The 49,362-nt window shown below is 67.9% G+C and carries 45 protein-coding genes, 1 tRNA gene and 1 pseudogene (1 of these 47 cut by a window edge); 18 read left to right on the top strand and 29 right to left on the bottom strand.

The genetic code is table 11. The annotated features are described in order from the left end of the window. Positions 1–73: 73 nt before the first annotated feature. The 4 genes from ACOQFL_RS05160 to ACOQFL_RS05145 form a co-directional block, all read right to left on the bottom strand. A complete protein-coding gene (locus ACOQFL_RS05160; RefSeq protein WP_435542909.1) occupies positions 74–835 on the bottom strand; it encodes a DUF3558 domain-containing protein in 762 nt (253 codons plus the stop codon). Positions 836–1,254: 419 nt separating this feature from the next. After that, entirely contained in the window at positions 1,255–2,298 is a 1,044-nt protein-coding gene (locus tag ACOQFL_RS05155; protein WP_435542908.1) for a glucose 1-dehydrogenase, read from the bottom strand. Beyond that, positions 2,295–4,172 carry a glycoside hydrolase family 15 protein gene (locus tag ACOQFL_RS05150; RefSeq protein WP_435542907.1) on the bottom strand — a complete coding sequence of 626 codons (1,878 nt, stop codon included), beginning with the start codon at positions 4,170–4,172 and terminating at the stop codon, positions 2,295–2,297. The genes ACOQFL_RS05155 and ACOQFL_RS05150 overlap by 4 nt, the downstream gene beginning before the upstream one ends. 201 nt (positions 4,173–4,373) lie before the next feature. Then, on the bottom strand, positions 4,374–4,949 hold the full coding sequence (locus ACOQFL_RS05145; protein WP_435542906.1) for a type VII secretion system-associated protein: 576 nt from the start codon (positions 4,947–4,949) through the stop codon (positions 4,374–4,376). Positions 4,950–5,199: 250 nt separating this feature from the next. On the opposite strand from ACOQFL_RS05145, the gene ACOQFL_RS05140 reads away from it, so the two are divergent. The 6 genes from ACOQFL_RS05140 (at position 5,200) to ACOQFL_RS05115 (ending at position 10,970) form a co-directional block, all read left to right on the top strand. Further along, positions 5,200–5,640 carry a PRC-barrel domain-containing protein gene (locus ACOQFL_RS05140; RefSeq protein WP_435542905.1) on the top strand — a complete coding sequence of 147 codons (441 nt, stop codon included), beginning with the start codon at positions 5,200–5,202 and terminating at the stop codon, positions 5,638–5,640. Positions 5,641–6,169: 529 nt separating this feature from the next. Then, a complete protein-coding gene (locus tag ACOQFL_RS05135; RefSeq protein WP_435542904.1) occupies positions 6,170–6,898 on the top strand; it encodes a DNA-binding response regulator in 729 nt (242 codons plus the stop codon). Positions 6,899–6,987: 89 nt separating this feature from the next. Further along, complete coding sequence (locus tag ACOQFL_RS05130; protein ID WP_435542903.1) at positions 6,988–7,398, top strand: sterol carrier family protein; 411 nt, start codon at positions 6,988–6,990, stop codon at positions 7,396–7,398. Between the two features lie 90 nt (positions 7,399–7,488). Continuing rightward, the gene (purF, locus tag ACOQFL_RS05125; protein WP_435542902.1) at positions 7,489–9,060 is read left to right on the top strand and encodes an amidophosphoribosyltransferase; all 1,572 of its coding nucleotides are present in this window, start codon (positions 7,489–7,491) and stop codon (positions 9,058–9,060) included. Positions 9,061–9,256: 196 nt separating this feature from the next. Further along, the gene (purM, locus tag ACOQFL_RS05120; protein ID WP_435542901.1) at positions 9,257–10,381 is read left to right on the top strand and encodes a phosphoribosylformylglycinamidine cyclo-ligase; all 1,125 of its coding nucleotides are present in this window, start codon (positions 9,257–9,259) and stop codon (positions 10,379–10,381) included. A gap of 136 nt (positions 10,382–10,517) precedes the next feature. After that, on the top strand, positions 10,518–10,970 hold the full coding sequence (locus tag ACOQFL_RS05115; RefSeq protein ID WP_435542900.1) for a DUF4396 domain-containing protein: 453 nt from the start codon (positions 10,518–10,520) through the stop codon (positions 10,968–10,970). Between the two features lie 288 nt (positions 10,971–11,258). On the opposite strand, the gene ACOQFL_RS05110 is transcribed toward ACOQFL_RS05115, so the two are convergent. Next, positions 11,259–11,435, bottom strand: coding sequence for a DUF3073 domain-containing protein (locus ACOQFL_RS05110; RefSeq protein WP_092977090.1), 177 nt, complete (start codon positions 11,433–11,435; stop codon positions 11,259–11,261). A gap of 233 nt (positions 11,436–11,668) precedes the next feature. Here ACOQFL_RS05110 and ACOQFL_RS05105 point away from each other — a divergent pair, with 233 nt between their 5' ends. Further along, positions 11,669–12,553: a DUF8083 family protein gene (locus ACOQFL_RS05105; RefSeq protein ID WP_435542899.1), complete on the top strand. Its 885-nt coding sequence runs from the start codon at positions 11,669–11,671 to the stop codon at positions 12,551–12,553. Positions 12,554–12,780: 227 nt separating this feature from the next. Here the strand turns inward: ACOQFL_RS05105 and ACOQFL_RS05100 are convergent, their stop codons facing one another. From ACOQFL_RS05100 to ACOQFL_RS05080, 5 genes are all read right to left on the bottom strand, one after another. Further along, positions 12,781–13,749 carry an asparaginase gene (locus tag ACOQFL_RS05100; RefSeq protein WP_435542898.1) on the bottom strand — a complete coding sequence of 323 codons (969 nt, stop codon included), beginning with the start codon at positions 13,747–13,749 and terminating at the stop codon, positions 12,781–12,783. Next, positions 13,746–14,306, bottom strand: coding sequence for an RsiG family protein (locus tag ACOQFL_RS05095; protein ID WP_435542897.1), 561 nt, complete (start codon positions 14,304–14,306; stop codon positions 13,746–13,748). The genes ACOQFL_RS05100 and ACOQFL_RS05095 overlap by 4 nt, the downstream gene beginning before the upstream one ends. 123 nt (positions 14,307–14,429) lie before the next feature. After that, entirely contained in the window at positions 14,430–15,215 is a 786-nt protein-coding gene (locus ACOQFL_RS05090) for a 3-keto-5-aminohexanoate cleavage protein (protein WP_435542896.1), read from the bottom strand. Positions 15,216–15,457: 242 nt separating this feature from the next. Next, entirely contained in the window at positions 15,458–16,603 is a 1,146-nt protein-coding gene (gene ygfZ, locus ACOQFL_RS05085; protein WP_435542895.1) for a CAF17-like 4Fe-4S cluster assembly/insertion protein YgfZ, read from the bottom strand. Positions 16,604–16,695: 92 nt separating this feature from the next. Further along, positions 16,696–17,145, bottom strand: a complete 450-nt coding sequence (locus ACOQFL_RS05080) for a Fur family transcriptional regulator (RefSeq protein WP_435542935.1) — start codon at positions 17,143–17,145, stop codon at positions 16,696–16,698. A gap of 236 nt (positions 17,146–17,381) precedes the next feature. Between ACOQFL_RS05080 and ACOQFL_RS05075 the strand changes: the two genes are divergently transcribed. After that, positions 17,382–18,230 carry an aminodeoxychorismate lyase gene (locus tag ACOQFL_RS05075; RefSeq protein WP_435542894.1) on the top strand — a complete coding sequence of 283 codons (849 nt, stop codon included), beginning with the start codon at positions 17,382–17,384 and terminating at the stop codon, positions 18,228–18,230. 212 nt (positions 18,231–18,442) lie between these two features. Here ACOQFL_RS05075 and ACOQFL_RS05070 read toward each other — a convergent pair whose 3' ends face one another. Continuing rightward, positions 18,443–19,117: a heme-binding beta-barrel domain-containing protein gene (locus tag ACOQFL_RS05070; RefSeq protein WP_176797802.1), complete on the bottom strand. Its 675-nt coding sequence runs from the start codon at positions 19,115–19,117 to the stop codon at positions 18,443–18,445. Positions 19,118–19,427: 310 nt separating this feature from the next. Between ACOQFL_RS05070 and ACOQFL_RS05065 the strand changes: the two genes are divergently transcribed. Beyond that, positions 19,428–20,198 (top strand): methyltransferase domain-containing protein, encoded by a 771-nt coding sequence (locus ACOQFL_RS05065; protein ID WP_435542893.1) that lies wholly within the window; start codon positions 19,428–19,430, stop codon positions 20,196–20,198. Between the two features lie 54 nt (positions 20,199–20,252). Here ACOQFL_RS05065 and ACOQFL_RS05060 read toward each other — a convergent pair whose 3' ends face one another. From ACOQFL_RS05060 to ACOQFL_RS05035, 6 genes are all read right to left on the bottom strand, one after another. After that, positions 20,253–20,558 (bottom strand): DUF1416 domain-containing protein, encoded by a 306-nt coding sequence (locus ACOQFL_RS05060; protein ID WP_092928713.1) that lies wholly within the window; start codon positions 20,556–20,558, stop codon positions 20,253–20,255. Next, positions 20,555–21,400 (bottom strand): sulfurtransferase, encoded by an 846-nt coding sequence (locus ACOQFL_RS05055; protein WP_435542892.1) that lies wholly within the window; start codon positions 21,398–21,400, stop codon positions 20,555–20,557. Before ACOQFL_RS05055 ends, ACOQFL_RS05060 begins: the two co-directional genes overlap by 4 nt. A gap of 37 nt (positions 21,401–21,437) precedes the next feature. Then, the gene (locus ACOQFL_RS05050) at positions 21,438–21,887 is read right to left on the bottom strand and encodes a DUF4395 domain-containing protein (RefSeq protein ID WP_435542891.1); all 450 of its coding nucleotides are present in this window, start codon (positions 21,885–21,887) and stop codon (positions 21,438–21,440) included. Positions 21,888–21,990: 103 nt separating this feature from the next. Beyond that, positions 21,991–22,062 carry a putative leader peptide gene (locus ACOQFL_RS05045; RefSeq protein WP_435542934.1) on the bottom strand — a complete coding sequence of 24 codons (72 nt, stop codon included), beginning with the start codon at positions 22,060–22,062 and terminating at the stop codon, positions 21,991–21,993. Between the two features lie 205 nt (positions 22,063–22,267). Beyond that, positions 22,268–22,795, bottom strand: a complete 528-nt coding sequence (locus tag ACOQFL_RS05040) for a TlpA family protein disulfide reductase (protein WP_435542890.1) — start codon at positions 22,793–22,795, stop codon at positions 22,268–22,270. Continuing rightward, positions 22,795–23,586 carry an LmeA family phospholipid-binding protein gene (locus tag ACOQFL_RS05035; protein WP_435542889.1) on the bottom strand — a complete coding sequence of 264 codons (792 nt, stop codon included), beginning with the start codon at positions 23,584–23,586 and terminating at the stop codon, positions 22,795–22,797. Before ACOQFL_RS05035 ends, ACOQFL_RS05040 begins: the two co-directional genes overlap by 1 nt. A 389-nt stretch (positions 23,587–23,975) precedes the next feature. Here ACOQFL_RS05035 and ACOQFL_RS05030 point away from each other — a divergent pair, with 389 nt between their 5' ends. Then, a complete protein-coding gene (locus ACOQFL_RS05030) occupies positions 23,976–24,809 on the top strand; it encodes a winged helix-turn-helix transcriptional regulator (RefSeq protein ID WP_435542888.1) in 834 nt (277 codons plus the stop codon). Here the strand turns inward: ACOQFL_RS05030 and ACOQFL_RS05025 are convergent. Beyond that, positions 24,699–25,949, bottom strand: a pseudogene (locus ACOQFL_RS05025) (APC family permease); the annotation flags it as partial. The gene ACOQFL_RS05030 and the pseudogene ACOQFL_RS05025 sit on opposite strands and share 111 nt — an antisense overlap. 378 nt (positions 25,950–26,327) lie before the next feature. Between ACOQFL_RS05025 and mshD the strand changes: the two are divergent. The 5 genes from mshD (at position 26,328) to pstB (ending at position 31,528) form a co-directional block, all read left to right on the top strand. Then, positions 26,328–27,293, top strand: coding sequence for a mycothiol synthase (mshD, locus tag ACOQFL_RS05020; protein WP_435542887.1), 966 nt, complete (start codon positions 26,328–26,330; stop codon positions 27,291–27,293). Positions 27,294–27,499: 206 nt separating this feature from the next. Continuing rightward, a complete protein-coding gene (gene pstS, locus ACOQFL_RS05015) occupies positions 27,500–28,612 on the top strand; it encodes a phosphate ABC transporter substrate-binding protein PstS (RefSeq protein WP_435542886.1) in 1,113 nt (370 codons plus the stop codon). A 130-nt stretch (positions 28,613–28,742) separates the two neighbouring features. Then, positions 28,743–29,825: a phosphate ABC transporter permease subunit PstC gene (pstC, locus tag ACOQFL_RS05010; RefSeq protein WP_435542885.1), complete on the top strand. Its 1,083-nt coding sequence runs from the start codon at positions 28,743–28,745 to the stop codon at positions 29,823–29,825. Next, positions 29,822–30,736, top strand: coding sequence for a phosphate ABC transporter permease PstA (pstA, locus tag ACOQFL_RS05005; RefSeq protein WP_435542884.1), 915 nt, complete (start codon positions 29,822–29,824; stop codon positions 30,734–30,736). The genes pstC and pstA overlap by 4 nt, the downstream gene beginning before the upstream one ends. Positions 30,737–30,751: 15 nt before the next feature. Next, positions 30,752–31,528 (top strand): phosphate ABC transporter ATP-binding protein PstB, encoded by a 777-nt coding sequence (pstB, locus tag ACOQFL_RS05000; RefSeq protein ID WP_435542883.1) that lies wholly within the window; start codon positions 30,752–30,754, stop codon positions 31,526–31,528. A gap of 546 nt (positions 31,529–32,074) precedes the next feature. Here pstB and ACOQFL_RS04995 read toward each other — a convergent pair. From ACOQFL_RS04995 to ACOQFL_RS04965, 7 genes are all read right to left on the bottom strand, one after another. Continuing rightward, positions 32,075–32,932 carry a helix-turn-helix domain-containing protein gene (locus ACOQFL_RS04995; protein WP_435542882.1) on the bottom strand — a complete coding sequence of 286 codons (858 nt, stop codon included), beginning with the start codon at positions 32,930–32,932 and terminating at the stop codon, positions 32,075–32,077. Between the two features lie 170 nt (positions 32,933–33,102). Beyond that, complete coding sequence (phoU, locus tag ACOQFL_RS04990) at positions 33,103–33,759, bottom strand: phosphate signaling complex protein PhoU (RefSeq protein WP_435542881.1); 657 nt, start codon at positions 33,757–33,759, stop codon at positions 33,103–33,105. A gap of 308 nt (positions 33,760–34,067) precedes the next feature. Beyond that, positions 34,068–37,043 (bottom strand): LCP family protein, encoded by a 2,976-nt coding sequence (locus ACOQFL_RS04985; RefSeq protein WP_435542880.1) that lies wholly within the window; start codon positions 37,041–37,043, stop codon positions 34,068–34,070. 248 nt (positions 37,044–37,291) lie between these two features. Then, a complete protein-coding gene (locus ACOQFL_RS04980) occupies positions 37,292–38,167 on the bottom strand; it encodes a GGDEF domain-containing protein (RefSeq protein WP_435542879.1) in 876 nt (291 codons plus the stop codon). Between the two features lie 419 nt (positions 38,168–38,586). Next, positions 38,587–39,045 carry a hypothetical protein gene (locus ACOQFL_RS04975; protein ID WP_435542878.1) on the bottom strand — a complete coding sequence of 153 codons (459 nt, stop codon included), beginning with the start codon at positions 39,043–39,045 and terminating at the stop codon, positions 38,587–38,589. Beyond that, positions 39,042–40,187, bottom strand: a complete 1,146-nt coding sequence (gene dusB, locus ACOQFL_RS04970) for a tRNA dihydrouridine synthase DusB (protein ID WP_435542877.1) — start codon at positions 40,185–40,187, stop codon at positions 39,042–39,044. Before dusB ends, ACOQFL_RS04975 begins: the two co-directional genes overlap by 4 nt. 55 nt (positions 40,188–40,242) lie before the next feature. Beyond that, entirely contained in the window at positions 40,243–40,818 is a 576-nt protein-coding gene (locus ACOQFL_RS04965; RefSeq protein WP_435542876.1) for a superoxide dismutase family protein, read from the bottom strand. Between the two features lie 144 nt (positions 40,819–40,962). Between ACOQFL_RS04965 and ACOQFL_RS04960 the strand changes: the two genes are divergently transcribed. From ACOQFL_RS04960 to putP, 3 genes are all read left to right on the top strand, one after another. Beyond that, positions 40,963–41,919: a DMT family transporter gene (locus ACOQFL_RS04960; protein ID WP_435542875.1), complete on the top strand. Its 957-nt coding sequence runs from the start codon at positions 40,963–40,965 to the stop codon at positions 41,917–41,919. A 75-nt stretch (positions 41,920–41,994) separates the two neighbouring features. After that, positions 41,995–42,067: transfer RNA gene (locus ACOQFL_RS04955), tRNA-Lys, on the top strand. 908 nt (positions 42,068–42,975) lie between these two features. Then, positions 42,976–44,493: a sodium/proline symporter PutP gene (gene putP, locus ACOQFL_RS04950; RefSeq protein ID WP_435542874.1), complete on the top strand. Its 1,518-nt coding sequence runs from the start codon at positions 42,976–42,978 to the stop codon at positions 44,491–44,493. Between the two features lie 105 nt (positions 44,494–44,598). Here putP and ACOQFL_RS04945 read toward each other — a convergent pair whose 3' ends face one another. The 4 genes from ACOQFL_RS04945 to ACOQFL_RS04930 form a co-directional block, all read right to left on the bottom strand. Beyond that, on the bottom strand, positions 44,599–45,846 hold the full coding sequence (locus ACOQFL_RS04945) for a Cmx/CmrA family chloramphenicol efflux MFS transporter (protein WP_435542873.1): 1,248 nt from the start codon (positions 45,844–45,846) through the stop codon (positions 44,599–44,601). Positions 45,847–46,207: 361 nt separating this feature from the next. Beyond that, complete coding sequence (locus ACOQFL_RS04940) at positions 46,208–46,726, bottom strand: MarR family winged helix-turn-helix transcriptional regulator (protein WP_435542872.1); 519 nt, start codon at positions 46,724–46,726, stop codon at positions 46,208–46,210. An 898-nt stretch (positions 46,727–47,624) separates the two neighbouring features. Next, positions 47,625–48,176, bottom strand: coding sequence for a GNAT family N-acetyltransferase (locus tag ACOQFL_RS04935; RefSeq protein ID WP_435542871.1), 552 nt, complete (start codon positions 48,174–48,176; stop codon positions 47,625–47,627). 112 nt (positions 48,177–48,288) lie between these two features. Next, positions 48,289–49,362, bottom strand: the 3' portion of a protein-coding gene (locus ACOQFL_RS04930) for a dipeptidase (RefSeq protein ID WP_435542870.1). The gene runs 141 nt beyond the window's last position; 1,074 of the gene's 1,215 nt are visible here — the last part of the coding sequence; the start codon falls outside the window, past its right edge — the gene reads right to left on this strand; it ends in the stop codon at positions 48,289–48,291.

Here is a 49,362-nt window from a genome sequence, read left to right as displayed (position 1 = left end):
AAATCGCCGCGCAGCGGGGCGGTGCGGCCGTTCCGGTGCGGTGATTTCGCGCGAAATCGACGCGGGGTCCGGCTCAGGAACTACCCAGATTCCCGATGATCATCTTCGCGATTCGGTTGCCGAGCTTCTTCGTCGCGGCGTCGTCACCGAGCACCGTGGACTGCACGTCCACGCGCGACGTCTCGGTGACCGCTATGCCGATCAGACAGTTGCCGTACTCGCACTGAATCTTCGCTTCGTGTCCGGTGATGGTGGTTTTCTCGGCCTCGCCGGTCATCCCGCTGAACTCGTTCAGCCCCTGCTCCTCGTGGATCGCGAGCAGCGCACTCGTGCCCGGCCCGTTGCCCTGCGGGGGGTTGAACTCGCAACTGCGGGTCTCGCCGTCCTTCTTGTTGGCGGTGGTGCGTGGCAGCCCCAGTTCGTCGCGTTGTGCCGTGGTCAACAACTCACACGGGTCGGTGCCCGCCAACGTCGGTGCGGGTGGTTTCGCGCCGCCGCCCGAACCGCCGCGGCCCGACGAGCCGGAAGTGTCGCCATCGCCCGCCTCGCCGGAATCAGCGTTGTCACCGGAGCCGTTGCCACCGTCCCCGGATGCGTCGCCGGACGAGGCCGCTTCTGACTCGCCGCCGTCGGATTCGCCCGGTGCGGTGGACTCGTCCCCACTGGGATCCGAGCTAGGGGAGTGCGAAGCTGTGGCCGAAGGCGCAACGGAACCAGCGGTCGAATCGTTCGCGTTTCCAGCGCCACCGCAACCGGCCGCGGTCAGCAGTGCGAGTGCCGCCAGCGGTGCGATAATCGTTCTGAGGGCAGGTGTCGTCGAGCTGTGCTGCGTCATGATCCCGTGAGCTTATAATTCCGCCGTCCACTCCGGAACCGTCCACTGTCCCCAACGGGGCGGGCGTGCGGCCAGCGGTCACGGCAGCCGGGCACACCGGTTTTGTTGTCGAATCGACCGTTCTTGCCACCGAGGTATTCGGCTATTTCGTCGGCGTCCTCGTAGTACCTCCCGCCCACCCGGTCCTCCGGACAGACCACTCCCGGATCGCCGGGGATCGCGAAGTCCAGCAGGGTGAAGGGGCCGTGCGGGGCCGGATGATCGTCGACGACGCTCCGGGGAGGCGAGTGGTGCGGCTGCCGCCCCGTCCGGCGCGAGTCCCCGGCACGTCGGCTACCCGATGTCGGGCCGCCCGGCGCGAGGGCGGGCGGGAGGTTCCGCCCAGCGAGTAGCACGACAACACGACAGGAAAGCATCAGTCACTCCGCCAACCGCACCGTGACCTTCACGTCGTCCTCTTCCGCGCGTAGTGCTCGTTGCCACTCCGCCAGCGGCACCCTGCGCGAGATCAGCCCGTTCAGCCACCCCCGGTCCGCCGCGTCCAGTGCGTGCACCGCGCCGCGATAGTGCCGCAGGTTCGCGCTCACGGTACCCAGCACCGTGTCGTTGTCCAGCACGAGTTCGTCGTTGATCGCTCCGGCCGGGATCCGCATCGTGTGAGCACCGCCCGACAGACCCAACAGTACGGTGATCGCGTTCCGGGCGGTTCTGCGCAGTACGTCGAACACCACGTTCCCCGAACCGGTGGCCTCGAACACCAGCTCGGGTTCGAAGTCCAGCTCGTCCAGCGAATTGTGGTACCCGGCACCCAGTTCACGCACCAGATCCGGTTTCGCTCCCCGCTCGACCCGATCCATCACGTGTACGTCCAGTTCACGCTGCTTGCCCAGCAGCGCTGCCAACAGCCCCACCGGTCCGGCACCCGTGACCAGCACCCGGCGCGGGGCGAAGTAGGAGCGTCTGGCGACGAACTCGGCCTGCTCCCACGCCTTCTCCACGATCGAGGTCGGTTCGGTCAGCACCCCCAGCTCGCCCAACCGGTGAGGCACCGGCACGGCGAACCTGGGCTCGACGGTCCAGCGTTGCGAACCGAACCCGTCGAGTCCCCTGATCCCGCACTCGGTGTACTCGTTGTTGCGGCAGAAGTCCCACTGCCCGGCGGCGCACGCCGGGCACGGTTGGGGATCGGGCCTGCGGACCACCCCCACGACGTGATCGCCCTCCTGGAAGCCGCTGATGGCGGGGGCGTAACTCACCCTGCCCAGCGACTCGTGGAACAGCACCATTCGCTCCCTGCCCGCGGGAGCCGTGCCGTGCTCGGACTCCACGACCTCCTCGTCGGTGGAACACACTCCCGCCAGCAGGCCCTCGACCAGCAGCTCCCCCGGTTCCGGTGAAGGATCGGGCAGCTCGTCGACGGCCGAGGAGCCCGGTTTTCCCGGAATCACGGTCGCCGCCTTCAACACCGGCTCCCTCCGTCGCGTCGACTGGACTCCTCGCGAGTGTGCCCGCCGTAGAGCCTCGCCGCCGAGTTGACCAGGGCGAGGTGGCTGAACGCCTGCGGGAAGTTGCCGGTGAACCGCTCAGCGTGGGGGTCGTACTCCTCGGCGAACAGGCCCACGTCGTTGCGCAGCTCCAGCAGCTCCCCGAACATCCGCTCGGCCTCCTCGCGCCTGTCGCACAGTGCGAGCGCGTCGACCAGCCAGAACGAGCAGGCCAGAAACGAGCCCTCCCGGCCCGTCAGGCCGTCGACGGAGTTCGTGCCCGACGCGGTGCTGTAACGGTCCACCAGCACGCCGTGTCGCAGTTCCCGCTCCACCGCGCGCACGGTGCCGCGGACCCGCTCGTCGTCGCCCGGCAGGAAACCCAGGGCGGGGATGAGCAGCGTCGCGGCGTCCAGCGTGGTGCCGCCGTAGTACTGGGTGAACGCGCCGAGCTCGGTGTTGAACCCTTCGCGCAGCACTTCCTCGCGCACCGAGTCCCGGATCTCGCGCCAGCGGTCCACCGGTCCGGGGAGGTCGTCCTCCTCCACCGCCCGGACCGCGCGGTCGAACGCCACCCACACCATCACCCTGGAGTGGGTGAAGTGCCGGTCCGGCCCGCGCACCTCCCAGAGCCCCTTGTCCGGCCGCTGCCAGATGGTCTCCAGGTGTTTGAGCATCCCACGCTGCAGTGCCCACGAGTCCGGGGTCTCCGTCACACCCCGCTCGCGAGCGAGGTGCAGCGCGTCCATCACCTCGCCGAACACGTCCAGCTGCAACTGGTCGTAGGCCGCGTTGCCGATCCGCACCGGTGAGATGTCCTGATAGCCGGGCAGCCACTCCGGCTCCCACTCCAGCAGGTGTCGCTCACCACCGACGCCGTACATGATCTGCAGATCCGCCGGATCCCCGGCGACGGCCCGTAACAGCCACCGTCGCCACGATGCCGCCTCTGCCGAGCACCCGAAGTTGTCCAGCGCCAGCAGCACCAGCGTGGCGTCCCGTAACCAGCAGTAGCGGTAGTCCCAATTGCGGTCCCCGTCCAGCGCCTCCGGGAGCGAGGTCGTCGGAGCCGCGATGATGCCGCCGGTCGGGGCGTAGGTCAGCGCCTTCAGGGTGGCCAGGGAACGGTACACCGGTTCGCGGTGCGGCCCGGTGTAGTTGATCCGGCGTGACCAGTCCCGCCAGAAGTCCTCGTTGTCCCGCACCTCCTGCACGGGATCCATCGGGGCGGGAAGATCGTCCGGGTCCGAGGACCACTGCAGCACCCAGGAGTAGCGTTGTCCACCGCCCACGGTGGTCGTGATCTCGTGTGCGCGCTCGTCCTCCTTGCGGGCGGGGAGCACGTCGCCGCGCAGCACCACGGTGTGCGGCCCGGCGAGCGCGAGCAGATACTCATCCGGTATCGGTTCCCGCTCGCGGATGGTGCGGACCCACGGCACCGAGTGGCCGTAGGCGAACCGCACCACCCAGCGAATCCCGATCTCCACCTCGCCGGAGATCCCCTCGACGGTTCGCACCAGGCACGGCTCGTCGTCGTGGTTCTTCTCGTGCGGGGGCATGCTGTCGATCAGCCGCACCACACCGGTGTCGGTGTGGAAGTCCGTTTCCAACACCAGCGAGTTGTCCCGGTAGCGCCGTTCGACCCGCCGCACGGGGCCGGTCGGTGCGATCCGCCAGTGACCGTGGTGGTCGTCGCCCAGCAGGCGAGTGAAGCAGGACGGGGAGTCGAACCTGGGCAGGCAGAGCCAGTCGACGGAGCCGTCCCTGCCCACCAGGGCGGCGGTACGCAGATCGGACAGCAGCGCGTAGTGCTCGATCGGTCCGGGACCGCCGTTTCGTTGATCCTCACTCACGGCTTCGAGGCTAACCGCGTCAACCGCGTTCCCACTCGTGGCGCCGGACACGCGTCCGAGGTGACGGCGTGTCGCGCCCGATCGCACCGGGCTTTTCCCGCTGGACTTCTCGGGGCGGCCGCGCCGGGGGAAACCGACGCGGCCCACCCACGCCCGAGTGGGCACGGCACTATCCGACGGCGCACTCCCGGGCGGGTGGGTTCACTCCGAGGCGGGCGACTGGGCCAGCATGTCGTAGGGGATCACCGCACGCACCGGGTCGTCCAGGTTCAGCCCCAGGTCCAGGCCGTCGAGCAGCTCGGGCAGCCGCGCGCCCGCCACGGTGCGGTAGCTCGGCCAGTCCTCCGGTACCCGGTTCACGGAGGTGCAGGCGGGTACGAGCCTGCTCCCGTCGTCCAGCTCCGCCTCGTAGAGCGCGTCCTCGCCGTCCTCCTCGGCGTAGAGCAGCAGTTCACCCGCCAGCACGGCGGCCGGTAACTCGGACTCCGAGGCGTGGCCGGTGGCGATCAGCTGCAGTACCCGTTCCAACTCGTTGCTGGGTTCGAACGTGCCGGTACCCGGTTCGTACTCGTCGTTGGGGTGGAACCGCTCGTCGATCTCGCCGGACTCGTCGATCCGGAACGCGCCGACCACACCCTCGGGCGGGACGTTCTCACCGGAGGCCTCGTAGGTCGGGTCCACGATGTAGAGCCAGCTGTTGGGGGTCTGTTTCGCCTGTTCCCGCATCTCCTCGGTGATCTGTGGCGCGTAGGGGGGGAGCGATTCGTCGGCTGCCATTTCGGTTCACGGCCCTTTCGGATGCGGTGGTCGGTTCGTACGGATCCCGCCCGTTCGAACGGATCCGGCACGGCAGTATGCGCCTCGGTCGTCGGACCCGAGGGTCTCGGTCCGGTCCCACGCGCGGTTTCGATACCACAACGGCTCTGTGCCGCACGGGTGATCGGGATGCTTCGTGCGGGGGCAGGCATGCAGACTAAACAGTCGATGCTCGTGTCGGGGCGAGCAGGTGGGTGGGAGGTGGTTGCTCTTGATCGGACAACGAGAGGCGTTGCGGTTGACCGGCTGTGAGACGTTCGATCCGCGCGGAAGCCGGATCGGTGTCGTCGGCCGGGTGCTCGTGGATGATGACACCGAACAGCCGGCCTGGATAACGGTGCAGACCGGGCTGTTCGGCACCAACGAGAGTTTCGTCCCGCTGGCCGGTGCCGCGTTCGACGGTGACACGCTCACCGTGGCCGTCGATCGGGAAACGGTTCGGCGTGCGCCGCGCGTCGCACTCGAGGACGGCGACCTGGAAGCGGAGCAGGAAACGAAGTTGTACGCGCACTACGGGATGCGCTACGGAGTGAACACTCCGGAATCGGTGTTGCCCTTCGAGGAGACGCCACGGCACTCCGCCGTGACGGAGGGCGGCCAGGTGCGGGCGATCCGCACCCGGCTGCGGCGTTGGGCGGCGGCCCCCCAGTAGGGAGCCGCCGGTAGGAGTTCGCCCCTACGTCACGCGGGTGGTGTTGTAGCGGAATCTTCCGCAGGCTCTCGCTTCGGGCGGCCCGACACGAGTGGCGAGTGACGCCGTGTCATGGGCCCCGGCGAGAGCGCGCGGAAGACCCGCCGCGTCCGACCGAGAGATTCGATTTCCCCGCGAGTGTCGGAGAATCGCGTTAAGATGTTTTTCGGTCCGGTTACGGAGCGTCCGGGCGCGGGCGGGGGCTGTTTCCCTTCGGTGCCCGAAAAGTCGCCTCCACCCGATTCCTCCTTGTTTCTTTGATCTTCGTATTCGCACCTCGGGATGCTTGAGTCCCTCATTCGTTCTAAGCCCTACGGCTGGTTGGGCTCCCCCTAAAGTGGGTTCCGCGTCATGTTCGGCTCGGATACTTTGCCGCCCAGGAGAGGACGAGGGTCCGATCCTGGCCGGGCACCCACTGAGAGGGGTAATCGTGCCGAGTATCCATGCCGGAATGCCGCGACCCGCGGATCCGACACCCCGGAACCCGACCGTGAACAGCACCGCGGCCGGACACGACGCGCACACCAGAGCGCGGAAAGCCGTGGAAGCCGTTACCCGCTCGACCGCGGGACCGGACGGCGTACTACGGGTCGTACACGGTGCCGAGCGGATCGGCAGCACCGCACACCGGCTGCAGCGCGGTGCGAGCAGCCTCGTGCGTGGTGTGGTCAAACCCCCCTACGCCGCGACCGATCCGCTGGACATCCTGGAGCGCCACAAACTGGCCGAGGGCGTCGAGTACCGAGTGCTCTACGACCGTGCCGCGTTGGCCCGTCCACCGCAGCTGGAGACGGCCACACGCATGATGCACCGGGGCGAACAGGCCCGGGTGGTGCAATTCGCCCCCACGAAACTGCTGATCGTCGACGACGAGTTCGGGTTGCTACCACTGACCGGTGGACCCGAGGAGCTGGAGAGCGCGGTGTTGCTGCGTGACTCGGCGATGCTCACAGCCCTGATCCGCGTCTTCGACGACCTGTGGCGACCGGCGGCCCCGCTGCGGGAGTCCGCCGCGTTCGTCGAATCGGATGCCCCCACCGACGAGGAACGCTGGATCCTGTCGCTGTTGGCCTCGGGAGCGACCGACGACACCATCGGAAGGCTGATGGGGTTCAGTTCCCGCACGGCCCATCGCAGGGTGCGCGAGCTCGTCACCAAGCTGGGCGTGGAAACCCGGTTCCAGGCCGGAGTGCGGGCGGTGAAGCTGGGCTGGCTCTGAGCCGGGCCTTTCAGCGGCCGAGGTGTCGAGGGGCGCTCGGTCTGCGGGCGGTGGTGTGCGCCGCCCGGCGGGCTCGTAGGCTGCCGGGCATGCCGGCCCGACGAGATGTCGATCCCGCTGAGCTGCGTACCGCCGTGGCCGCCACGCTGCCGTGGCTGGACGACCGAGCGCCGCGCCCCGGGCGAAGCGAACTGGCCCGAGCGGTGCGGCTGAGCCTGCGCACCCTCGAACAGGTGGCCCCGGGGCACACGGTGGAGGTTCGGGTTCCTCCCTTCTCGGCAGTGCAGTGTGTTTCCGGTCCGCGGCACACCAGGGGGACACCGCCCAATGTCGTCGAGACCGATCCACACACCTGGCTGTCCCTCGCCACGGGGAGGATCGGCTGGGACCGAGCGATCAGTCAGGAGCTGGTCGCCGCCTCCGGATCCCGAGCCGATCTCTCGTGGTGGCTCCCGCTGCTGCGCATCGGCGATCCGGATGGGCAGGCCCCGGAGAAGTGACCGGCCCCACCCTCGGGAGGTGGATACGGCCGGATGACACACGGTTTATACTGAGGTGTAACTCCGACTCCGTCCTTCAGGGAGTTTTCGGTGGTCACCGACCTGCCATATCCGGGCAGTGCAGAGGCGGTCGAGCAGGACACCCCGCGTGAGGAATGTGGTGTCTTCGGCGTTTGGGCGCCCGGCGAGGAAGTCGCCAAGCTCGCCTTCTACGGGCTGTTCGCACTACAGCACCGGGGCCAGGAGGCCGCGGGCATATCCGTCGGCGACGGATCGCAGATGCTCGTTTACAAGGATCTGGGGCTGGTCAGCCAGGTCTTCGACGAGCAGGTTCTGGCCTCGCTGCGAGGACATGTGGCCGTGGGGCACACCAGGTACTCCACCACCGGTGGCAGCACCTGGGAGAACGCCCAGCCCACCTTCCGGACCACGGTCACCGGCCGCGGCCTCGCGCTGGGGCACAACGGCAACCTCGTCAACACCGCGGAGCTGTTCGAGCGCGCCGTGGAGCAGGGCGCCGACACAGCCGCGGGCAACGCCTCGTCCGCCTCCGGCGCGTGCCAGCGAGCCACCTCCGACTCCGACCTGGTGTGCGGACTGCTGGCGGTCAACGCCGCGGACAAGGGCGTGGAGCAGGCGGCCATGGAACTGCTGCCGACGGTTCGCGGCGCGTTCAGCATGGTCTTCTCCGACGAGTCGACGCTTTACGCCGCCAGGGACGCGCACGGCGTCCGCCCCCTGGTGCTCGGCCGTCTGGAGCGCGGTTGGGTGGTGGCCAGCGAGACGGCCGCACTGGACATCATCGGCGCTTCCTTCGTGCGCGAGGTCGAGCCGGGCGAACTGCTGGCCATCGACTCCGAGGGGTTGCGTTCCCAGCGGTTCGCCAATCCCGAGCCCAAGGGGTGCGTGTTCGAGTACGTCTACCTGGCGCGGCCCGACACCACGATCTCGGGACGCTCGGTGCACAGCACCAGGGTGGAGATCGGGCGTAGGTTGGCTCGGGAGCATTCCGTCGAGGCCGACCTGGTGATGCCGGTACCGGAGTCCGGAACCCCGGCGGCCATCGGGTACGCCCAGGAAGCCGACATCTCCTACGGCAATGGTCTGGTCAAGAACGCCTACGTGGGCCGCACGTTCATCGAACCGTCCCAGACCATCCGCCAGCTCGGCATCCGGCTCAAGCTCAACCCGCTGCGAGAGGTGATCCGGGGCAAGCGGCTGGTGGTGGTCGACGATTCCATCGTGCGTGGCAACACCCAGCGCGCCCTGGTGAAGATGTTGCGCGAGGCCGGAGCGCTCGAGGTCCACGTCAGGATCGCCTCTCCGCCCGTGCGCTGGCCCTGTTTCTACGGGATCGACTTCGCCTCGCGGGCCGAGCTCGTCGCCAACGGGCTCGATCTCGACGGCGTCCGGCAGTCGATCGCTGCCGACTCGCTGGGCTACGTCTCGCTGGACGGGCTGGTGGCCGCTTCCGAGCAGCCCCGCAACCGGTTGTGCGCGGCCTGTTTCGACGGGAACTACCCGATCCCGATCCCCGAGGAGGATCGGCTCGGCAAACACCTGCTGGAAAATCCCGAGCCCAACAGCGGGGAGACCGCTGGCTCGTCCGACCCGGTGTTACCGAGCGGATACGGAGCCGAGGACGCCGTGAGCAGGCCGTGAGGCCGCTGCCTCGGGAGAGGGGGCCTCGGGAGAGGCGAAGGCGCGTCGTCGTGGCCTCCCCGGCTTCGAAACGTCTTCGCAACTTTGGCGGCGCCGTGCTCGTTACCCCGGTCGCCCATGTTCACCCGTAGCGTGGGCGTGCCGCGCGCGGCTACGCACACCCCATCCGAAACGCGCACCAGATCTGGAGCAAGACGTGTCCGAAGACCTGCTGACAGGGTCGAATTCCGGTGCCTCCGAGCCGGAGGGGCCCGCAGCCACCTATGCCGATGCCGGGGTCAGTATCGAAGCGGGCGACGAGGCCGTCGAGCGGATGCGCCCGCTGGCGGCTCGTGCCACGCGTCCCGAGGTGCTCGGTTCGATCGGTGGCTTCGCGGGCTTGTTCCAGCTCAAACTGGACCGCTGGACCGAACCGGTGCTCGCCTCCTCCACTGACGGGGTGGGGACGAAGCTCGCGATCGCGCAGGCCATGGACATCCACGACACCGTCGGTATCGACCTGGTGGCGATGGTGGTCGACGATCTGGTGGTCTGCGGCGCCGAGCCCATGTTCCTGCAGGACTACATCGCCACCGAGTCGGTCGACCCGGACCGGATAAGCAGCCTGGTCAAAGGGGTCTCCGAGGGCTGCGTCCAGGCGGGATGCGCGCTGCTCGGCGGGGAGACCGCAGAGCACCCCGGCATGATGGCCTCCGGTGAGTACGACATCTCGGCCACCGGCGTCGGCGTGGTCGAGGCCGACGACATGCTGGGGCCGGACCGGGTTCGCCCGGGGGACGTGCTGATCGGGATGCGTTCGTCCGGGCTGCACTCCAACGGGTTCTCCCTGGTCCGTCGCGTGCTGCTCGAACAGGCCAGGATGCCGCTCAACGGGCACGTCGAGGAGTTCGGTCGCACGCTCGGCGAGGAGCTGCTGGAACCGACGCGCATCTACGCCAAGGAGTGCCTCTCGCTGGCGGCCGAGGCCGAGGTGCGGGCCTTCGCCCACATCACCGGTGGCGGGCTCGCCGCCAATCTCGAACGCGTGTTGCCCAGCGGGCTCAGCGCCGTGATCGACCGGGGGAGTTGGACGCCGGATCCGGTTTTCGGGTTGATCGGGCAGCGCGGCAGGTTGAACAACGCCGAGATGGAGCGCACCTTCAACATGGGTGTGGGCATGGTGGCCGTGGTGGCCGCCGAGGACGTGGACCGCGCGCTGGCCGTCTCCACCGCCAGGCATCTGCCCGCCTGGGTGCTGGGCGAGGTGGTCAAGGACTCCACGAACTCCGAGGCCGGGGCCGCGGAGCGGGTCGTGCTGCGGGGGAACCACCCCAGATTCTGATCGCCGGGGCCGCGCCCGCCGGAGACCGGACCTCGCAGGGCGGGAACCGGCGGGGTCGGTGGCTACTCCGCGGGTGTGGAATATACCCCTCCCGGGTACTCGTTGGGTGAAACGAGTCGCGATCACGGAGGAGTCGATGTCGACACACGCCGCTTCCTGGAGCATGGCCGCTTCGGCGACGCTGCACTGCCTGACCGGCTGCGCCATCGGCGAGGTCCTGGGGATGGTCATCGGAACCGCCCTGGGACTGCACAACGCCGCGACCGTCGTACTCGCCGTCGTGCTGGCGTTCGTGTTCGGCTACAGCCTCACCATGCGCGGTGTGCTGCGTGCCGGGGTGGGTTTCAAGCGCGCGTTGCGACTGGCCCTCGCCGCCGACACCCTCTCGATCGCCGTGATGGAGCTGGTGGACAACCTGGTGATGGTGGGCATTCCCGGGGCGATGCACGCCGGGCTGGCCAACTGGTTCTTCTGGGCCGCGCTGACATTCGCGTTGGCGATGGCGTTCCTGCTGGCGTGGCCGGTGAACAAGTGGATGATCGGCCGTGGCCAGGGACACGCCGTTGTGCACGGTGCGCACGCGCACTGAGTTGCCCGGAATCAAGCGTCACCTGAGTCGGGGCGGGACTCGTACGACCGCACTCCGGTGATGCCCGAGTCCGCCTGGCCTCCTCGGACAATTTCCTCGGACAATACGGAACCCACCGAGCCGCCTCACCGAAAACGGTGACACAACTCGGTGGGCTCTCCGAACAATCGGTCGCGTAACCGGCGCATCATTCCCGGTCGGTCGTGATGCCGGCCGTTGACTCGCCCGCCGACAGGAACCCGAAACCCGGTCGACGAATGAACCCGTCACTCGTCGACGTGGCCGCGTTCAGCTTCGGTGGTCGTCGTCCCTGTCGTCGTCGTAGTAATCTTCCTCTTCGTACCACTCAGGGGTGTAGTCAGAGGAAAGCTCACGCTCCAACGCCCCGAGGTCAACACTGGGGGAATTGTACTTCAGCTCGCGGGCCACTTTCGTCTGCTTGGCCTTGGCACGGCCGCGCCCCATGGCTCGACCCCCTCGCGCAGGGTTTGCGGGGCGGCCAGGGGAACGGCGGCCCCGCATGAATCTCGACAACCTTTTCCTGTAACTACCGTACCGTGCCGATGCGGTTCTTCGCGACGTGGTAGGCCAACCCGCTCCACCTGGGGCTGGTGACGTGGACCGCAGCGGTACCCGGCGGTTGTCACACGGGACGGGCACTGCCGATCCCGTTCCACCGACATGGCAACATACACGCTGTGCCGGAGCCGTTCGTCGCCTACATGAGGGTGTACGAGCCCCTGTCGTCATTCGAGTCGCCCCGACGTGAACAGCTCTCCGAAGCGCTGGATCAGGGTGCTGTGGATCCGGTCGGAGTGGGATCTCGGGAACAGAACAGGTGGTTGCGTACCCAACTGTCCATCCGTCCGCGCCTGCTTCCCGGTGAAGCGGTCGACGGTACCGCCCAGGGGCCGGACGAGGTGCTGGCCCTCGACGCCGAGGAGGTTCCCACGGGGGACTCCGCCGCGGTGGGGCCGGGGCCGCTCGTCTGTCCGCTGGACCTGCGCGGGCGCGCCGCCGCCGCGTTGGTCGGTTTCATCGGCGCGGCGGACCCCCCGCTGCGAACAGCCGCCCTCAACGTGTCCGAGGACACCGCCAAGTCCAAGGCCTCCGCGGTGGTGCAGGAGCTTTCCGACAGCGCTGTCCACGTGATCTCCTCGACCTGGACCATCCCGCTGCCGTGGTTCGCCGTGGTGGATCCGGAGCAGCGCACCGTGCTGCACGACGAGTACGGGCGGATCAGGCGGCTCTACTGGCTGACCTCGATGGCCGATGCCCGCAGGCGGGTCTCCCGGGCGCACACCGTCACGAGGAACACCCTCGGCGACGAAGGGCCACCGAAGATCCTGCGGGAGACCGGGCGCTGGCTGGAACGGTTCCACCCCCACGCGGCCGTGGAACTGGACTACGGCGGTTTGGTGCAGATGATGTCCGACGAGGACCTGGAAGCGGACTCCTCGGCCGAGGATGTGCACGCGATCGTGGACGCCATGGAGCTCGGTCACACCACCGAGGTCGGAGAACGCTACGAAGCGTTGCGCGAATTCTGGGCCGAGCTGGCCGCGCACGAACGCTACAACTGATCGAGGTCTTCCCGCCGCCTCGACGTGGGTGTCCGGACGGGGTGTTCGATCGACGGGCCGGGCGGCCTCCGTCACCTCGGTGACCGCCCTCACCTCGTCGGCCCGCCGCCGTTCGCCTGACTCCGCTCTACCAGCTCCCGCTGGTCGGGGTCACTCCGCCGGGGCGGGCTCGTCCGGTCCCACTCGTCGGGCCCGTGCTCGTCCGGTCGGGGCAGCGCGGCTCGGACTCAGTCGAACAGACCCTTGAGCGCGCGGACGGTGCCCATCCGACGACCTCCACCCAGCACGCCGCTCTCCGCCAGTTCCATCAGGTTCTCGTTGTCGACCCCCACCGCGCGCAGCGCGGCCACCGCCACCGGCAGCCTGGCCCGCGCCGAGCCGTCGGCGATCTTCAGGGCGATCGCGTGCCCGTCGGGCAGGGCCAGCGCCAGCACGCCCTCGACCCCCGACTTGCTCAACAGGCCCGGGACGGCACGCATCAGCAGCGTGTCCTCGCGCTCGGTGCCCGCCACGAACCACGGGTGCGCCCGCATGGCGTCGGCCACCCGCCGTTCGCTCGTGCCGGTGGCCGCGGTGACCATGCGCTGGAAAGTACGGGCCAGCCCGGTCAGCGAGAGCGCGAACAGCGGAGCCCCGCAGCCGTCCACCGAGACCGAGTCGATCGGCTCGCCCGCCAGGTCGGCCACGGCCTCGTGGAGTTCGATCTGCAGCGGATGCTTGGGATCCAGGTAGTCCTCGGTGGCCCAACCCCGTTGGGTGCAGGTGGCCAGCATCGCGGCGTGCTTGCCCGAGCAGTTCATGGTGATGCGCTGCTTGCCGAACCCCTCGGAAGCACGCCGGTCCCGCTCGTCCTCACGTAGTGGCCAGTCGGTGGGGCAGCTCAGCGCGTCCTCGGTCAGGTCGTGGCGGTGCAGCACCTCCCTGGTGCGCAACACGTGTTCCGGCTCCCCGTTGTGGGACGCCGCCGCCATGGCGAGGTCGGCCTCCTCGCCCAGCCGCAGCCCGGCCCGCAGCATTCCCACGGCCTGCGCCGGTTTGTTCGCCGAACGTGGGTACATCGGGCGATTGACCCCGCCCGCGAAGTGCGACATCCGTCCGTCCGGCGCCAGCACCACCACGGATCCGTGGTGCAGTCCTTCCCGGATCTCGCCCCGAACCAGCTCCACCAGCGGAGTCTGCTCGACCTGCTCGTTCAATGCCCGTCCCTTTCCGCTGCCAGTAATTCGTCCACCGAGGCGACGCCCTCGCGGTACCGCCGGGCGATCTCGTCGTTGAGGGCGTCGACCACAGCCTGCACCTGTTTGCGCCTGGTGGAGACGGACTCCTCCTCCGACTCGAAGGCCCGCAGCGCGGCGTCGAGTTTCGCGGCCGACAGCGACATCACGTCGGACAGGTCCACGTCCGAGACCAGTGCCTCCACATGTCTGCGGTGTGCCTCGACCCGTGAGGGCTCCATGGTCTGGTACCGCCCCGAACCGGTGGCCGGTCCGACGGCGTTGTCCGAAAGGATGCCGACCAGTTCCTCCACCACCGTGACGGAACCGTTCTCGGCGCGTCTGCGCTGTTCCGCACGCACGATGTCGATGCGCGCGTGCAGCATCCGGCGCAGATAGGACAGATCGGTCTCCTCCTGTGCGGCTTCGTCCCGCAACGAGCGCACTTCGTCGAGATCACGTTGTTCCAGACCGCCCGCGAAATCCGGGTCCAGAACCCGGTCGATGCGTCGGCGGCCCCCGGGGCGCACTTCGATCACGGCTAAATCCTCTGCATCCAGGCGCTGACTTCACCGGAGCCGGCACTTCGGCGCTCGATTACCCACATCCTAGGGGAGGCGATCCACCACTTGGGCCGCTCGGAGGCGTGCCGCCCGGTTGAATCACCCGGACAGGCCGAACAGTCCACGAACGTGGGATACCGGTAGTGGCAATCGCTGCGCTATCTTCGCCACACCAGCCGCACGTGCCACCAGTTGCGCGTTGTCCCGCACCGGTTCTCCCGGCGAGTACTCAAGCGTGTCCGCCATTCCCACCCGGACGTGCCCGCTCGTCGCCAACGTGGCCAGCAGCATCGGCACCGCCGTGTCGTCCAGTCCGGTGACCGTGTAGCTCGCCCCCTCCGGCAGCCGTGCCACGGCCCTGCTCAACGTCTCCGGATCGCCGTGCATCCCGGAGTCGGCGGCCGAACCGAAGACCAGAACCGCGTGCACCGCCCCGGTTTCCGCCGCGCAACGTGCTCGCAGCGTGTCCAGCTGTCCGAGTTCCCGTACCTCGTGGTGCACCGCGATCCCTCGGGTTCGCGCCCCCTCCCGCAGGGCTGCGACGAAGTCCTCCGGTGCGTCCACCGGGCAGGTCAGCACTTCGGCACCGGAGTCCAGCAGGGTGGTAAGGGTTTCCGACCGCGCGTAGGCGGCCACCCGAACAATCAGGTCGGTCCGGCTGTGGACAGCGGCCACCACATCCGGAACCGAGGTGTCGTGTCGGGGTTCCAGGTCTATGACGGAAGCACCCACCCGCGCGCAGGAAGCAGCGGCCGCGGCGACCTCCTCACTGCCCACCGGCAGCGCGGGGACATCGGCTTTCGCGTGGGCTCCCGTCACCGCGACCGTGATGATCGTTCCCGGGCGTGCCCGCGAGCTGGCTGGATCGGTTGCCGGCGCTGTCATGCTTCGATCTTGGCACAGCCACACCTCGCGGTGATCCCCGTGGCGAGCACCTTTCCCGGATCGAACCGAGGCGGTTCGAGGGATCCCGCACTGTGGCCGTGGCGGGGATCTCCACGGCCGAGATCAGCGGATAGCACCACGTTCGGCGGGAAACCGTCGTTCGGTGCGCTCGTGGTGCGCGATCCGCCGATCCGACGAGGGGTGGGAGGCATCACCCGATCAGTGGCCGCGGACCCGCTGAATCAGTGGCCGCGGACCCGCTGGGCGGCGATCCTGCCCGGCGGCTCCCCGGTGTCCGGCGGCACCGAGTCCGGGTCCACCGCGGCGGCCACCCGGCGTTCCTGCTCGGCATCACCCGCCAGCAGCTCCTCGTCCACGGGTGCCGAGCGCTTCAACAGCGCCAGTGCCACCGGGCCGAGCTCGTGGTGCAGCACCACGCTGCCCACCCGCCCCACGGTGCGCTCGCCGTGCAGCACCGGATCACCGGTCTCGGGACGTATCTCCACCGAACCGTCCAGGTGCAGCAGCAGCATCCTGCGCGGCGGTTTGCCCACGTTGTGCACCTTGGCCACGGTCTCCTGGCCGCGGTAGCAGCCCTTGGCCACGTGAGCGGCGGTGTGGATCCAGCCCAATTCGTGCGGGATGGCTCGCTCGTCGGTGTCCAGGCCCACGCGGGGGCGCAGTGCCTCCACCCGCAGCGCCTCGTAGGTCATGCTGCCCGCCCTGCGCGCGCCGTTCTCGGTCAACCGCATCCACCAGTCGACCATCGAATCCCGCGGTACCAGCAGGTCCGCGGTGAAGATCTGTCGGAACGGCACGTGGCGCACCAGGCCACCGCCGGGCAGCCCGCTCACCCCGTAGGACTCGGTGGGCACCGTTACGCCGGACGACTCGAGCACTTCGCTCGCCCGTGGGCCGATCACGGTGAACACGGCGAACTCCTCGGTGGCATCACGCGGCTGCACGTCGGACCAGAAGCGCATCGCCTCCAGGTACTCCGGCAGCGTCTGGGTGCCGTCGGTGCCCATGGTGGGCAGCGCGCTGGTCGCCCTGGAACCCGCCTCGCAGTCCAGGTAGACGACCTCGTCGTGGTGGGCCACCATCATGTGGCTGTCCACCCGGCCCTGGCTGTCCAGCACCAGCGCCTCGGTGCCACGGTCCTCCGCCAGTTCGGTGAGGTGCTGGGACAGCACCAGGTGCAGCCAGCTCAGACGTTCCCCGCCCGGTACCGCGATCACCTGCCGGTGCGAACGATCCACGATCGCGGCGCCACGAGCGGCCGCGCGCTGTTCCCCGAACGGGTCACCGAAGTGCCACGGCACACCGAAATCGGGGGAATCCTCGGGTGCGGGCACCGCACCGGGAAGTTCGAGCAGCGGTGAGTTCATCGTCCTCCCATCGGCGGGAACCCCGGCGGTTCGATCGCGGGGTCATCCGTTCGGGTGCTGTTCTTCGGGCTCTGTCGGGTTCGCGCGGCGACTCAGTCGCCCTCGACGGGATCGCCTTCGCCAGGGTCAGCTCCACGCGGAGCTTCGATATTCCCGTCCTGATCCGCCTCCTCGGCCAGGCAGGACGCGCAGGTCCCGGACAGTGCGAGATGGGTGGCGTCCAGCGCGAAGCCGCGTTCGCCGCGCAGCAGGCGGCCGAGCTCCTCGAACCACTCGCAGGGGACCTCGTCGATCCCGCCACAGCGGTGGCAGACCAGGTGCACGTGTTCGTGCTCCTCCACGGAGTAGGTGGGAGCCCCGTGCCCCAGGTGGGTGTGTCGCACCAGCCCGAGCTGCTCCAGCAGGTCGAGCGCACGGTAGACGGTGGTGATGTTGACCGTCGGAGTCGTGCGCTGGACGTGTCTGCACACCTGCTCCGGGGTCGCGTGTGCCAGCTCCCGGACGGCGTCCAGGACCAGCTGGCGCTGCGGGGTCATGCGCATTCCCCGCCGGTGCAGCGTGCTGCGCAGCGCGGGTTTAGTGGCACTCCGCCCCGGCCCCGCACCCGACGGTCTCGTGTTCGTGCCCCGTTCCTCGTCCTGCCTCATCGCCCCTCCGCGGGTAACGGTCCGCGCAACGTGCTCCAGCGCTTCGGCCGACTCTCGCTTTCGATCGTACGACCGGGTGACCCGGCGCGGCCCGCTCGGGCATCCGGGTACGTAGGTTCTAGGCTGCGAGTATGCGCATGCTGGCTCTGCTGGACGGCACCCTGGCCGACCCCGAGGTCCCGCTGCTGCGTTCCGACGATCTCGGGGTGCAGCGTGGCGACGGGATCTTCGAGACGATTCTGGCCGTCGACGGGCGACCTCGTGAACTCGAAGCCCACCTGGACCGGTTGGAGCGCTCGGCCCGGCTGATGGAACTGTCGCTGCCCGACCGGGCGAGCTGGCACCGCGCCGTGCGAGCGATCTCGACGGAGTGGCCGTGGGACCGCGAGCCGGAGTGCGCGATCAAGCTCGTCTGCACCAGGGGCTTGGACGGTGGGGACGGCACTCCGAGCGCGTTCGTCTCGGGGCAGTCGCTGTCGGCGGAACTGATGCGCAAGCGTGCCGAGGGCATTTCCGTGGTGACCCTGGAACGCGGCATCGACCCCGGGATGATGGAGCGCGCGCCCTGGCTGCTGCTCTCGGCCAAGACGCTGTCCTACGCGGTCAACATGGCCGCCCTGCGCGAGGCGGAACGACGCGGCGCCGACGAGGTCGTGTTCACGGCGACCGACGGTTCGCTGCTGGAAGGCCCCACCTCCAACGTGGTGCTGGCGGAGGGCGGCAGGCTGGCGACCCCACCGCCGAGCTCCGGCATCCTGCGGGGCACCACCCAGGGTGCGCTGTTCCGGACCGCGGCGGAGGCCGGCTGGTCGACCGCCGTGGAACCGATCACCGCCGAGCGGCTGTGGCAGGCCGACGGCGTCTGGCTGGCGTCGAGCATCCGCAAGATCACCCAGGTGCACACCGTGGACGGCACGCCCGTGGCCACCGACCCCGGGCTGCACGAGCGGATCTGCAAGCTCTACGAGTCGCAGTACTGACGGTGACCTCGGTGGGACTGACGGTGACCTCGGTGGGGCGGTAGTACCTCGTGGTACCGAAGTGCCCATCACCCGCCACAGGGGACTTCGGCCATGAGGGACTTCGGCGGGGACGGCGTCAATTTCTCGCGAAATCGTCACGCCCACGGCGAGGGGGGGACGTAAAACCCGAGCCCGTCCCCGAACCGGCCCACCCCGAACCGGCCCGGCGTTCAGCCGACCACGCGTTCCAGCTTGGCGGAGAGGCGGGGCTGCAGCTCGTGCTCCGAGGTGGCGCGCTCCTCGACGTAGGCCAGCGAGCCGTCCACCACGCCGTACAGCCTGGTCGCGGCGGTCACGTCCTCCGAGGTGGGGGTGCGCAGCACCGCGTCGGTGGACAGCTGCCAGCTGGTCTGGTTGAGGGGGTTGCCGAAGAACATCTCCGCGATGCCGGAGGAGTGCACCAGCAGCAGCTCGATGCTGTCGTCGGGCTGCGGACGCCACCAGCCCAGCTCGCGGAAAGCGGGCTCCACGATCTCGCCGCCCTCGCCGTCCAGTTTCCAGGCGCGGCTCTCGTAGTACAGGAACGGCCTGCCGTCGTGGGCGAAGGTCACCTGCTGCAGGAAGCGGTACTTCTCGTCCAGCGTGGGGTGGTTGGCCTCGCCCTCGCCCCGCCAGACACCGACCAGCGGCAGCAACCCCAGGCAGGCGCCGTCGAGTTCCGGACCCATGCGCAGGTTCGCGGTGTCCCCGATTCCCGGCAGATCGTCGAACTCGGGAATGTTGCGGCCGCGCGTCTTCTCCGCGCGCTCGGCCTGGGCGCGCACCGCCGCGTCACCGCTGCCGGGCTGCGGTTGACCGTTGGAGGGGCCGGACTGTTCGGACGGCTGGTTGGGCGTGGCAGACATCGCCTTCGAGGTTACCTCGAAGGCTCGCCGCGCTAGTCGCCACTCCCCCGTCCAGTGGTGGGTGGATCAGTCGCTGTGCAGGCGATACACCACGTAAAAGGCGAACCAGACCGTCGCCAGGGCGGCGATCCCCACCAGAGTGACCAGGCCGTAGTGCAGGAAGTCGATGAGTGTCACGGCTGTAAGCATAACCACCACCCGGCCCGAGTGGGATGTGGTCTCAGGCATGATCTGCCGGGACCAGAGGGTTGCTCAACCACGTTTCGGTGCTCAGCGGGTCTGGGGCCGGCGCCGAGGAGACGGGGATCACATGGAGTTCGCGACGCTGCGGGACAAGGCGATGAACTACCGGGAATGGTTGCTCGGACGCAAGTCCGAGATCGACCCGGAGTTCCCCTGGTACCCCTTCGACACCATCGCCAACATGCTCCACCTGGACGGGTTGTTGTCCGGGGACAACCGAACCGTGTTCGACCGGTTGGCGGGGCAACGAATCGCCGACATCGGCGCCGCCGACGGTGACCTGGGCTTCTTTCTGGAGTCCCAGCTGGGATGCGGGCTCGACGTGGTCGACACCTCGGCCCCCAACTACAACGGCCTGCGGGGCGCGCGGCTGCTGGCCGAACGGCTCGGCTCCGAGGCGGACATCCACGACGTGGACCTGGACAGCCAGTTCCGGCTACCCGCCGAGCACTACCGCGCCGTGTTGTTCCTCGGGTTGCTGTACCACCTGAAGAACCCGTTCTACGCCTTGGAGACGCTCTCCCGGCACAGCGAGCTCTGCTTCGTCTCCACCCGGATCGCACAGCTGAGCCCGGACCACGGAACCCGGTTCGCCGAGCAACCGGTGGCCTATCTGCTTCACCCGACCGAGACGAACAACGACGCCACGAACTTCTGGATCTTCTCGGAGGCCGGGCTGCGCAGGTTGTTCGACCGCACGGGGTGGGAGGTGCTCGACTTCACCACCGTCGGTCGCACCACGGACTCCGATCCGGCGGCGCAGGACCGCGACGAGCGGGCGTTCGCCCTGCTGCGCTCCCGCAACACCCTGCCGCACTCCCGCGACACCGGGGAGTGAGATCGAGTTCGGTGGCGGTGTCGGCGCTTCCCGCGCCGACACCGACCTCCGGCATCACGCCACGGCGATTTCCACCTCGTGCAGGCCCGGCCCGTTCGCGGCCACCTCGGACTCGCCGCTGCCGTCGCGGTGCAGCGCACGCACGGTCCAGGTTCCCTCGGCCGCGTAGAACCGGAAGTCACCGCTCTCGGCGGAGACGACCTCGGCGGTGAACTCGCCCGCCGGGTTCAACAGCCGGACGAAGGCGCCGCCCACCGGCTGACCCCCGGAACGCACCTTGCCCGCCACGACGGTCTGGTCGCCGGTGTCGGCACCCGCGGTCGACTGGTCCGGTGCTCCGCATCCACTGCTCACGATCATGCCTCCTGCTCACTCGGGTTCTCGATCGGCACGCCGACCAGCGAGCCGTACTCGGTCCAGGAACCGTCGTAGTTCTTCACGTTCTGGTGCCCCAGCAGTTCGTGCAGCACGAACCAGGTGTGCGAGGAACGCTCACCGATCCTGCAGTAGGCGATCGTGTTCCTGGACTCGTCGAGTCCGGCCTCGTTGTAGACCTTGCGCAGCTCGTCGTCCGACTTGAAGGTGCCGTCCTCGTTGGCGGCGCGGCTCCAGGGCACGTTGATCGCCGAGGGGATGTGGCCCGCGCGCTGCGCGGACTCCTGCGGCAGGTGCGCGGGTGCGAGCAGCTTCCCGGAGAACTCGTCGGGCGAGCGCACGTCCACCAGGTTGCGCTCACCGATCGAATCCACGACCTCCTCGCGGAACGCGCGGATCGAGCTGTCCGGCTCACCCGCGACGTAGTTGGTGGCCGAGCGCGCCGGGACCTCCTTGGTCAGCTCCCGGCCGTCCAACTCCCACTTCTTGCGGCCGCCGTCGAGCAGCCGCACGTCGCGGTGCCCGTAGAGCTTGAAGTACCAGTAGGCGTAGGCGGCGAACCAGTTGTTGTTGCCGCCGTAGAGGACCACCGTGTCGTCGTTCGAGATCCCCTTGGCGGAGAGGAGCTTGCCGAAGTCCTCCCGGCCCACGAAGTCACGCCGCACGTGGTCCTGCAGTTCGTTGCGCCAGTCGAGCTTGACCGCACCGCGGATGTGTCCACCGTCGTAGGCTGTGGTGTCCTCGTCCACCTCGGCGAACACGACCCCGTCGGTGTCCAGGTTCTGTTCGGCCCAGTCGGTGGTCACCAGGACCTGTTCACGACTCATCGAGCGACTCCTTTGCTCGTATCAACGAAGTGAATTCTCAGCGGATTTCGGAGGTGCCTCCCGCGGGAACCAACCTCCGGATCAACGGATACAACCGGCAACCGAGACAGAGACCGAAGGCGGCGTTGAGCAGCGCGGCGACCAGTGCCAGCGCGTTCGCCGTCACCCCCAAGAGGATCCACTCTCCGGCGTATCCGACGGTTGCCACCAGGGTGCAGGTGAATCCGATTCCCTGGGCGAACCGAACCGGTGCGGGGTCCTCGTACGACTGCTCGTCACCCTCGGACAACCGAGGGCGCACCGTGTGCCGGTAGAGATGCCCCCACGGATTGACGCGTAGCCCCACGAACGCGCACAGCGCGAACAGCGCGGTCTGTGCGGCCAGTACTCGCCAGCTCCCGGTCAGCAGCCCCAGGACGAGGATGCCGCTGGTGATCCATGCCGTGAAACGGACACCGCGTGGATCGAGGCGGTCATCACTGGGCATGGTGTCTCCTGGCTGATGGAAGAGGGTGCCGAATCCGCCGGGCCGGGGAAAGCCGCCACGTCGGTGTGAGAACCGATCGCATTCGGTGCCGCGGCCCTGGTCGTCACACGCGACACAGGCTGCTTCCGACGCGGCACAGATCCACCGCGCGCCTGGAGGTCAGCAGTACATGCACACTTCGGAGGTTACCCGTCACGACTGGCTGGCGGAAAGATTGTTCACCTGTTGGGATGGATGTATCCGAACCGGATTGCCGTTCCGGTCATCGGGTGCTCTCACCGATGCTTTTCCGACCACCCGATGTCGGGCCTCCCGCGGCGAGAGCCGTGCGAGAGGTTCCGCCGAGCCAGCGACCCGACAACCCGAGCGGAAAACTCCACTCAGGGAAGGTGCGGGCGCAGTGCCTCGGCGAGCCCCTCGCGACGCGGCACTCCGGATACCCGGAACAGTTCCCGCCCGTGGGCGTCCAGCGCGAGCGTGGTGGGTGTGGTGTGCACCCCCAACGGGGCCGACCACTCCGGACGGTTGGTCAGCTCGATCTCCACGTGGCGCAGCCCCGTGGTTCGTTCGGCCATCGTCGACAGCAGGATTCGGGCGTGTCTGCACGGGGCGCAGAACGTGGTGGACAACTGCAGCAGGATGATCTCGGGCGTCACGTCTCGTGCGGCGGAGCCGTCAGCCGGACCGGCCGCGCGCCCGGTTCCGGTCACTTCGCCGTCGGTGCCGGAAACCTCGCGGCGCAGCACCTCGGCGATCTCCGCGGGAAGCTGATCGAACACTGCCGGGGGAACCCCGCCGCCACGGCGGTTATTCCGCGTGGTGATCCGGCCCTCCCGTCCGCGAAGCACCGAGCCGAGTATCAGCGTCGCGATCAGTGCGAGCAACAGCGCCCACCACTCCGGCGGCATCAACCAATGGTTCCGTTCCCGTTGATCACCACGTTCTCGGCGCTGCCCGCCACCACCAGCGTGCCGCGTTCCACCTCGACGGCCGTGGGCCGCACGTCGAACGGCAGCCCTCCCGGATCGAGAGTGGTGTCGAACCTCCGCAGGATCATCTTCTCGAAGGTGCCCGCCAGGTCCACCCGGCCGACGGCGCTGTTCTTCAGGTCCAGTTCGTTCGGCACGATCCGCAACTTGCCGTCCTCCAACCGGAGCGTGCCGGTGACGGTGACCCGATTGCTCGTCCCCGCGATGTCGACCTTTCCGCGCATCCGCACCCCCGTCGAGGACTCGCTGCCCGCGCCGCCGGACGCGGTCGCCGAGGCGGGCGGGGGGTCGACCGGAGTGATGCGAAGGTTCTCGACCGGCACGACCTTGTCCAGATCGGATTCGTCGATTCGGAGCTTCCCGGTCACCTCCTCGACCGCTATTCGGTTGTTCTCACCGGTCAACATGCCCAGAGTGGAGATCCGCGCGTGATGCAGCCGCGCCCGGACGTCGACGTCGCGCAGCGGACCGACGTCGACCCCCGGTACGCGCAACCGCACATCACGGAAGTCCCCTCGCGCCGCCTGGGTCAGGAACGGAAAGCCGGTTATCCGGACCCCCGGGTCGCGTCCGAGCTCGAGTTTCTTCCCCAGTTTCTTGGACACCTGGTACTCGGCGAGGGCCGCGCCGCCGAAATCTGCCGCCAGGAACAGACCGAGCAGCACGACCAGCGTGATCGTGAGCTTCTTGGCCGGGAAGGCACGTCGCACCGGGAGGTTTCCGTTTCTGTCTGGTGTCTCCGCGGCGGGGGACACGGTGCTTTCACTCTAGTAGGGGTTCGTCGATTCACCTTCCGCGGCGGCTCGCGCGGTGGGATCCGGCACGGTGGTCCGGGCCACGTGCGCGGCCGTTCCGGCGCTCCTCGCTCGGAGCCCGATCACCGGGTGGTTCGAAACCGACGGCCCCTCGGACTGGCCGCACTGCCTCGGACTGGCCGCACTGCCTCGGTCGTGTGAGCTGTGTTGCGTTACCTGTGCTTGTGCTGCGTGTTATGGGTATTCTTTTCGTCATCGGAGGCAACGGAGCCTCGCGGCCCGGTTACGGCGCATTTTCCGTATCGCCCACTCCCGGCGTTTACGCCGGTTCACGGAGGCATTGTATGAGCTCCGATCTGCTGCTGTTGAGCAACGAGTCCGACTGCGAGTCCGTACTGCCCGCGCTGTCCCTGCTGCCGCACCGGGTGCGGGTGATCGGTCCGGACAGCTCCGCGCTGGTCACCGCCGGCGGACACGAACTCGTCGTCGTCGACGCCCGCGACAACCTCGCCAACGCCAGGAACCTGTGCCGGATGTTGTCCTCGGGAAGCGCCGGGGTGCCGGTGTTCGCCGTGGTCAACGAGGGCGGCCTGGTGGTGGTCAACGCCGAGTGGGGTGTGGACGACGTGCTGCTGCCCACCGCCGGCCCGGCCGAGGTCGACGCGCGGATCAGGTTGCGTACCGCACAGCGCGGTGCCGACTCCGTCGCCGGGGGACCGGTGACCGTGGGCGACCTGGTCATCGAGGACGAGACCTACACGGCCAGGCTCAAGGGCAAGGCCCTCGAACTGACCTACAAGGAGTTCGAGCTGCTCAAACACCTCGCCACCCACGCGGGCAGGGTCTTCACCCGAGTGCAGCTGCTGCAGGAGGTCTGGGGTTACGACTTCTTCGGCGGTACCCGGACGGTGGACGTGCACATCCGGCGGCTGCGCGCCAAGCTGGGTCCCGAGCACGAGGCCATGATCGGGACGGTCCGCAGCGTGGGTTACAAGTTCGTGCGGCCCTCGCGGCCGAGCCGGGACTCGAGCGGTTCACGACGTGCCGACTCGGCCGCGCAGCAGGAAGGAGCGGACCTTCCGCCGCTCGCGGAACAGGAGTCCGACGCCGAAGCAGCCGACTCCGGCCACGACGGCCTGCCACGGCAGGCTGAACGCGAGTACAGCGCACCCCACTAGGCCCACGACGGGTAGTGCTCTGGGGAACCACCGTCGCTCCCCGGGCAGGGTCCACGCCGCCGCGTTGGCGATCGCGTAGTAGACCAGCACACCGAACGAGGAGAAGCCGATCACCGCGCGCAGATCGCCCGCCGCGATCAGCACCACCACCACGGCGGCCATCCCGAGCTCGGCGTGGTGCGGAGTGCCGAACCGAGGGTGAACGCGCTCCAGCGGCCCCGGCAGGTCCCGTTCGCGGGCCATCGCCATCGCGGTTCTTCCCACGCCCGCGAGCAGGGCGAGCAGTGCGCCCAGCGCGGCAGTGCCCGCTGCGATCCTCGCCGCCGGGGCCAGCCACGGAAGCGGGCCCGCTTTCACCGCCTCGGCGAGCGGTGCGGTGGACTCGGCCAGCCCGGACGGGCCCAGCGAGCCGAGCAGCGTCACCCCCACCACCAGGTACAGCAGCACCACGATGCCCAGCGCGATCGGAATGGCCCGCGGGATGGTCCGCTCGGGATCGCGGACCTCCTCACCGAGGGTGGCTATCCGCGCGTACCCGGCGAAGGCGAAGAACAGCAGCCCCGCCGCTCCGGTCGTTCCCCACAGGCCACCCCAGCGCGACCCGGTATCCGACGGGACGGCGCCGGTACCGGGCAGTAGCGGTGGGTTCGAGTCCGGAAACCATACGGCGACGAGCGCCACCGCCAGCCCGGTCAGGGTGATCACCAACAGCACCCGGGCCAGCCGCGCCGTGCGGGTGATCCCGACGTAGTTGGTCCCGGCGAGCAACAGCACGAACACCACCGCCACGACATCGCGGTGCGACGGCGAGAGGTAGTTCGCCGCCGTCAGAGCCATCGCGGCGCACGAGGCCGTCTTACCGGTGACGAACCCCCAGCCCGCCAGGTATCCCCAGATCGCACCGAGTCGTTCGCGGCCGTAGACGTAGGTACCCCCCGCGGCGGGGTGGTGCGCTGCCAGCGCCGCCGAACTCGACGCGTTGCAGAACGCCACGAACGCGGCCAGCAGCAGCGCCGGGACCAGGTTCCAACCCGCCCGCGAGGCCGCCGGGGCGAACGCCGCGAAGAGCCCGGCGCCGATCATCGACCCGAGCCCGATCGTCACCGCGTCGGCCGTACCGAGGCGGGCCTTCAAACGCATGACCACTTCTTTCGTTCGTGCGGGGCTTGTGCTGCGTGGCGGTGTGGGTGGCGGAACCTCTGGCACGGCTCTCGCTGTGGGGAGGCCCGACATCGGGTAGCGATCTACACAACGTCGGGGCCGTCCTCGCGAGAGCCGCACCGGAGAACCCGCGGCGGCGCCGGCTGCGAGGGTGGTTGGAGTTCGGCCTGCGTCGAAGTGGCGCGGCGATTTCGCGGGAAATTGACGCGGCCTCGAGGGCGGGGTTCGGCGTGGTGCGCCGTTCGTCGTTCCACTCGCTGCGATTCTGTTGTTCGTGACCGTCCTTCCCTCGGTTTCATAGTCGAGTGGGGCCACGCGGGCAACAAACTCCGGTTGAACATCGGTAATCTCGGTCGCGTGGTGCATCTGACGTGGCGAAACGGACTTGACGAGATCGAGACCGCCGAGGTCTTCGACCTGCTGACCGCAGCCGAGCGGGCCGATGGGGTGGCACCGGTCGGTGAGCACGTGATCCTGCGGTTGCGCTCCCACCGCGGTGTCAGTGAACAGATCGAGCCGGTGCAGGCCGATGTAGCGGGTTCGGAGCATTTCGTGATCCGTGCCGACGGTGGCGAACTGGCCGGCTACGCCCATGTGGACACCGAGGGCGAAGCCCGGGGGGAACCACTGGTGGCCGAACTCGCGGTACATCCCCGGTTCCGGGAGAACGGGATCGGTACCCAGCTGGTGTCGGCGTTGCTGGAACGTGCCGAGATACCCGTCGAGCCCGACGAGGAGGGGGACTCGTACCGGTTGCGCATCTGGTCGCACGGCCTGCTCGCGGGGGCGGTCCGGCTGGCTGACCGGTTCGGTCTCGCGCGGGTCCGGGAACTGTGGCGGATGGGGCGTGAGCTGAGCGGTGCCGAACTCGACGAGCCGGTGCTTCCCGAGGGAGTGACGATACGTGGTTTCCGGCCGGGCGAGGACGAACCGGAACTGGTGCGGGTCAATCACCTCGCGTTCTCCTGGCATCCCGAGCAGGGCGGGATGACCGAGGCGGAAGTGCGGGAGAAGGAGGGGCTGGACTGGTTCGATCCGGCCGGGTTCCTGCTGGCCGTGGACGGTGCGGACCGGCTGCTCGGATTCCACTGGACCAAGATTCACCCGGACGGGAGTGGCGAGGTCTACGTGGTCGGAGTCGATCCGGACACGCAGGGTAGTGGGCTCGGGAGAGCTCTGACGTTGGCCGGGCTGCGCTACCTGCGCGACGTCGGATGCCCCAGGGTGATGCTCTACGTGGAGGGGGACAACGGCCCCGCGGTCAGCGTTTACCGACGTCTCGGCTTCGAGCGCTGGGATGTCGACGCGCAGCTCGGCCGATGAGCAATACTGAACACTGTGGGTGTTCGTGATTGTGGTGCGGGTGAGCATTTTTCGGGTGTGCTCACCCGCTTAGCTGTGTGCTTGCTTACTTAGCGTGCCGTGTTCATTTTCTGTTCACCTGAATGGTGGTCGACGGCTACCGAGTCGACTTAAGGTCGCTCTCGGAACGGCACACGCCGTCAACTCCGTTGGCTTGGAGGAGCGACGTGCACTTCGGGCGGCACAGGTTCGCGCTCGGGTTTCTCGCGGTCGGTGTTCTCGCGCTGACCTCCTGCGGAACCGATCGCAACGTCACCACGGCCGATCTGAACCCCGAGTTGCGGCAACTCGAGGTCGACTGCGGAAACGCCTCCGTGGTCGCCGAGGGTTCTTCCGCACAGAAGAACGCGATGGACGTCTTCGCCAGGGACTTCGGAGTCAAGTGCGAGGGCAGGCAGCTCAACTACACGGCCTCCGGCTCGGGCAAGGGCATCTCCGCCTTCACCGCCGGGCAGGTCGATTTCGCCGGCTCGGACGAGGCGCTCAACAGTGCCGAGGCCGAGAAGGCCAGGAAACGCTGCGGAGGCAATCCCGCCTGGAACATCCCCATGGTGTTCGGGCCGCTCGCGATCACCTACAACCTCCCGGGGGTCGACGACCTCAACCTCAGCCCGGAGACGATCGCCAAGATCTACCAGGGTGAGATCACCAGGTGGAACCACCCGGCCATTCAGCGACTCAATCAGGGAGCCGACCTGCCGGGAACGAAGATCGTTCCGTTCTACCGCTCCGACGAGTCCGGCACCTCGGCCAACTTCCAGGAATACCTCTCCATCGCCACCGACGGGATGTGGAACGGCTCGGGCAAGACGTTCCGTCCCGGATCCGGTGTCGGCCAGGGCAGGGCAGGCACCGACGGAGTCACCTCCTCGGTGGAACAGACCGAGGGCGGGATCACCTACGCGGCCTGGGCCTTCCCGAAGAACGCCGGACTCGGCATCGCCGCCATCGACAGCGGTAACGGCCCGGTCGAACTCACCAGCCGATCCGCGGGCAAGGCCATCGACGGTGCCGAGATAGCCGGTGCCGGACACGACCTCCGGCTGAACCTGGAGTCGATCTACGGCAACGACTCGCCGGGGGTCTATCCGCTGGTGCTGGCCACCTACGAGGTCGTGTGCTCGGCAGGCTACGACAAACAGACCGCGAAGTCCGTGACCGCCGCGCTGCGGGTCGCGGCACACGCGGGCCAGGAGAACCTGGAGCAGGCGGGTTACGTGCCGCTGCCTCCGAAGTTCCGCGAGAAGGTCCTCGACGCGGTCGATGCGATCCGGACCTGAGCTTGGTAGTGCCGAGCCAGGTCGCCACCACCCCGACGTCCTCCCGGGCCAGTGCGTGCTCTCGCCGTGCGGCGGTCACCGAGCACGAGCACGACCGGGAAATCCGGAAACTGAGAGGTCGCGAACAACGGTGACCGAGTCGACGAATTCCGAGTGGCGGTCCGCCCCGCCGGGCGAAGCAGCCACATCGCCGGACGAGACCGGCAACACCCTCGTGGGAGGCCCCGAAGAACCGGCCTCGCCCGCACCACCCACACCGCCGGAGCAACCGGGTGAGAGGAAGGTGCTACGCCTTGGGGACCGGCTGTTCCAGAGCGTGGCAACCGGATCAGGGATCTTCGTCGTCGCCATCATCGCGGCCATCGGACTGTTCCTGCTGGTCAGGGCCATACCCGCGCTGCAAGCCAACGAGGCCAACTTCCTGCTCTCCGGACAGTGGCGCACCGGTGCCCCGGAGGACATGGCCTTCGGCATCGTCGATCTCGCCTGGATCACCGTCGCGAGCTCGCTGGTGGCGCTGATCATCGCGATGCCCGTGGCGGGCGGAATCGCGCTGTTCCTCACCCAGTACGCCCCCAGGGTGCTGGCCCGGCCGTTCGCCTACGTGGTGGACCTGCTCGCCGCCGTCCCCTCCGTGATCTATGGCCTCTGGGGAGCGCTGGTGCTGGCGCCGGTGCTCAAACCCGTCGCGCTCTGGATCAACGGGACCCTGGGGTGGATACCGATCTTCGCCGACGGCAACGTGCCCGCCAACAGCGGTTCGAACGTCTTCACGGCGGGCATCGTGCTGGCGGTGATGATCCTTCCGATCATCACCGGAGTCGCGCGCGAGGTGTTCGCACGAACCCCCTCGGCGCAGATCGAGGGAGCCCTGGCGCTCGGGGCGACCAAGTGGGAAGTGGTGCGCACCACGGTGTGGCCGTTCGGCCGCAGCGGGTTCGTCGGCGGGGCCATGCTCGGCCTCGGCCGGGCCCTCGGTGAGACCGTCGCGCTGACGGTCATCCTCAGTTACACCTTCGAGGGACCGCACTACAGCATCTTCGACGCGGGGGCCACCTTCGCCTCGCGGATCGCGCTCGGCTCGGCGGAGTTCAACAACCACCTCACCGTCGGTGCCTACATCGCGGCCGGGTTGGTGTTGTTCATCAGCACCTTCGCCGTCAACGCGCTCGCCCGCTGGATCGAGAGCGGCAGCGGTAAGGGGAAGAAATGAGAACGGACACCGCTGACCTCGAGCGGCCCGCCAGCGCCCCCGCCTTCCAGCAGCTCGGCCTGGGGCGCAAGATCAAGAACCACACCGCCACCGTGCTGTTCGGTCTGGCGTTCGTGATCGCGGTGGTTCCGCTGCTGTGGGTGCTGTTCACCCTGGTGCAGCGTGGCCTGGCCCCCATGCTCAACGCGGAGTGGTGGAACCACTCGTTCTACGGGTTGCTGCCGAACGACTCCGGCGGCGGTATCTACCACGCGCTGGTGGGGACCCTGGAACAGACACTCGTCTGCGCCCTGATCGCGGTTCCACTCGGCGTGACGGTCGGGATCTTCCTCATCGAGTACGGCAGGAACTCCAAACTGGCCCGGACCACCACCTTCATGGTGGATATTCTCAGCGGGCTTCCCTCGATCGTGGCCGGGCTGTTCATCTACGCGCTGTGGATCACCACGTTCGGTTTCGACCGCAGCGGATTCGCGGTCTCGCTCTCGCTGGTGCTGCTGATGCTGCCGGTGGTGGTGCGGGTGACCGAGACGATGCTGACGATCGTTCCCGACGAGCTGCGGGAGGCCTCCTACGCGCTGGGCGTTCCCAAGTGGAAGACGATCGTGAAGGTGGTGCTGCCGACCTCGTTCTCCGGCATCATCACCGGCATCATCCTCGGGTTGGCCAGGGTGATGGGCGAGACCGCGCCCCTGCTCATCCTGGTCGGCTATTCCAGGGCGATCAACTACAACCTGTTCGACGGTCCGATGGCCTCGCTGCCACTGACGGTCTACACGGCACGCAAGACGTCCACGGAGGCGGGCGAGTACCGGATGTGGGGAGCGGCACTCACTCTCGTGCTGCTGATCATGCTGATCAATCTGCTGGCAACACTGTTGTCCAAACTGTTCGCGGTAAAGACCAGGTAGGGCGGTAGCCGAATCATGGCCAAACGTCTCGACATCAACGACCTCAACCTCTACTACAACAAGTTCCACGCGGTGCAGGACGTCACGCTGCAGGTGCACGCCCGCAGCGTCACCGCCTTCATCGGCCCCTCCGGGTGCGGCAAGTCCACCGTGCTGCGAGCGCTGAACCGCATGCACGAGGTGATTCCCGGCTCCAGGGTCGAGGGCAGCGTGCTGCTCGACGGTGAGAACGTCTACGCCCCAGGGGTCGACCCGGTCCAGGTCCGTCGCACGATCGGGATGGTGTTCCAGCGGGCCAACCCCTTCCCCACGATGTCGATCAGGGACAACGTGGTGGCCGGACTGAAGCTGGCCGGGGTCAAGGACAAGAAACGCCTGGAGGAGATCACCGAACGTTCGTTGCGCGGGGCCAACCTCTGGGAAGAGGTCAAGGATCGGCTCAACAAGCCCGGCGGTGGGCTGTCCGGTGGCCAGCAGCAGCGGCTGTGCATCGCCCGAGCCATCGCGGTGCAGCCCGACGTGCTGTTGATGGACGAGCCCTGCTCGGCACTCGACCCCATCTCGACGCTGGCGATCGAGGACCTCATCGCCGAGCTCAAGAAGGACTACACGATCGTCATCGTCACCCACAACATGCAGCAGGCCGCGCGGGTGAGCGACCAGACGGCGTTCTTCAACCTGCCCGAGGTGGGCGAGCCCGGCCAGTTGGTCGAGATCGGTGAGACCGGCAAGATCTTCTCGAACCCCAGTCAGAAAGCCACCGAGGGATACATCTCCGGCCGCTTCGGCTGAGCACGTGGCACGGTGCTTGTGTGCGTGGTCTGGTAGCCGGCACGTGAGTCGGCGCCTTGCGGCGTTGGGCCGGCTCTTGAGTAGCGACCTACGCGGCGAGCGGCCCGGCCTTGCAATGCATCCGACTCACGCACCGGGGACACCCTCGCTGCGACCCGCATGGCCACTTCCCGACGGCGGTCTCGGGCGCGGCGATTTCGTGGGAAATTGACGTTGGCCCGAGCTCGGGTGGCGGAACCTTCGGCACGGCTCTCGCTGCGGGTGCCCCGACATTGGGTAGCGACCTACACAACGTCGGGGCCGTCCTCGCGAGAGCCGCACCGGAGAACCCGCGGCGGGGCCGGTTGCCGGGGTGGTCGGAGTGCGGCCTGCGGGAGTGGTTGGAGTTCGCCCTGCGTCGATGGCCCGGCGATTTCGCGGGAAATTGACGGCCCCGGAGGGGGCGTTTCGGCCCTCGCAGTCTCGCCCGGGCGTCCGGCGGCACGTCGTGATTGCCCGAGCGAGGGGCTCGCCCCGCCGGAGACCGCGGGGCTTTCGGACTCCGGGTCACTCGCGGTGGTCGTCCGCGATGCTCGATATCAGCATCGTCGATTCCTTGGGCGAGAGCGCCAGGGCGCACACCCGCTCCAACGCGGCCAGGTACGGAGCGGTTTCGGCCGGTTTCTCCCAGAACCGCGAGTTCGTGGAATCACCCACGTGCACCACCTGCGGGTCGCCCGTCTCCTGGAACGAGAAGGCGGTGACACGATCGCCGAGCAGCGGATGAGCCCCGCTGCCGAACGGCAGCACCCGCAGCGTCACGTTGCGTCGGTAGCTCATCAGCACCAGGTGTTCCAGCTGGGCGCGCATCACCCGAGGCCCTCCCACGCCGCGCCGCAGCGCGGACTCGTCCAGCACCGAGTACAGCTCCAGCGAATGCTCACCCAGCAGCCGCTGCTGGCGGGTCGCCGTGATGGTCAGCCGTTCGGAGATCTCCTCCTCGGTTATCGTCTCGCGCTCCGTCGCCAGCAGTGCCGAGCAGTACTCCTCGGTCTGCAGTAATTCGGGGATGGGATCCGCTCCGAAGGTGCTCACCGCTCCGGCGGCGGTTTCCAGCCCCAGGTAAGTGTCGAAACCGTTGCGACGTGCGGTGCTGGCGTACGCCTGCCACCAACCGCGTTTCTTGGAGCCTTCGGCGAGTTCGAGCAGGGTGGTGACCTGTTCGCCGTTCGAGCCGTAGAGCTCGGCCATGAGCCGGACATCCGCGGTGCGGACCGGGACACGGCCGAGCTCGATCTGGCTTATCTTTCCCTGTGAGCAATCCAGGTGAGCCGCGACTTCGCGGTGTGTGCGCTGCGCTGCTTCGCGCAGCTTACGTAGTTCGCTGCCCAGACGTCGGCGGTGCACGGTAGGACTCTTACTCACGTCGGCAGACTCGCACACCGTGGAGGTGAACAGCCGTCGTCAACGCCGACCAATAGTAGCGTTCATTCAATCGAATGAGGGGTGCGCGAAAACGACGACGCTGAGACGTCAACAGCGTGCCACGTGCTCACCTGTTCCGGGGAGGGAAAGACGCATCCCCGGAAATTCGGTCACGAATGGTCGCTGCTCGGCATGCTTCCCGTCACCACGTAGATGATCCGTCGCGCCACCGAGACCGCGTGGTCCGCGAAGCGCTCGTAGAACCTGCCCAGCAGGGTGATGTCCACCGCCGCCGACACGCCGTGCGACCACTCGGAGCCCATGACCACACTGAACAGGTGGCGGTGCAGGTCGTCCATCTCGTCGTCGTCGCCCTCGAGATCCCGCGCCTGCTGCACGTCCTGGGTGCGCAGGATCTGGTTCAGTCGGTTCGCGAGTTTGACCGCGACCTGGCCCATCTGTGAGAAGTAAGTTTTCACGTCCTCCGGGAGCACGGGCTGCGGGTGCCTGCGCCGTGCCGCCTTGGCCACGTGCAGCGCGAGATCTCCCATCCGCTCCAGACTCTCGGCGGCGTGGATCGTCGAGATCACGGTACGCAGGTCCCCCGCGACCGGGGCCTGCAGCGCCAGCAGCCCGAAGGCGTGCTCCTCGCAGCGCGCTCGGGCCTCGTCGACCTTCAAGTCGTCGTCGATGACCTGCTCGGCCAACGACAGGTCAGCTCCGAGCAGCGCGGTGGTTGCCTGCTCCATCGCGTTACCGACCATGGTCGACATCGCGGCGAGCTCGTCGGCGAGCTTGTCGAGCTGTTCCTGGTAGACCTCACGCATGGTTCCCACCCTACTTCTTGGGGGTATTGCGCAGGGTTCCCGTTGGTTAACCTGCGGTGAACACGATTTGAGTTCTCACTCGAAAAGACGAGTACGGGTGCGGTGGGGCCTCACGGTGGGTGAGAATCCGAGTCCCGAGCGGGCTTTCGTACCGCAGCCCCCACCCGTGTTGGCTTCGATGTTCCCGCCGAACGTCCTTCGGAAAGGGACGCGGGGATCCGGTGCGCGAGCCGCACGTCCCAGCGGTCCCGTGGCCGACCGCTCGGTGTGAGCGAGCGCCCACCCGGTCGGGAGGGGGCCCGCTCCGGTCAGCCGTTGACACCGCCGCACTTGTCCTCACCCGCGTTGACGGTCGAGAGGTTCTCCGGAACGTCCACGTCACCGCTGTTCGGCTTGCGAACCCGGTTGTCGTAGTCGGTCCCCAGCTCCAGTCGGAGCGTTTCACCGACCGAGGAATCAGCCACGATCTCGGCCGAGGGCACGGCGGAGGCAAGCAGCTGCGCCCGCTGCTTGTTCCCCTCCGAGTACCGGATGACCGTCTTGTCGAGCGGTGCGTCCAGGTTGCCGACATCGCCGACCGCGAAGTCGAACTCACGCAGGTCACTCGCTGTGTTGCCCGCCAGGCCGCTGCGTTCGGTGCTGTTGAACACCGAAACGCTCACCTCGGAGGGCTCGGGTTTCGCCGAGCTGTTCCCCTGCTCCTGTTGCGCGAAAGCCATGGGTGAGGTGTCCGACGCGGCACCCTCCGAAGCCTGCCCGCTCTGCTGGCCGGACGAGGAGTCGAGCGGCACGTCCTCGATGATGGCCCGGAACAACGAGTGGGCCTTGGACTCCACCAACACCTCGTTGCCGCGTGAGTTACGGGTTCCGGTGGTGGGGATGGTCACGAAGGTGACCTTCTCGGGGTCGAGCCCGTCCAGCGATTTTCCGAGCGAGATCAGCTTGTCGCTGTCGACGTTGTCGCCGAAGGTGTTGGCGATGATGGCGTTGGCCAGGTTCGTGAGTTTGCCGGGGTTGAGCAGCACGTTCGCCGATGTCGTCTTGCGCAGTAACGCGCTGAGGAACAGCTGCTGCCGTTCCATGCGCCCGTAGTCCGCGGTGGGGTCGTTGGTGAGCTTGCGCGCCCTGACGTAGCGCAGTGCCTGCTGCGGGCCGAGTTTATGCGTGCCCGCCGTTTCGAGGATGGGCCCCAGCTCGCGGTCGATCATCGGCTTGTTGGTGCAGATCTGCACTCCACCCACCGCGTCGACCATGGACTTGAACCCTTGGAAGTTGATCCCGAGGAAACTGTTGATCTCGAGCCCGGAGAGCTGCTGCACCTGCTTGGTGACGCAGGCGGGCCCACCTTCCCCGAACGCGGTGTTGAACTTGACGTTCTGCCGGGCCGCCACTGTTTCCTCGCTGTACTTTCCGGTGGCGGAGTCCCACTTCTTACAGGTGTCGGCCTGGATATCGATCTCCAGATCGCGCGGGATGGACACGATCACCACCCGACTACGGTCGGCGGGGATGTGCGCGATCATCGTCGTGTCCGAGCGGGCGCCCGGTACGCCCTCGGCCGTGCCGATGTTGTCCCCGCTCTTCGCGCCCTGGCGGGTGTCCGAACCGATCAGCAGGAAGTTCTGGTCACCCTCCTGCAGGTGCGCGTCCTGGATGGCGTCGGAGTTCTCGTTCAGCGCACGGATCTGGTTGAAGCTCGCGTCCAACCATGTCTTGCTGCCCCAGCCGATCCCCGTCGTGACGAACACCAGAGCCGCGACGGCGACGGCCGAGCCACGCCCCAGCATTCGCAGTCGCCTACGCTGCTTCTCCTTGCGCCACTCCACACGAGAGGAGCTCGCGTCGCGGTTCTCGGCGAAGTCGAACGGCATGTCCTGGCCGGGTTCGGGCTCCTTGCGGCTTCCCCACAGCCAGGCGTACTTCTTGCGCCGTTTCTCCTCCTCGGCCGCGAGCTCGTCGTGGACCGCCGAGAACCTGGCCAGCGTCGCGTCGATGGCGGCACTGGCCTCGTTGTCCTCGGCTTGTTCGTCGGCGGACTCGTCGTCGTCCGCGGCCGCCTCCTGGGAAGTGGTGGACCGGGCAGTGGCGGACGACTCGTTCTTCGGTGCGATGGCGGTGGTGTCGGGATCGTGCTCCGCACCCGAGGCCCGGGTGCCGAGCGCGTTCTCGGGATTCCGTTCCGGCTGTGCGCCCTCCTGGTGTCCCGTGGCTTCCGGAGCGGGACGCCCGGCTCGGGGCGAGCCGTTCAACATCTCTTCCGCGGCCGAGGGAGCGTTCGGCTCCGGCGCGGCGGTTTCCTCCCGGCGTGCGGGCTGCCGTGGTGTGCGTTCAGGGGGGAAACCGCCTGCTTGCGGCGGCATCTCGCCGCGTACTGCGGGCTGTTGAGCGGTGGGTTCTTCGGAGGGAACCTGCTGGGCCCCGGTTTCTCGGGCGCCGGTTTGCCGGGAGGGGGGCGGTGGGGCGGGAGCACCACGGTTCCGATTCAGCGCCGCACTGATCGGCTGGTTCGGGCGGGTGCGGTCGCTCGTGTCGGTTCCGGCATCACTTCCGGAGCGTGGTGGGGTCGCCGGCGCCGGGTTTCCGGCGGCCTGGTCCCCGGAGGGCGGAGCCATGGGTGAGGTGTGCGAGGAACCCTGATCCGTGGGCTGCTGCGTGTTGCCACCACTCCTGGCGGCGTTCGGCCTGCGCGACGCACCGAGGAACGGCGTCATCCGCGTCGTGTCGTCACTCTCGGCGGGCGGCGCGTTGTTGGATCCGATCCCGCCGGCGGGTTGTGGTGGGGAACTCGCCGAGTTGGGGATCTGCCACTGGGTCTGTTCGGATCCTCCAGGCTCGGTTCCCCCGGGCTGTTCCGGTTCCTGCCGCCTGCGGCGAGCGCGGCGGCCACGGGGCCGTCGTTCCCCCTCCTGGGGCGAGTTGCCGTGTTGTGGCGGAGTCTCCGGGACGGCCTCGGTGCTCCGCGTGGGCTGCTCGGGCGATTCCTCGCCCGGTTCGCTCCGGGTGGCTTGTGATCCGGATTGTTCCTCGGGTGGGACGAATTCCGATTCGTCCACTTCGACCCTTCGGTGCGAACCGGTGTTCTGGGTCTGTCCCTTGCCGTGCCTGGACAGCAAATCTCCGACGCGCGTGCCACCCGTACCGTCGTCCCCGAGAGCCCTTCTGCGCCTGCGCGAAGTGGCCCGGCTGCCCGTTTCGGAGCCGTTTCCGGTTTCGTCTTCGGGATACGCCCACTCCGAGTGGGAACTCTGGTGCCCCGAACTGCCTCGACGGGGATTATCCGGCACCTGCGTTCCCTCCCACCTTGCTGCCATTGGCTTTCATTCGGACGGTTGGCGATCCCCACCCCCGAAGCTGTATCGCCAGACTCGCTCAAGATGCTACGGCTGATCGCTCGAACTGACGATAGCGGCGCCGGATTCTTCACAGTCAGTGCACGACACAACCGTGTTATGTAGGATAAATCACAGCAGTTGTTCGTCCGAGTGGGGCAGCGCTCTGGTGCTCCACACCCACGTGTTCGAAGTGATCGCGTTCAGTAGTTCTGTGGTGACGATTCGGATCTCCTGGTGATGCCTGTCAAGTGGACTTCACCGTGCTTCCGGTGGGCGACGACGTTTCGCCCCGATTGTTTGGCCGCGTAGAGCAACACATCCGCGCCGAGAATTTTCTCTTCCGTTCCGGACGTGACGGCTTCCCCGGTCGTCGCGTCGTACGTCAATCCGATACTTACCGTTATGCGCAGTCCGCGTGCCACTCGCTGCCACGGAAAGTCCGCTATCCGCGCCCGTGCGCGTTCGCACAGCGAAATCGCGGTCGCCTCGTCGATACCCGGCAGCACCAGTACGAATTCCTCGCCGCCGTATCGCGCACAGAATCCTCCATTGGGTAGTTCTTCCTGTAGTAATTCGGCGACGCGCTGCAGCACGCGATCGCCGAGTACGTGCCCGAATGTGTCGTTCACCTGCTTGAACCAGTCCAGGTCCACCAGCGCTATACCGAGCCCCTCGGGAGTTTCCCGCGGTAGGCTCTCGAGTCGCTCGTCCAGATAGCGACGGTTGTAGCCACCCGTCAGCGTGTCGCGCAGACTCTGCTCCCTGACGCGTGCGTGTTCGCGTCGTAGCCAGTTCACCTCGTGTCGGAGTTGTTCCGGCACCGGAGGGGTGAGCTCGCTGTTCCGCAGATCCAGTGCGGCCCGCAGGTGGTGGTAGGCCTGCTGCCAGCGTTCTCGTGAGGCGAGCAGTTCCGCTATGGCCTCGTGCAGTTCGGCCAGTCCGGCGGCGGTGGCCGAGTCGGTCGCGTAGTGCCTGCCGGTGCTGTGCTCGGTGCAGGGGAGGTCGTGCAGCCGGGCCCTGGCGGCTTCCTCCCGCCAGGTCTCCGATTTGGCAATACCATCGCGCAGTCCGGACATCGCACTCACCTCCCGTAGTGGTGTCGTCCGGTGAGTCGCCGGGCTTGAGTCGGTTCAGCTCAACCGGAGCCGATTTCGCTCAACCGGCGTACCGCCTCATCGGCGTGTCCGGGCAACGTGTTCGCTCGATCCTTCGGCCTCCAACCTGTCGCTCCGGCCGCGGGTTGATCCCGTTTCGAGCCCCGCCCGGGGCACGACCGGTCTTACCTCGCTGCACCCCATTCCACCCGATTTCACGTAATCACGCATAGTGTCGTTACGAAAACTCAGCGTTGTTTATTCCCGGGGTGCCGGGAGAGCCTTGTCGGCTCGTGTCGGACTCGCTCGGGCGTGGGTGGGGTGCATCGATTTCCCCAGGGCAGGGTCTTCCCCAGGGCAGGGTCTTCCCCAGGGCAGGGTCTTACCCGGGGCAGAGGGTCTTACCCGGGGCAGGGCGCGAAGCCGTACCAGCGACCGTCGAGCACCACCAGGTGCTGCGAACCGAGCTGTCTACCCACCACGACCCCCTCGCGGCGCACCGTGATCTCCACGCCCACGACCCAAACCCCTCCGGCGGGAGGCCGCCCGGCCACCGTGAACTCCTCGTCGGGGCGCAGTGTCCCGAGCGCGGGTTCCGCCGTGACGGTCATCCCGTCCAACGAGCAGCGCCGAGCCCGGTAGTCGGGGTGCTGGGTACGGCGCAGGAAGATCCGTTGTGCGTCCGGGCCGCGCCGTGCCGCGGCATTGTTGGTATTGAAGTAGGCCGTCACCGAGCGAACGGCCCCCGAGCCCGGGGAAGGTGGAGCGGGCGTGGGGCTGCCCGAGAGCAGGCAGCACCACAGCAGCACCAGCAGTGGCGGAGCCACGAGCGCCCGCGAGCGGCGCGGGAGCGGACTCATCCTCCACTGTGGTCCAGGTCGGCACCCACCGGCACGGAGTTGTCCTCCGGATCGTCCAACCAGCCCTCCGGCAGCGCCACCTTGCCCGGCGAGCCCTGCCTGCCGCGCGGCCCCTCCGCCTCGGTCGGGAAGGGAACGTCCGGATCGAGCTCGTCCAGCATGCTTGCCAGCTCGCCGAGCGTGGACACGACCCCGAGCCTGCGGCGCAGTTCCGAACCGACCGGAAAGCCCATGAAGTACCACGACATGTGCTTGCGCAGGTCGCGCATGGCCTTTTCCTCGCCCATGAGTTCGGCCAGCAGGCAGGCGTGGCGGTACACGATGCCGCGGATCTCGCCGAGGTCCGGCGGTTCCGGGATCGGTTCGCCCCGCAGCTCGGCGTGCAGCTCCCGGAACAACCACGGCCGACCCAGGCAGCCACGCCCCACCACGACGCCGTCGCAACCGGTGCTGTCCATCATCCGCCGGGCGTCCGAAGCCGTGAAGATGTCACCGTTGCCCAGCACCGGAATGCTCCGCACGGTTTCCTTCAGCCGGGTGATCCGTTCCCAGTCGGCCGTGCCCGAGTACCGCTGCGCGGCGGTGCGGCCGTGCAGCGCGACAGCGGACGCACCCGCTTCCTCCGCGATGCGTCCCGCGTCGAGGTAGGTGGTGTGCTCGTCGTCGATTCCCACCCGGAACTTGGCCGTGACCGGGACCCCCGCCGGTTCGGCCGCCCGCACCGCGGCCGAGATGATGTCCTCGAACAGTCTGCGCTTGTAGGGCAGCGCAGCCCCACCGCCCTTGCGGGTCACCTTGGCAACGGGACATCCCCAATTCGTGTCTATGTGGTCGGCCCAACCCTCACCCACGACGATCTTGACCGCCTCGGCCATGGTCGCTGGATCGACCCCGTAGAGCTGCATCGAACGCGGGTGCTCACCCTCGTCGAAGCTCATCATCCGCAGTGTCTTGGCGTTGCGTTCCACGACCGCTCGGGCGGTGATCATCTCGCAGACGTAGAGCGAGTCGCGGCTGCCGTATTCCCGACACAACTTCCGGAAGGCCAGGTTCGTGATGCCCGCCATCGGAGCGAGCACCACGGGCGGATCGACCGCGTACGGTCCGATCCGGAGTGGTTCGGTGGCTGGCGCGAGCGACATGCCTCCATTGTCGGTGCTCGTTCCCGCCGGTCGGCACCGGGCGGACGCCGACCGTTCAGAAAGGCACGTTCAGACAGGCCAACCGGTCCCCGGCCTCGCCCGCCACGCCGGGCGCCGTGCGGGTGCGGTGCTCGTGGATCACTACCGACGAGGCGTCACCCCGGTGTGGGTTCCACTCCCCGAAGGCGCCGCTCACCGCGTTCCCGGCCGCGTCGGTGCGGAAATCCAGCCAGATCTCGTTACTCGGATTGGCGTAGGTGGGGTCACCGGAAACGCCCTTCGGTGCGGGTACCCGCTGAAAGTGCGGTCCGGCGTCAGAGCCTTCCTCCCCGCACGGGCGGGTGTGCACGTGAGCGCCGTAGGTGCGGTTCGGGCGCAACCCTTCGAGGACAGCGGCCACGGACGTACCTTTCCCGGGCGAGTTCTCGGCGAACACTCCGATCCGCGCACCCGGCGGCACCAGCTCGGGCGCGTAGGTGATGGCCGTCGCGGACTCCTGGTAACCGGTGAAAACGCCCCGCGCCACCGTCCGGCTGTGATCCTCCTCGCCAGCGGGCTCCGCCTGCGCGGTGGCGGGAATCGTGATGATCAGTGCCGTAACCGCAAGCACGATGCTCGATACGGATCGCATGTGTCCGGTTCTACGTGGCGCGCTGCCTCCAGCGGTGGATGATCACCGGGAAGAGTGAAACGGCGTGTCGGGGAGCGGTGAGTGTGACGAGGATCGTCGCCCTCGCGGGCGCGTACTGGTGTGTAGGCGCGCTACGTTGATCGGATGACTGATTCGGGGCGCGACCGGACCTGGTTGGTCGCGATCGCCACCGCGATGTGGGGGACCGACGCGCTGTGGCGGATGCCGCTGGCGACCAGCTTACCGAGCACCACCGTGGTGCTGTGCGAACATCTGATCGTGACGGTGCTGCTGGCACCGCTACTGCCCAGGGCCTGGCGGGCGTTCGCCCGGTGCGGCGGCAAGCAGCGGGCGGCGGCGCTGGTGGTCGGGGCGGGTACCTCCGCGCTGGCAACGTTGATGTTCACCGCCGCGTTCGGATACGGCGATCCGGTGACTCCCGTGGTGCTGCAGAAGCTGCAACCGGTGTTCGCCGCGGTGGCCTCGTTCCTGTTGTTGCGCGAGGGCTTCCGCCGGGGCTACCTCGCCTTCGCCGTGCCCGCGCTGGCGGGCGCGTGGCTGCTGGCGTTTCCGGATCCGACGCAGGTGAGTGTCTCGCGGCTGATGCCCGCGCTGTTGGCGCTGGGGGCTGCGGCGCTGTGGGCAGCGGGGACGGTGCTGGGGCGGCTGTTGAGCAGGGAACTGGCCCCGATGGAGGTGACCACGCTGCGATACTCGGTGGGGCTTCCCACCGTGGCGCTGGTGCTGCTGCTGCGGGACGGTTCGATCACCGAGGGGCTGTCGAACCTCGGTGGGGCACTGGCCCTTGGTTGGCAGAACCTCGGAGGGCTGCTGCTGCTCGCGTTGATTCCCGGCCTGCTCGCGCTGAGTCTGTACTACGTGGGGCTGCGCACCACCCCCGCGGCGCGGGCCACCCTGGCGGAACTGTCGTTCCCGGCGACTGCCGCCATCGTCGGTGTCGGTGTGCTGGGCGAGACCCTCACCGTCACCCAGTGGATCGGTTTCGTGCTGCTGGTGGTGATGATCACCGCGCTGGGCTGGAACGAACGTGCCGGCAGCCGGAAGGTCGTTCAATCGGAAGTCGCACTCGTGCGCGGCTGAACCGACACGCCGGGCGGGTGGTCGGCCCGCCCGGCGATGCACCAGATCAACGGCTGCCTGTAAGGTGTCTCTCGCGGGCCGTTAGCTCAATGGGCAGAGCAGTGGACTTTTAATCCACGGGTTCAGGGTTCGAGTCCCTGGCGGCCCACCGAAAGCCCAGGTCAGCGAGTTCCGCCAGTGGCCGATCAAGATCACGAGTGCACTTTATCCCCCCGAAACTCGTGTGCCGGGCGTTGCCCCGTGCTCAGCTGTGGTGTCGTTCTCGACCGCTTCCGCTTCGGCATTCTCGGCCTCTTCCGCTGCTACTTCGGCCCGGATCTCCGCGTGTCTGGCACGGCGGGATGCCCGGTTGTCCTCGCTCCGCCTCATGTTCCGGCCGCATCATCCTCCGGATAGTGGTGCGGTCGGTGAATCCCTCCGGTTCACCGTGCCGGTGAGGCCGGACTCTGCCCTGGCGGACGGCGCCAACGTCCCCAAAGCAGCCACAGTGGACTTTTCCGCCTTCCGGGGCCCCGGGGTAGCAACTCGGCCCGTCTCCGGGGCGCAGCCCCGCACCGATGTGGCAACCCACCACGGAGGGCGAGTGCTCCGGCGCTGCGAAGAGCGTTCCGCGGACGAGTTCGAGCAGGGCGTCAGCTTAGCCTTTCGAGGCTCGCTTCGGGGTGGGACCGCGAGAGCGGGTTTACCGAACGCCACGATCTCGCGTGGCTTTCGCGCCCCAGGCCGGGGACCGAGCGAGCCATGCGGCTCCGGCTGCTCCCGTGAGGTCCACGACCTCTCGCCGCGCGTACTGCGAGTTTCCGGAACGTCACGTTTCGTTTCTGAATCGTCCGCTGGGTGAGACGCGGCCGCATTCACTCCTTAAGGCGAGTGCTCGTTGTTCGATCTGACAACGAAAAGGTCGAAATCATGTAGTATCGCACGAATACGGCGTTGCGAATACCACTTACTATCCTTCGAACACTTACCGCGAACACATGCCGGCCTCGATTCGTGACCACCGACCGTGATCCGCTTCGGCGGAGCGCATGTGTCGTCCCGGCTGAAGGAGTATCAGTGTTTGAGATCAGTCCAGCGGTACTGACGACCTTCGCCGCGTATCTGGTCGTCATGCTCGTGATCGGGGTGTGGGTGTACAGACGCACCAACACCCTCGCCGACTTCGCGCTCGGCGGTCGTAACCTCAACGCGCCGACCGCGGCACTGTCGGCGCAGGCCAGCGACATGTCCGGCTGGTTGCTGCTCGGGCTGCCGGGGGCGGTATACGCCCAGGGTGTGGGGGCCACCTGGATCGCGATAGGTCTGGCCCTCGGCACGTACTTCAACTGGCTGTTCGTGGCGCCCCGGCTGCGTACCTACACCGAGCGGGCCAACAACGCCGTCAGCCTGTCGGCCTACCTGGAGTCGCGGTTCGAGGATCGCACCCGTTCGCTCCGGCTGGTTTCCGCCCTGGTGATCGTGGTGTTCTTCACCGTCTACGTCGCCAGCGGTCTCGTCGCAGGGGGAGTGCTGTTCGAGGACGTCTTCGGCGTGGACTCGACGACGGCGATCTCCATCTCCGTGGCGGTCATCGTGATGTACGCCTTCCTGGGTGGGTTCCTCGCCGTGAGCTTCACCGATGTGGTGCAGGGAACGATGATGTTCCTGGCTCTGGTCGCGCTCCCGCTGATCGGTATAGCCCTGCTGGGAGGTTTCGGCGGGCTCGGCGGGGCGCTCACCGAGCAGTCCCCGGCGTTGCTGGACATGGGCCAGGAGGCGAGCTTCACCGACGGGAGTTGGTCGAGCGGAAGCGGCTTGAGCTTCGTCGCGATCGTGTCACTGTTGGCCTGGGGCCCGGGGTACTTCGGGCAGCCGCACATCCTGGCGCGGTTCATGGGGATTCGCAGTGCGCGGCACATCCCCGTCGCCCGTCGGATCAGCACCACCTGGGTGCTGGTGACCCTTCTCGGTGCCTCGCTGGTCGGTTTGGTCGGTATCGGCGTGCTCGACCAGCCGCTGGACGACCCGGAGCAGGTGTTCATCGCGCTGGCGCAGCAGCTGCTCAACCCGTGGATCGCGGGCATCCTGCTCGCAGCGGTGCTGGCAGCGGTCATGTCCACCGCCGACAGTCAGTTGCTCGTCGCCTCCACCGCGCTGACCGAGGACTTCTACCGCGCCTTCGTGCACAAGGCCGCCTCGGAGCGGCTGCTGGTGTGGGTGGGACGTGCCACCGTGATCCTGGTGGCGCTCGTGGCCTACGTGATCGCGCTCGGCGGCGGAGCCGTGCTGGACATCGTCTCCTACGCGTGGGCCGGTTTCGGTTCCGCGTTCGGCCCGGTGATCCTGCTCTCGCTGTTCTGGTCCCGTATGACCTGGACCGGAGCTCTTGGCGGCGTCATCGGTGGCGCGGTCACCGTGCTGGTCTGGAAGAACGTGGACGCGCTCAGCGGCACCGGGGTGTACGAGATGATCCCGGGCTGGATCGTGGCCCTGCTGGCCATCGTGGTGTTCAACGGGCTCGGCAGGCGTCCCGAACGTGACTGGTCCGGGGACATGGCCGAACCGGTCGAGGGCGCCGAGCCCGCCAAGTCCTGAGCCCGGACGCTTTTCCACGAGACGAGGGGCGGGGCATGCCGGGTGCCCCGCCCCTCGTATGCCGCGGTCCTCGTCGTCGCCCCGCCCGGCGATTTCGCGGGAAATTTACGCGGGTGCATCGAAGTTCCCGTGCCCGCTGCTGTGGTTCGCCATCACCAGGGCCCGGGTGTAGGGCTCGCCGTCCGCGGCGCGCAGCACCGCCGATCTCCGCTCCCGTCGGTCGGCAACCATTCCCAACAGCGCTGTCAGCAGCGCCGTCCCGGCCAGGGCCGCTCCGATCCTGCTGGGGGCGAGGTAGCCGTGTCCGGCGCCGATGCCCAGACCTGCCAGCCAGGGGCCGAGGGCGTTGCCGATGTTGAACGCGGAGATGTTGCTCGCGCTGCTCAGCGTCGGCGCGCCCTCCGACTCGTCCATCACGCGGGTCTGCAGGGCAGGGTTGATCAGAAAACCGGCCACGCCGAACAGCCCCAAGGTGGCAATCATGGTCACCTCGTTGTGCGCGGTGACGTCGAACAGCAGCAGCATGCCGCTCAACAGCACCAGCCCGACTGTCAGCGTGCTCATCAACCTCCGGTCGGCGAACCTGCCGCCGAGCACGGTGCCGAGGAAACTTCCGATGCCGAACAGCAGCAGCAGCGGCGCCACGGCCGTTTCCGGGAAGCCGGTCACGTTGGTCAACAGCGGCGCGACGTAGGTGTATGCGGCGTACAGTCCCGCCTGGCTGAGCATCGTGGTAGCCAGCGCCAACCAGACCTTCGGATTGGCGAACGCGGACAGTTCACTTCGGATGCTCGGCTGCTCGTCCCTCGGCTGGTGCGGGAGGAGCGTGCCGAGACCCACCAGACTGAGCAGTCCCAGCACGGCGACGGCCCAGAAGGTGGTTCGCCAGCCGAACTGCTGGCCGATGAAGGTGCCCAGCGGTACTCCCGCGATCGTGGCGATGGTGAGTCCGCCGAACATGATCGCGATCGCACGGGCCTTCTTCTCCTGCGGTACCAGGTTCGCCGCCACCACAGCGCCGATACCGAAGAACGCGCCGTGTGAGACGGCCGTGATCACGCGGGCTGTCAGCAGCACCCCGTAGCTCGGCGCCATGGCAGCCAGGCTCTCGCCCAGCACGAACACCGCGAGCAGCGCCACCAGCGTGGCCTTCTTGGGGACCCTTGAGGTCAGCACGGTCATCGTCGGTGCGCCGATGACCACGCCGACGGCGAACAGCGATATCAGCAGGCCGGCGTGGGGCAACGATATTCCGAAGCCGGCGGCGAGTTCGGGTAGCAGTCCGGCGATCATGAATTCGGTGGTGCCCAGGCTGAACACCGTCAACCCGAGGACGAACAGTGCGATGGGCATTGGATTCTCCGGGCCCCGAAACCTCGCGGCACGGCTTCCCGTGGGGTGCTCGGTTACGGGGAGGTCTGGATGCGGTCCTTTTACGACATCGAACTATTCGATGCTGAAATGTACTGTAGAGTACAGTGCGGTGTGAATCAATACAACGTCGAAATGTTTGGCTTCGGAGGCGTCCGGGCAGGAGCGGAAGCCGATCGGCGAGGCCAGGGGTGCCGTCGGCACGAGAGGCGAGCCGAGTTGGGTGGTTCACCGCGAAACGGATAGGGCGGACCCGTCGGCAGGACGCTCGGTTCGAGTCGTCCGTTCGCTCACCCTCCTGAAGGTGCGAACCGACGTCCCTCGGAAGAGTTCGGGCTCGCGGTCACTCCGCCTCGGAAGTGGTAGCGGTGCCGAGTTTGCGCAGCAGGCCGCACAGCTGGTCCGTCTCGGACGGGCTGAGTGCTTCGAGGGCACTCTTGCCTTCAGTCAGGTAGGAGTCCATCGCCCGGTCGGTCACCTCGATACCCCGCTCGGTGAGCCGGATGATGACGATCCGCCTGTTCTCCGGGCTGAAGTGCCGTTCGACCAGTCCGGATTCCTCCAGGCGTTTGATCCGGTTGGTCATCGCGCTGTTGGAGACACGCAGATGCCCCCCGATCGTTCCGGGGCACATCTCGTAGGGTTCGCCGTCGGTTCGCAGCGTGGCCAGCACGTCGAATTCCCAGCTCTGCAGGCCGTATTCGCTCAGCACGGCGGCCAAGCGTCGTTCGATCTCGTTGGAGGCGGTGGTCAGCCACCCGATCACGGACATCGGCGATACGTCGAGGTCGGGCCGCTGGGCCCGCCAGCGTCGAACGGTCGCCTCGACGCCGTCCACCGGCATGTTCGCCTCGACGGTCATGGCGGTAATCGTACGTCACGGCACAGTTCCACGGAAAACAACTTCACGTGGAAGCATTCGCGAGCAGGAGAAACGCACCGTGGGCGCTCTGCTCGCCCCGTCGCCCGGCGATTTCGCGGGAAATTGACGCCCACCTCCGCCGTGCCGCTCCACCGGAGCGGAGATTTCGCGAGAAATTGACGGCGCCGGACCGCCCGGAATATCGACGACGACCTCGCGGGCGCCGCGCGCGTGCGCGCGGTCGGAACTCACCCGCACGACTCGCGCTGCGTAAGCCCGGGAGGGCCGCCAACGTGCCCAGCGTTTCCTCGAAAAAACCGCCAACCGAACCCCCGCGTGCCGGACACCGAAGCGCACGGCGGGAGAAGCTACGGAGGTATGTCCCCCTGACCGGGACCGGGTCGAGGAAGACACCGGTCACAGGTCCAAGGGGTGGGGAATCCACGTGCGGGCACTACTCCGCACTCGCCGGGGTTACAGCGGTAGGAGCCGCTGCTCTCGTGCCACGCGCTCCCAAGATTGCCGAACCGGGCGACCGTCGCCGGGTGTCGTGGCACTCGTCTCCCGGCCCGCTCTGACCGGGGTGGTCGCGGTCGCGAACCGCGCCCCGGACTTACCCCGTCCTTCGGCCTGCCGGGAACGGCTGAAGCGGGAGCGTATACGTGCTACGCTGGCATCTGCTTTTTTCGTTTCTTGGCAGATCGAAATATAGCACGGTCGGCCCCCGGTGATCCGGGGGCCTTCTCGTAGCGCTACCGGTTCGCCACGCTCGGTGATGTTCCGTCCCTTGTGGCCGGTGGCCTCGTGGTCCCGGCGATTTCGCGGGAAATTGACGGCGACGGGTGCCGGGATGGTCGGTTCACTTTCCGCTTCGGACCGCTTCGCGAACCGAAAACGGTCAGGAATTCCGCCCGTGCCACTCCTCGGCGAGCACCGCCCAGACCTGCATGTCGTGGCGCCTTCCGTTGAGGGGAAACAAACTGCGCAGCGTGCCCTCGTGGGTCATTCCCAGCCGTTTCGCCACCGCGATGCTGCGATGGTTCTCGGTCGAGACGCGGTACTCCACCCTTGCCATCCCTCGCACGCGGATCGCCCAGTCGGTCAGGTGCTCACAGGTCCGAGTGATCAATCCGTTGCCCTGCGCGGCTTCGGAGAGCCAGACGCCCAGCTCGCAGCAACCGCTGTGGGTGTCGAACACCCGGAACAACGCACCGCCGACGAGTTCCTTCCCGCGCCAGATCCCCATGATCCGGCCGGTGTCGTTGGCCTGCTTGTCCGCGTAGTTCCGTAGGAACCGTCGTGCCGACTCTTCGTCGAGGACGATTCCCGCCCAGGGCAGCCAGGGTTCCAGGTGCTTTCGGTTGGCATCGGTGAACTCGGCGAACTCCCCGGCCTGCCAGGGTTCCAGCGGCCGTAACTCTGCTTCGGCTCCCAGCGGATGTGCGAACACGGCGGCTCCTCCCGAACGATTCCCACGTTCTTCCTACCGGCCCGCGCAACCGGATTTCCGGAATCCGCGCGAGTTCCGCTCGGTTCGGTGTCGGTTTCCGGTCGGGCTCGGGTCAGGCCGAGGTTTCCCCGTCGAGTTGGTCCAGGGTGGCGATCGAAGGCCTCTCGGTACGCCGCAGCCGCTCTGCCACACCCTCCGCGTCGCGCAGTGCGCGCAGCGGGTTGTGCCAGGTGAGCTTGGCCAGTTCCGCCTCGGACCAGTTCCGGTCCAGCAGTGCGGCGAGCAGGTTGGGATACCCGGCGACGTCGTCGAGTCCCGCCGTGGTGAACGGGGTGCCGTCGAAGTCACCGCCGAGTCCGATGTGGTCGATTCCGGCGAGCTCGCGCATGTGGTCCAGATGATCGGCCACTTTGGACACTGTTGCCACGGGGCGTGGATTGTCCCGCTCGAACTCCGCGCGAGCCCGGTGGCCCCGCTCGGTGCCGTCCAGCGGGTGCAGCCCCGATCCGGTCAGGTGCGCGTCCGCCGCCCGGTCCCACTCGGCGGCCTCGGGCAGCACGAACTTCGGCACGAAGGTCGCCATCGCGACTCCGCCGTTGTCGGGCAGCGCCCGCAGCACGTCGTCCGGCACGTTGCGCGGATGGTCGCATACCCCTCGTGCGCTGGAGTGCGAGAAGATCACCGGAGCGCGGCTGATCCGCAGCGCGTCCCGCATGGTCTCGGCCGAGGTGTGCGAGAGGTCGACCAACATGCCCAGCCGGTTCATCTCCCGGACCACCGCCTCGCCGAAGCGGGTCAGACCACCGGCGGCGGGCTCGTCCGTCGCCGAGTCCGCCCAGGGAACGTTGTCGTTGTGCGTGAGGGTCATGTAGCGCACGCCCAGCTCGTACAGCGCGCGCAGTGTGCCCATCGAGCAGTTGATCGAGTGGCCGCCCTCGGCGCCCATGAGCGAGGCGGTGCCGCCCGACTCGCGGCAGCGTTCCACATCCGCTGCCGAGAAGGCCGGAATCAGCCGGTCCGAGTACCGCTCGGTCAGCGCACGCACGCAGTCGATCTGCTCCAGGGTGGCCGAGACCGCGGCGTCACCGGTGAGGTCGGTGCGCACGTAGACCGACCAGAACTGCGCGCCCACCCCGCCGGAACGCAGCCGGGCCAGGTCGGTGTGCAGCACCGCTGACTGGTCCGT

The sequence above is a fragment of the Actinopolyspora sabaoui genome (assembly GCF_051225635.1).
GTDB lineage: Bacteria > Actinomycetota > Actinomycetes > Mycobacteriales > Pseudonocardiaceae > Actinopolyspora.
This window is presented reverse-complemented; position numbering and strand designations above follow the sequence as displayed.

Coding starts and splice junctions, on each gene's coding strand:
- ACOQFL_RS05040 (WP_435542890.1), bottom strand. CDS start 22,795: ATGCCGCCGGAGTGGTGGGCGCTGTTGCTCGCACTGATCGCGACGCTG.
- ACOQFL_RS05030 (WP_435542888.1), top strand. CDS start 23,976: ATGAGCTCCGATCTGCTGCTGTTGAGCAACGAGTCCGACTGCGAGTCC.
- ACOQFL_RS04980 (WP_435542879.1), bottom strand. CDS start 38,167: ATGTCCGGACTGCGCGATGGTATTGCCAAATCGGAGACCTGGCGGGAG.
- pstA (WP_435542884.1), top strand. CDS start 29,822: ATGAGAACGGACACCGCTGACCTCGAGCGGCCCGCCAGCGCCCCCGCC.
- ACOQFL_RS05145 (WP_435542906.1), bottom strand. CDS start 4,949: ATGGCAGCCGACGAATCGCTCCCCCCCTACGCGCCACAGATCACCGAG.
- ACOQFL_RS05055 (WP_435542892.1), bottom strand. CDS start 21,400: ATGAGTCGTGAACAGGTCCTGGTGACCACCGACTGGGCCGAACAGAAC.
- ACOQFL_RS05090 (WP_435542896.1), bottom strand. CDS start 15,215: ATGACAGCGCCGGCAACCGATCCAGCCAGCTCGCGGGCACGCCCGGGA.
- ACOQFL_RS04945 (WP_435542873.1), bottom strand. CDS start 45,846: ATGCCCATCGCACTGTTCGTCCTCGGGTTGACGGTGTTCAGCCTGGGC.
- ACOQFL_RS05065 (WP_435542893.1), top strand. CDS start 19,428: ATGGAGTTCGCGACGCTGCGGGACAAGGCGATGAACTACCGGGAATGG.
- phoU (WP_435542881.1), bottom strand. CDS start 33,759: ATGCGTGAGGTCTACCAGGAACAGCTCGACAAGCTCGCCGACGAGCTC.
- ACOQFL_RS05075 (WP_435542894.1), top strand. CDS start 17,382: ATGCGCATGCTGGCTCTGCTGGACGGCACCCTGGCCGACCCCGAGGTC.
- ygfZ (WP_435542895.1), bottom strand. CDS start 16,603: ATGAACTCACCGCTGCTCGAACTTCCCGGTGCGGTGCCCGCACCCGAG.
- ACOQFL_RS05160 (WP_435542909.1), bottom strand. CDS start 835: ATGACGCAGCACAGCTCGACGACACCTGCCCTCAGAACGATTATCGCA.
- ACOQFL_RS05070 (WP_176797802.1), bottom strand. CDS start 19,117: ATGTCTGCCACGCCCAACCAGCCGTCCGAACAGTCCGGCCCCTCCAAC.
- ACOQFL_RS05060 (WP_092928713.1), bottom strand. CDS start 20,558: ATGATCGTGAGCAGTGGATGCGGAGCACCGGACCAGTCGACCGCGGGT.
- pstB (WP_435542883.1), top strand. CDS start 30,752: ATGGCCAAACGTCTCGACATCAACGACCTCAACCTCTACTACAACAAG.
- ACOQFL_RS04960 (WP_435542875.1), top strand. CDS start 40,963: ATGACTGATTCGGGGCGCGACCGGACCTGGTTGGTCGCGATCGCCACC.
- ACOQFL_RS04975 (WP_435542878.1), bottom strand. CDS start 39,045: ATGAGTCCGCTCCCGCGCCGCTCGCGGGCGCTCGTGGCTCCGCCACTG.
- ACOQFL_RS05130 (WP_435542903.1), top strand. CDS start 6,988: ATGCCGGCCCGACGAGATGTCGATCCCGCTGAGCTGCGTACCGCCGTG.
- ACOQFL_RS05110 (WP_092977090.1), bottom strand. CDS start 11,435: ATGGGGCGCGGCCGTGCCAAGGCCAAGCAGACGAAAGTGGCCCGCGAG.
- ACOQFL_RS05080 (WP_435542935.1), bottom strand. CDS start 17,145: ATGCGCATGACCCCGCAGCGCCAGCTGGTCCTGGACGCCGTCCGGGAG.
- ACOQFL_RS04940 (WP_435542872.1), bottom strand. CDS start 46,726: ATGACCGTCGAGGCGAACATGCCGGTGGACGGCGTCGAGGCGACCGTT.
- ACOQFL_RS05050 (WP_435542891.1), bottom strand. CDS start 21,887: ATGCCCAGTGATGACCGCCTCGATCCACGCGGTGTCCGTTTCACGGCA.
- ACOQFL_RS05115 (WP_435542900.1), top strand. CDS start 10,518: ATGTCGACACACGCCGCTTCCTGGAGCATGGCCGCTTCGGCGACGCTG.
- dusB (WP_435542877.1), bottom strand. CDS start 40,187: ATGTCGCTCGCGCCAGCCACCGAACCACTCCGGATCGGACCGTACGCG.
- ACOQFL_RS04965 (WP_435542876.1), bottom strand. CDS start 40,818: ATGCGATCCGTATCGAGCATCGTGCTTGCGGTTACGGCACTGATCATC.